The 57671-nt window shown below is 35.4% G+C and carries 55 protein-coding genes, 1 tRNA gene, 1 riboswitch and 1 other annotated feature (2 of these 58 cut by a window edge); of the genes, 18 read left to right on the top strand and 38 right to left on the bottom strand.

The window, feature by feature from the left end; translation table 11 throughout:
* From VIO64_RS05360 to glmS, 3 genes are all read left to right on the top strand, one after another.
* Positions 1-1050, top strand: the 3' portion of a protein-coding gene (locus VIO64_RS05360; RefSeq protein WP_331915927.1) for an NAD(P)/FAD-dependent oxidoreductase. Its footprint begins 540 nt before the window's first position; 1050 of the gene's 1590 nt are visible here — the last part of the coding sequence; its start codon lies off the left edge, out of view; its stop codon occupies positions 1048-1050.
* Between the two features lie 350 nt (positions 1051-1400).
* Positions 1401-2750 (top strand): phosphoglucosamine mutase, encoded by a 1350-nt coding sequence (gene glmM, locus VIO64_RS05355; protein WP_331915925.1) that lies wholly within the window; start codon positions 1401-1403, stop codon positions 2748-2750.
* Between the two features lie 462 nt (positions 2751-3212).
* Positions 3213-5036: a glutamine--fructose-6-phosphate transaminase (isomerizing) gene (gene glmS / locus VIO64_RS05350; RefSeq protein ID WP_331915923.1), complete on the top strand. Its 1824-nt coding sequence runs from the start codon at positions 3213-3215 to the stop codon at positions 5034-5036.
* Between the two features lie 140 nt (positions 5037-5176).
* Here glmS and VIO64_RS05345 read toward each other — a convergent pair whose 3' ends face one another.
* The 25 genes from VIO64_RS05345 to dinB all read right to left on the bottom strand — a co-directional run bounded on the left by VIO64_RS05345 (position 5177) and on the right by dinB (position 23259).
* Positions 5177-5773 (bottom strand): hypothetical protein, encoded by a 597-nt coding sequence (locus tag VIO64_RS05345; RefSeq protein WP_331915921.1) that lies wholly within the window; start codon positions 5771-5773, stop codon positions 5177-5179.
* A 288-nt stretch (positions 5774-6061) separates the two neighbouring features.
* On the bottom strand, positions 6062-6712 hold the full coding sequence (locus tag VIO64_RS05340) for a HEAT repeat domain-containing protein (RefSeq protein ID WP_331915919.1): 651 nt from the start codon (positions 6710-6712) through the stop codon (positions 6062-6064).
* A gap of 437 nt (positions 6713-7149) precedes the next feature.
* A complete protein-coding gene (locus VIO64_RS05335; protein ID WP_331915917.1) occupies positions 7150-7353 on the bottom strand; it encodes a tetratricopeptide repeat protein in 204 nt (67 codons plus the stop codon).
* Positions 7354-7401: 48 nt separating this feature from the next.
* On the bottom strand, positions 7402-7566 hold the full coding sequence (locus tag VIO64_RS05330; RefSeq protein ID WP_331915915.1) for a hypothetical protein: 165 nt from the start codon (positions 7564-7566) through the stop codon (positions 7402-7404).
* A gap of 180 nt (positions 7567-7746) precedes the next feature.
* A complete protein-coding gene (locus VIO64_RS05325; RefSeq protein ID WP_331915913.1) occupies positions 7747-8094 on the bottom strand; it encodes a hypothetical protein in 348 nt (115 codons plus the stop codon).
* Positions 8095-8190: 96 nt separating this feature from the next.
* Positions 8191-8403, bottom strand: coding sequence for a DUF7713 domain-containing protein (locus VIO64_RS23205; protein WP_422662544.1), 213 nt, complete (start codon positions 8401-8403; stop codon positions 8191-8193).
* Between the two features lie 64 nt (positions 8404-8467).
* Positions 8468-8617: a DUF7685 domain-containing protein gene (locus VIO64_RS05320; protein WP_331915911.1), complete on the bottom strand. Its 150-nt coding sequence runs from the start codon at positions 8615-8617 to the stop codon at positions 8468-8470.
* Positions 8618-8738: 121 nt separating this feature from the next.
* Complete coding sequence (locus tag VIO64_RS05315) at positions 8739-9566, bottom strand: ADP-ribosylglycohydrolase family protein (RefSeq protein WP_331915909.1); 828 nt, start codon at positions 9564-9566, stop codon at positions 8739-8741.
* Complete coding sequence (locus VIO64_RS05310; RefSeq protein ID WP_331915907.1) at positions 9560-10279, bottom strand: DUF6896 domain-containing protein; 720 nt, start codon at positions 10277-10279, stop codon at positions 9560-9562. The genes VIO64_RS05315 and VIO64_RS05310 overlap by 7 nt, the downstream gene beginning before the upstream one ends.
* 520 nt (positions 10280-10799) lie before the next feature.
* Positions 10800-11210: a hypothetical protein gene (locus tag VIO64_RS05305; RefSeq protein ID WP_331915905.1), complete on the bottom strand. Its 411-nt coding sequence runs from the start codon at positions 11208-11210 to the stop codon at positions 10800-10802.
* A 168-nt stretch (positions 11211-11378) separates the two neighbouring features.
* Positions 11379-12431, bottom strand: coding sequence for a hypothetical protein (locus tag VIO64_RS05300; protein ID WP_331915903.1), 1053 nt, complete (start codon positions 12429-12431; stop codon positions 11379-11381).
* Between the two features lie 264 nt (positions 12432-12695).
* On the bottom strand, positions 12696-13331 hold the full coding sequence (locus tag VIO64_RS05295) for an HAD family phosphatase (RefSeq protein WP_331915901.1): 636 nt from the start codon (positions 13329-13331) through the stop codon (positions 12696-12698).
* Positions 13332-13551: 220 nt separating this feature from the next.
* Positions 13552-13914, bottom strand: a complete 363-nt coding sequence (locus VIO64_RS05290; protein WP_331915899.1) for a cyclic-phosphate processing receiver domain-containing protein — start codon at positions 13912-13914, stop codon at positions 13552-13554.
* A 296-nt stretch (positions 13915-14210) separates the two neighbouring features.
* Positions 14211-14399, bottom strand: coding sequence for a hypothetical protein (locus VIO64_RS05285; protein WP_331915897.1), 189 nt, complete (start codon positions 14397-14399; stop codon positions 14211-14213).
* Positions 14400-14602: 203 nt separating this feature from the next.
* Positions 14603-15046: a hypothetical protein gene (locus tag VIO64_RS05280; protein WP_331915895.1), complete on the bottom strand. Its 444-nt coding sequence runs from the start codon at positions 15044-15046 to the stop codon at positions 14603-14605.
* A 233-nt stretch (positions 15047-15279) separates the two neighbouring features.
* Entirely contained in the window at positions 15280-15909 is a 630-nt protein-coding gene (locus tag VIO64_RS05275) for a class I SAM-dependent methyltransferase (RefSeq protein ID WP_331915893.1), read from the bottom strand.
* A 52-nt stretch (positions 15910-15961) separates the two neighbouring features.
* The gene (locus tag VIO64_RS05270) at positions 15962-16510 is read right to left on the bottom strand and encodes a VanZ family protein (RefSeq protein WP_331915891.1); all 549 of its coding nucleotides are present in this window, start codon (positions 16508-16510) and stop codon (positions 15962-15964) included.
* A gap of 98 nt (positions 16511-16608) precedes the next feature.
* The gene (locus VIO64_RS05265) at positions 16609-16974 is read right to left on the bottom strand and encodes a YkvA family protein (RefSeq protein WP_331915889.1); all 366 of its coding nucleotides are present in this window, start codon (positions 16972-16974) and stop codon (positions 16609-16611) included.
* Positions 16975-17224: 250 nt separating this feature from the next.
* On the bottom strand, positions 17225-17668 hold the full coding sequence (locus VIO64_RS05260) for a PaaI family thioesterase (RefSeq protein WP_331915887.1): 444 nt from the start codon (positions 17666-17668) through the stop codon (positions 17225-17227).
* A gap of 333 nt (positions 17669-18001) precedes the next feature.
* Positions 18002-18202, bottom strand: a complete 201-nt coding sequence (locus tag VIO64_RS05255; protein ID WP_331915885.1) for a hypothetical protein — start codon at positions 18200-18202, stop codon at positions 18002-18004.
* Positions 18203-18330: 128 nt separating this feature from the next.
* Positions 18331-18708 carry a hypothetical protein gene (locus VIO64_RS05250; protein WP_331915883.1) on the bottom strand — a complete coding sequence of 126 codons (378 nt, stop codon included), beginning with the start codon at positions 18706-18708 and terminating at the stop codon, positions 18331-18333.
* A 419-nt stretch (positions 18709-19127) separates the two neighbouring features.
* Positions 19128-19412, bottom strand: a complete 285-nt coding sequence (locus tag VIO64_RS05245; RefSeq protein ID WP_331915881.1) for a hypothetical protein — start codon at positions 19410-19412, stop codon at positions 19128-19130.
* 197 nt (positions 19413-19609) lie between these two features.
* Positions 19610-19993: a hypothetical protein gene (locus tag VIO64_RS05240; protein WP_331915879.1), complete on the bottom strand. Its 384-nt coding sequence runs from the start codon at positions 19991-19993 to the stop codon at positions 19610-19612.
* Positions 19994-20112: 119 nt separating this feature from the next.
* Entirely contained in the window at positions 20113-21996 is a 1884-nt protein-coding gene (locus VIO64_RS05235; RefSeq protein WP_331915877.1) for a stalk domain-containing protein, read from the bottom strand.
* A gap of 33 nt (positions 21997-22029) precedes the next feature.
* Positions 22030-23259, bottom strand: a complete 1230-nt coding sequence (dinB, locus tag VIO64_RS05230) for a DNA polymerase IV (protein ID WP_331915875.1) — start codon at positions 23257-23259, stop codon at positions 22030-22032.
* Positions 23260-23575: 316 nt separating this feature from the next.
* Here dinB and VIO64_RS05225 point away from each other — a divergent pair, with 316 nt between their 5' ends.
* The 3 genes from VIO64_RS05225 to VIO64_RS05215 all read left to right on the top strand — a co-directional run bounded on the left by VIO64_RS05225 (position 23576) and on the right by VIO64_RS05215 (position 28698).
* Positions 23576-25129 (top strand): diguanylate cyclase, encoded by a 1554-nt coding sequence (locus tag VIO64_RS05225; RefSeq protein ID WP_331915873.1) that lies wholly within the window; start codon positions 23576-23578, stop codon positions 25127-25129.
* Between the two features lie 219 nt (positions 25130-25348).
* The gene (locus VIO64_RS05220; RefSeq protein ID WP_331915871.1) at positions 25349-26932 is read left to right on the top strand and encodes a nitrite/sulfite reductase; all 1584 of its coding nucleotides are present in this window, start codon (positions 25349-25351) and stop codon (positions 26930-26932) included.
* Positions 26929-28698 carry an FAD-dependent oxidoreductase gene (locus VIO64_RS05215; RefSeq protein ID WP_331915869.1) on the top strand — a complete coding sequence of 590 codons (1770 nt, stop codon included), beginning with the start codon at positions 26929-26931 and terminating at the stop codon, positions 28696-28698. Before VIO64_RS05220 ends, VIO64_RS05215 begins: the two co-directional genes overlap by 4 nt.
* 95 nt (positions 28699-28793) lie before the next feature.
* Here VIO64_RS05215 and VIO64_RS05210 read toward each other — a convergent pair whose 3' ends face one another.
* From VIO64_RS05210 to VIO64_RS05180, 7 genes are all read right to left on the bottom strand, one after another.
* Positions 28794-30641: a dockerin type I domain-containing protein gene (locus tag VIO64_RS05210; protein WP_331915867.1), complete on the bottom strand. Its 1848-nt coding sequence runs from the start codon at positions 30639-30641 to the stop codon at positions 28794-28796.
* A gap of 162 nt (positions 30642-30803) precedes the next feature.
* Positions 30804-31121 (bottom strand): quaternary ammonium compound efflux SMR transporter SugE, encoded by a 318-nt coding sequence (gene sugE / locus VIO64_RS05205; protein WP_331915865.1) that lies wholly within the window; start codon positions 31119-31121, stop codon positions 30804-30806.
* A 38-nt stretch (positions 31122-31159) separates the two neighbouring features.
* Complete coding sequence (locus tag VIO64_RS05200; RefSeq protein ID WP_331915863.1) at positions 31160-31441, bottom strand: hypothetical protein; 282 nt, start codon at positions 31439-31441, stop codon at positions 31160-31162.
* 87 nt (positions 31442-31528) lie between these two features.
* Positions 31529-31993 carry a flavodoxin family protein gene (locus VIO64_RS05195; RefSeq protein ID WP_331915861.1) on the bottom strand — a complete coding sequence of 155 codons (465 nt, stop codon included), beginning with the start codon at positions 31991-31993 and terminating at the stop codon, positions 31529-31531.
* Positions 31994-32263: 270 nt separating this feature from the next.
* A complete protein-coding gene (locus tag VIO64_RS05190; protein ID WP_331915859.1) occupies positions 32264-33928 on the bottom strand; it encodes a hypothetical protein in 1665 nt (554 codons plus the stop codon).
* 116 nt (positions 33929-34044) lie between these two features.
* Positions 34045-35409 carry a HAMP domain-containing sensor histidine kinase gene (locus tag VIO64_RS05185; RefSeq protein ID WP_331915857.1) on the bottom strand — a complete coding sequence of 455 codons (1365 nt, stop codon included), beginning with the start codon at positions 35407-35409 and terminating at the stop codon, positions 34045-34047.
* Positions 35406-36092 carry a response regulator transcription factor gene (locus tag VIO64_RS05180; protein ID WP_331915855.1) on the bottom strand — a complete coding sequence of 229 codons (687 nt, stop codon included), beginning with the start codon at positions 36090-36092 and terminating at the stop codon, positions 35406-35408. The genes VIO64_RS05185 and VIO64_RS05180 overlap by 4 nt, the downstream gene beginning before the upstream one ends.
* A gap of 229 nt (positions 36093-36321) precedes the next feature.
* Positions 36322-36408: riboswitch (cyclic di-GMP riboswitch) on the top strand.
* A 118-nt stretch (positions 36409-36526) separates the two neighbouring features.
* Here VIO64_RS05180 and VIO64_RS05175 point away from each other — a divergent pair.
* The 9 genes from VIO64_RS05175 to VIO64_RS05135 all read left to right on the top strand — a co-directional run bounded on the left by VIO64_RS05175 (position 36527) and on the right by VIO64_RS05135 (position 45929).
* The gene (locus tag VIO64_RS05175) at positions 36527-38155 is read left to right on the top strand and encodes a bifunctional diguanylate cyclase/phosphohydrolase (protein WP_331915853.1); all 1629 of its coding nucleotides are present in this window, start codon (positions 36527-36529) and stop codon (positions 38153-38155) included.
* Positions 38156-38429: 274 nt separating this feature from the next.
* A complete protein-coding gene (locus VIO64_RS05170; protein ID WP_331915851.1) occupies positions 38430-39320 on the top strand; it encodes an SPFH domain-containing protein in 891 nt (296 codons plus the stop codon).
* 14 nt (positions 39321-39334) lie between these two features.
* On the top strand, positions 39335-39523 hold the full coding sequence (locus VIO64_RS05165) for an Arc family DNA binding domain-containing protein (protein WP_331915849.1): 189 nt from the start codon (positions 39335-39337) through the stop codon (positions 39521-39523).
* Positions 39524-39582: 59 nt separating this feature from the next.
* Positions 39583-40227 carry a GOLPH3/VPS74 family protein gene (locus tag VIO64_RS05160; protein ID WP_331915847.1) on the top strand — a complete coding sequence of 215 codons (645 nt, stop codon included), beginning with the start codon at positions 39583-39585 and terminating at the stop codon, positions 40225-40227.
* 78 nt (positions 40228-40305) lie between these two features.
* Positions 40306-40392, top strand: a tRNA-Leu gene (locus tag VIO64_RS05155).
* 581 nt (positions 40393-40973) lie between these two features.
* Complete coding sequence (locus VIO64_RS05150) at positions 40974-42227, top strand: hypothetical protein (protein WP_331915845.1); 1254 nt, start codon at positions 40974-40976, stop codon at positions 42225-42227.
* A 59-nt stretch (positions 42228-42286) separates the two neighbouring features.
* The gene (locus VIO64_RS05145; protein ID WP_331915843.1) at positions 42287-42970 is read left to right on the top strand and encodes a C39 family peptidase; all 684 of its coding nucleotides are present in this window, start codon (positions 42287-42289) and stop codon (positions 42968-42970) included.
* 114 nt (positions 42971-43084) lie between these two features.
* Complete coding sequence (locus VIO64_RS05140; RefSeq protein ID WP_331915841.1) at positions 43085-44029, top strand: dockerin type I domain-containing protein; 945 nt, start codon at positions 43085-43087, stop codon at positions 44027-44029.
* A 541-nt stretch (positions 44030-44570) separates the two neighbouring features.
* Entirely contained in the window at positions 44571-45929 is a 1359-nt protein-coding gene (locus VIO64_RS05135) for a cache domain-containing protein (RefSeq protein WP_331915839.1), read from the top strand.
* Positions 45930-46046: 117 nt separating this feature from the next.
* Here VIO64_RS05135 and VIO64_RS05130 read toward each other — a convergent pair whose 3' ends face one another.
* Entirely contained in the window at positions 46047-46754 is a 708-nt protein-coding gene (locus VIO64_RS05130) for an SIMPL domain-containing protein (RefSeq protein ID WP_331915837.1), read from the bottom strand.
* 116 nt (positions 46755-46870) lie between these two features.
* Positions 46871-47791 (bottom strand): DUF2935 domain-containing protein, encoded by a 921-nt coding sequence (locus VIO64_RS05125; RefSeq protein WP_331915835.1) that lies wholly within the window; start codon positions 47789-47791, stop codon positions 46871-46873.
* Positions 47792-48018: 227 nt separating this feature from the next.
* Positions 48019-48069: a sequence feature (sodium ion sensor (DUF1646 type); this cis-regulatory element may regulate processes involved in with the transportation of sodium ions), on the top strand.
* 115 nt (positions 48070-48184) lie between these two features.
* Between VIO64_RS05125 and VIO64_RS05120 the strand changes: the two genes are divergently transcribed.
* On the top strand, positions 48185-49654 hold the full coding sequence (locus VIO64_RS05120) for a potassium/proton antiporter (RefSeq protein WP_331915833.1): 1470 nt from the start codon (positions 48185-48187) through the stop codon (positions 49652-49654).
* 41 nt (positions 49655-49695) lie between these two features.
* On the opposite strand, the gene VIO64_RS05115 is transcribed toward VIO64_RS05120, so the two are convergent.
* The 4 genes from VIO64_RS05115 to VIO64_RS05100 form a co-directional block, all read right to left on the bottom strand.
* Positions 49696-50541 (bottom strand): formate/nitrite transporter family protein, encoded by an 846-nt coding sequence (locus tag VIO64_RS05115; RefSeq protein ID WP_331915831.1) that lies wholly within the window; start codon positions 50539-50541, stop codon positions 49696-49698.
* A 36-nt stretch (positions 50542-50577) separates the two neighbouring features.
* On the bottom strand, positions 50578-51297 hold the full coding sequence (pflA, locus tag VIO64_RS05110) for a pyruvate formate-lyase-activating protein (protein ID WP_331915829.1): 720 nt from the start codon (positions 51295-51297) through the stop codon (positions 50578-50580).
* Between the two features lie 4 nt (positions 51298-51301).
* Positions 51302-53521: a formate C-acetyltransferase gene (pflB, locus tag VIO64_RS05105; protein WP_331915827.1), complete on the bottom strand. Its 2220-nt coding sequence runs from the start codon at positions 53519-53521 to the stop codon at positions 51302-51304.
* 420 nt (positions 53522-53941) lie between these two features.
* Entirely contained in the window at positions 53942-55141 is a 1200-nt protein-coding gene (locus VIO64_RS05100; protein WP_331915825.1) for a putative glycoside hydrolase, read from the bottom strand.
* 336 nt (positions 55142-55477) lie between these two features.
* Between VIO64_RS05100 and VIO64_RS05095 the strand changes: the two genes are divergently transcribed.
* Together VIO64_RS05095 and VIO64_RS05090 are read left to right on the top strand one after the other, a co-directional pair.
* Entirely contained in the window at positions 55478-56677 is a 1200-nt protein-coding gene (locus VIO64_RS05095; protein ID WP_331915823.1) for an acetylornithine/succinylornithine family transaminase, read from the top strand.
* A gap of 64 nt (positions 56678-56741) precedes the next feature.
* Positions 56742-57671: the 5' portion of a hypothetical protein gene (locus tag VIO64_RS05090; protein ID WP_331915821.1), read on the top strand. The gene runs 789 nt beyond the window's last position; 930 of the gene's 1719 nt are visible here — the first part of the coding sequence; its start codon is at positions 56742-56744; the stop codon falls past the right edge of the window.

Raw genomic sequence — 57671 nt, 5'->3', positions numbered from 1 at the left:
TTTTTTAACAACGGGGCACATGAAGAAATTTTATACAAGAATAAACCTCATATCGGAACTGATGTGTTAAAAAATGTTGTTGTAAGCATGAGAAAAAGGATAGAAGAGCTTGGGGGCACGATTTTATTTAATTCCAAGCTGACAGACATAGATTTTAAAAGCAGCTCTGTCCAGGGCATAAAGTACAATGATACTCAAACAATAGATACAAACATTGTTGTTTTATCTATAGGACATAGTGCCAGAGACACCTTCGAAATGCTTCTCAGTAAAGACATCCAATTTATTCAAAAGCCCTTTTCAATCGGAGTTCGCATAGAGCATCCCCAGGAAATCATCAATATGGCACAGTTCGGCCAGCCTCATGTCATCCCGAAGCTTGGGCCTGCTGATTATCAGCTCTTTCAAAAGATTGGCAACCGGACTGTCTATTCCTTTTGTATGTGCCCAGGCGGTATCGTGGTAGCTTCTGCTTCTGAGCATGAGTCCATAGTTACCAATGGCATGAGCGAATATAAACGAGACAGGGATAATGCCAACAGTGCACTGGTTGTTTCTGTTGAGCCTGGTGATTTTGAAGGTTCACACCCTCTGGCAGGTATGTATTTTCAGAGAAAATGGGAAAGACTTGCCTATGAAATAGCTGGCTGCAACTATTCCGCACCCGTCCAGCTTTTAGGAGATTTTATAAACGGCTCTTCCTCGAAAGCATTTGGGGTTGTGAAGCCCAGCTATACAGGCAATACCGCTTTTTGTGATATTAATCGATGTCTTCCTGGGTTTGTCACCTCCCCAATGAAGGAGTCTATAAATGCCCTTGATAAAAAGGTATCTGGCTTCGGCATGGCTGATGCAATCCTGACAGGGGTTGAAACAAGGACGTCTTCACCCGTTAGAATTCCAAGGTCAGACTCTCTTGAAGCCATTGGATTTAAAGGACTCTACCCTGCCGGTGAAGGTGCGGGATATGCTGGCGGTATTGTAAGTGCTGCAGTTGACGGGATACGTATTGCAGAGGAAATTATCGGAAAGTATATACCGCAATACTAGGTAATGGTGCTATTGGGAAACTGGTACATCTAGGTTGAATATATTTATCGGATTTAACATAACTTAACTTAATTTGGTAAGAAACATTTTATTGATTTCAGAATAAAATGTTTTATAATAGATTTATACTATTATGTTAAGGTATACACTTTATTAAAAATTTATTGTGTTATGGATTAATTACAAGTATAATTAATTTGTATAGTTTTGGGTTTACTATTTTTTGGCATTTTACCACATAATGGTTGGTCTTAATTATACATAACTATTTGTTATATATAATACGTATTATAAATTTGATTTTTCATAACATTTTCATATTTTGATATTTCGAGAGGGGTCAATTAAGAATGGGAAAACTTTTTGGAACAGACGGAGTCAGAGGTATAGCCAACCTTGAACTTACAGCTGATTTAGCATATAATCTCGGTCAGGCAGGTGCATATGTATTAACCGCCGAAACTAAGCATGTACCTAAAATACTTGTTGGAATGGATACCAGGATTTCCGGTGATATGTTGGAATCAGCACTAGTATCCGGGATCTGCTCTGTCGGTGCCGAAGCAATATGTGTTGGAATAATCCCGACACCCGCTATCGCTTACCTTACAAGACTTTATAATGCTGATGCAGGAGTTGTTATTTCAGCATCGCATAATCCTTATGAGTTTAACGGAATTAAATTCTTTGACAATAGAGGATATAAACTTCCTGATTCAATGGAAGATAGGATTGAATCCATAATTGTGGATAAGGCTGAGGAATTACCTCGTCCTATAGGAGAAAAGGTTGGCATAAAAAGCATAAACGAATCCGCTCTGGATGACTATATTAATTTTATAAAAGGTACTATTGGATGTGACCTTACAGGTGTTAAGGTTGCAATTGATTGTGCAAATGGAGCTGCATATAAAGCCGCACCGCTGGCACTATTTGAGCTTGGTGCTCAGGTTTCGGTCATAAATAACGAGCCCAACGGTATCAATATAAATCACGGCTGTGGTTCTACACATATGTCGCAGCTTAAGGAATTTGTAAAAGAGGTTGGTGCTGACATAGGTCTGGCTTTTGATGGCGATGCTGACAGAGTTCTTGCTATCGATGAAAACGGAACCCTTGTTGATGGTGATCAGATAATGACTGTCATAGGTATTGACCTTAAAGAAAACGGTAAACTTGCCAATAACACCATAGTTGCCACCGTTATGAGCAACCTTGGTTTGGATATTATGGGCCGCAGAGAAGGAATCAACCTGGTTAAAACAAAGGTTGGAGATAGGTATGTGCTGGAAGAAATGCTGGCAAATGGTTATTGCTTAGGTGGTGAGCAGTCAGGTCACATTATTTTCCTTGAACATAACACTACCGGTGATGGCCTGCTTACAGCTGTTCAGCTCTTAAAAATTCTCAAAACTTCCGGAAAAAAGATGTCTGAACTGACATCCAAAATGCAAGTCTTCCCTCAGATACTGAAAAATGCAAAGGTTTGCAACGAAAAAAAATACTGCTACATGGAAGATGAGGTGATTGCCCGTCTATGTAAGGACCTTGAAGATGAATTTCATGGTGAAGGAAGAGTCCTGATAAGACCTTCAGGAACTGAGCCTCTTGTCAGGGTTATGATTGAAGGCAAGGATCAGGATTATATTACCAGAAAAGCCTCCGAGCTTGCAAAATCTATTGAAGAAAGGTTGGGATAATTTAGACATACTTCAGGCATAGATGATAGATGATTTATGATATTAAACAATCACTTTTATTGATTAAGTGAAATTTCATACAGAATACTAATTGTAAGTACCTTATATCTTATTAGGTACTGCAGCATAAAGCGCCAGAGCTGCAATTTCCTACAGCAGCTGACGAGGAGAAGGAGGTCACAGGTAGGTATTTGGAGTAGCAATTGTTTTAATTGCCCAATACCCACATGTGGATTATCGAAAATTCGGCGGAAACCTTCTGGTTTACCATAATCAACAAAGGCTTTACAAATATTACGGGTGACTGTAAAACAAAATAAGCCTTAAATGGTTATTCTGTTAATAAATTCACTATTTTATAAATCAATTGGTTGGTTTAATTCTATTATGCTTGCCCGCATATCTTTATTAGTCTGTGCTTTAATACAAACTCATAAAATAAAAAATAAAGGAGAATTGATTATGTGCGGTATAGTTGGATATATAGGTGATAAAATAGCTACACCAATATTGATTAATGGTCTTAAGAAACTTGAATATAGAGGATATGATTCGGCAGGAATTGCAACATACGATAGCAACTGCGTTAATGTAATTAAATGTAAAGGCCGGCTTGCAGCCCTTGAATCAAAGCTTAATGAAGAAATGCCTTCAGCTAATATGGGAATAGGACATACAAGATGGGCAACCCATGGTGAACCGAACGATGTAAACTCTCACCCCCATATAAGCCAATCGGGAAAATTTGCCGTTGTACATAACGGAATAATTGAAAACTATATTAAGCTAAAGGACTTCCTGCAATCACAGGGCTATGAATTTAAATCCGAAACGGACACTGAAGTAGTTGCTCACCTTATTGAGTATCACTATAAGGGTGATCTTATAAATGCTGTTATTGAATGTGTTAATGATATAGAGGGCTCATATGCTTTAGGAGTTATATGCAGCGATTGCGAAACCCAGTTTGTTGCTGCAAGAAAAGACAGCCCGCTTATAGTTGGCCTTGGAAAAAATGAAAACTTCATTGCATCGGATATTCCTGCTATCCTTGAGTATACAAGGGATATATATATACTGGAAGACAAGGAAGTTGTTAGCCTGACAAAGGATGAGGTTAAGGTTTTCAATATACTTGGTGCAGAAGTTAAAAAAGAAATTTATCATGTAACGTGGGATGCAACCTCTGCTGAAAAATCAGGCTATGAGCATTTCATGATGAAGGAAATGTTTGAAGAACCCAAGGTAATAAGGGATACCTTATCCCCTAGAATAGCTGATGACAAAATTTCCCTCGATAACATCAACATAACCGCAAAGGATTTGGAGAATATCGATAAAATCTATATAGTTGCCTGTGGTACTGCTTATCATGCAGGTGTAGTAGGAAAATACATCATAGAAAAACTTGCAAAGATTCCTGTTGAAATAGATATAGCTTCAGAATTCAGATACCGCGATCCCCTGCTTAGTGACAGAAATCTGGTAATAATCATAAGCCAATCGGGTGAAACACTTGATACTTTGGTTGCCCTTAAAGAATCCAAAAAAAGAGGTGCTAAAACTCTCTCAATCGTAAACGTTGTTGGCAGCTCCATATCAAGAGAATCGGACTATGTTCTTTATACTTGGGCAGGACCTGAAATAGCCGTTGCTTCAACCAAGGCTTATAATACACAGCTTGCAGCACTGTATCTCGTTGCTTTTGATTTTGCTTATAAAAAAGGCCATATAGATGACGCTGCATACAAGAATTATATATCTCAGCTAAAGGAACTTCCTAGTAAGGTTGAAGAGGTGTTGAAAAACAAGGAAGTTATACAAAAGTTCTCTTCCCAGCATTACAATGCAAAAAGTATTTTCTTCATTGGAAGAGGCCTTGATTATGCCCTTTCAATGGAAGGTTCATTGAAGCTTAAGGAAATATCATATATTCACTCTGAGGCATATGCCGGTGGTGAATTAAAGCATGGAACAATTGCTCTCATTGAACAAGGTACTCTTGTTGTATGCCCTGTAACCCAAGATGATCTGATAGATAAGATGGTGAGCAATATTAGGGAAGTTAAGGCAAGGGGTGCTGTCGTTATGGCAATTACTCAGGAGAAAAACTCATCGATTGACAAGGTTGCTGACGTTGTAATAACAGTTCCCGATATAGATTCGCTGTTGGCCCCTATAATAGCTGTTACCCCACTCCAGCTCTTTGCGTATTATATGGCTATTGAAAAGGGCTGTGACGTTGATAAGCCTCGTAACCTTGCTAAGAGTGTTACGGTTGAATAGTTTTTCACTGGATATTTTGTGGGAACGGTAGTTGTCATATAATGGAATTTTTATTATACTAAAGGTCAAAACCCAATCTGGGCTTTTGACTTTTAGCATATAATTTACAAATTTGTTTTATACGCTATGAAATAAGTCTATTAAAATATTTTGCCCTCTGCTTCTTTATTCACTTGTACCTTATACACTATTACAAGTAACAATACCAACCAGCTATTGCCTGCTATTCTACTCATGATTATCCAAAAGTTTAAATCTCCAACTAAGTAGTTAGCAACTGCCAACAAAAGGACTAAATTAAGTAATATGAAAGCTATTATTGATGCAACTTTAGTTAGAGTTTTAGAATAATTATTGAAAAAGAATGATAAGCTAAAAACTGCTAAAACAACAGTTTGAATCATAAACCATATTTCTATTTGTCCAAAATTTTGTCCATCAAAAACTATTTCTTCATAAAAGGGCAATAGCAAAAAATTGGAAAACCCAAACAGAAATGCTATTACTCTTTTTACTAACATTTTTGTTACTAAAATATACGAAATTGAGAAAAAAATTGATAGAGATAAGCTTGAAAAAAATAGTACAATATAAATCTCTTTTGGTAGGACTACACTTTCCGGATTAACATAGAAATCATATGGGTTAAAAATAATCATTAGCATATAATAAACTAGTGCTAGTGCTATAGTAATCCGGCTTAAAATTCCGACTAAAAGTATCCACTTTGTTTTCATTAATCTACCCTCCCTAAAATCCATTAAATTCAGGGTACTTTACTGTAAGTTACACTCCACTCACATAACAACGAGTTTTATTGGGCAAAAGCAGTACACCATTATTACTGCATTTATTGAAAAGGTGAGCTAAACCACCATAAAAATAATTCAGCAACTTTATATAGTTAACCTCCCCAAACCACCCCACACATATGCCATTCTACTATTTTCTCTTCTATAATTGAAAGTGTTATATTGCATAAAGCCCAACAATTACTCCAAGACTCATGATAAACTTTATTCCTACTATAAATCTAAAATAGCTATCTCTTTAAGTTCATCTTGAACATATTCGAATTTATCATTAACCAATATTAACACCGCTTCCTTCAGCTTTTGCGAATTATGTTCCTTTAAAATTCTAATTGAAACTAATCTTATGTAATCATCCTCATCCTTCAATCTCTTAAAAGCGATTTCCTGTGCCTCTTCTGCATCTAATCTACTTAATGAAAGTAATGCTCTTCTTTGAACATACTTATTAGAATCATCTAATAAGTCCTGTAAATATTTTTTAAAACTTTTATCATCCTTTCTTCCTATCAACTCTGCAACCTGCCATCGTGCTTCTGATGGCAAATGCTTTACCCCTATTTCAAACAAAAATTCTATATCTTTATCGGATAACTTAGCTTCACACTCGTCAAGGATTGTTTCCCCCTCATTATCCAATGCCATTCCAGTAAGCAAATAGTTAACCAACAGCTCCGAGCAGTTCCCAGACGCTAGAGCACTAACAGCCGTAAAGAATAGGCATATCAATGTATCCCAATTAGGATATTCCCATTCTTCATATTCATTTGACCAACTGTGTTCAGAATATTGCTTTTCACTTATACCTGCCCATTTCCAGAATAAACTCAGCTCATATTCAATTTGGGTACTTAGTATGCTCATCTCTTACAAGACCCTCCCAAAAAATGGGATAATATCTATTCTCTACACATTTTCACTTACACTTTATTATGTTCTCCCATACATCTTACATTGATAAAAACTTCTTAACAGGCATCTATTTGCCATAAACATACTTACAATAAACTTCGGATTCATCATCAGTAATATCTCCTATAATGGAATAACTTATCTTCTTGTCAAATAAATCTTTTGTTTGAGCAAATCCAACGTATGGTGTAGCGGAGCACAAAACATGGCAAAAAATCGCTTACAATTTGGCAAAAATTTTAAGTGTTTTAGGACTCTATTTTATAGCAAAATTTCAGCTAAAAACAGTCTTTTTAATAGTAATTTTTGGTATTTTATTGGTGGTAAAAACAGTGTATATGGTCTGTGAGCTTCTATATTGATTATTAAGAGTTTTTGTATAGCCATATTCAAATCTTTATATTGATTGTCAAATTGTTCATATATATACCATTTACCAAGGCTCTTTTATAATAGGCGTCTGCAAAACCTGGTTGCAACTTAATTGCTTCACTATAGTTTTTAAGTGCTTTCTCTAAAAGTTCTTCATTTTGGGTCTCTTCATATTCATAATAGTGCTTTTCAGCTATCTCAAAGTGCTCTCTACTTGTCATTTTTCACCCTTTAACGTAACAATGTTTATTTTTAAGTTCTCATGACCATTAATCAGGTACGTCTATATATTGTGAAACCCTAGATTTTAAAATTTCAATCAATTGTTCGTCCATATAAATATAATCATCAGGAATATCGAGGTTAGTCACTTTCTTTCCGTCTATACTCTCATTAAACTTTTCTCGCAGTCTTCTGACATGTTTCTTTTCCATCACGAAAATTATATCCGCCCATCCAATATGACCAATTGTAACTTTTACTCGAGCTCCTTCTTCTGTTCCAGCCGACCTCACATCATAGCCATTAAAACCATGAAATACTTTCTCGGCTGTACGACTTCTCCATTTATTCTTACTACATATAAATAGTATCTTAATATTTTTCACCTACCCTTAATTCATTTCCTCTATTACTTTAGCCCCACATGCGGCACACATCTTCGCTCTTGGTGTCCTTAGCGGCTTTCCACAACATTTACATGGCTGACCATATATTGAAATCCTATGATGCATTACTGCATTATGATGAAAGCCCTTAAATCCAGTTATTTTCTCATATTCTTCAATAACAGGTTTGAAGAAGTCATCTAAGGGTGTCTTTTCAAGCGAACTTCCAGTATTTTTTCGATATAGTTTTGCTTTTTCCATACATTCTCCGTATATCCTATGAATCCTGTTATATTCATCTTCATTCAGCATTCCGACTGTCTGTTTACACCGCCAGCACCACATTATTTTCATATAATAAACACCTCAGAACTTCTGCATTTTGTTACTTTCCAACTTTCCTATTATCCGAACCTTATAAGATTACATTGCACTTTAATATAGCATACATTAATCAATATCATCTGTCGGGTCAAATATTTGCATTTTAAAATTAAATCCCTCACGAGAGCCTAAGATTTCAGCGAACTCATGTATTGTATACTGCTTTCCATCTATAATTAACACTGTTTCATCACCTTTAGAATGCCATTCAATTCTTCCTACGATTTCATCTTTAACTATCGAGTAAACCTTCTGTCCATCGTAGGTCTTTACATCAATATATTTACTAGATAATCCTTTCTGAATCTTATTATAGAGCTTCTGAACTGCCTTATTCTAGTCATCATCCATCTCTGCATGGAATTTCATAGCGTTCTGCCATCTCCTCATTAAAGCAGCCAGTGCATATAGTCTCCTGCTCAACGCCCCCATATGTAATAATCGCCATTCTATTGTTTTTGTTACCACATCTTTCGCATTCCTCTTCCTGCATGAAAACCTCTATTAATTATTCATTAAGCCATAAGCTCAATAGGGTTAGCTTATAAACACTTATAAACATTATTTACTTTTAAGTATTGGATTTAGCACCCTATTCACTTGCCACTATGCTATTAAGTCAACCTCAAGGAAACATTAAAACGCTCATCAAACTTATCCAAAATCCTTTTTAATCCTGAATCAAGAATAAGCCTTACTCTATCTACAATAAAGCCAGGCATTTCTTTATAGAAAGCTTGAGCAATGCCTCCTGCAATACATGCTATTGTATCACTGTCTCCACCTAATGAAATAGCTTTTCTTATAGAGTCTTCAAAACTTTCTGACTCAAGGAAAGCGATAATTGCTTGTGGCACCGACCCTTGGCATGATGAATCAAACCTATAATTTGGTCTTATATCATCCAATCGCTGGCTAAGGTTATATCTAAATTTCTTTTCAATAAAGTCTTTTATTTGCTTTTTATCACTGCCTGTTCTGGCTAAGAAAACTGCACTGGCAACAGCTTGAGCACCCTTTATTCCTTCTCTGTGATTATGCGTTACAACTGCACTTCTCTTAGCCTCTTTAAGGACATCTTCTAATGAATCAAAGACAAAACCAATAGGACTAACCCGCATTGCAGAGCCATTACCATAACTTTTATACGGCTTCAATTCCTGGCTTGAGAGCCACTCATTAAACATTTGTCCATACCCAGCATCAGGATACTTTTTACCGTACTCTCTGAGCTTATAAGCATATGTTTTCTTTGACTGTATTGAATCAATTATAAAGTTCTTATGCCGTTCTTTGTTTAAGATGGCATCAGCTATAGCTATAGTCATAACTGTGTCATCAGTAAACCTGGACTGACTGCTGAACAATTGAAAATCAACTGATTTCACATTATGCCATTCAAACGTTGAACCGATAACATCCCCTACAATTGCACCTAACATGAATTACTCCTTTTTACATTTTTCGATACTTCTTTATTTTCTCGCATTAATGCTTCCATAATTGTTACTGCTTTAATGGGATACCCAACATCCCCATAAGGAATAGAAAAAACCTTCCTGTCATTTAGAAAAAACGATAGAATATAAACATCTGTGCCTTCTCCATTGAGATTTAATATTCTTCTGCTTTTACGAATGAACCTATCTACCATCTTATTTCTTTTTATTATCCATTGTGAGTTGTAATCGTCAATAATTAATGTATCAAACTCTTTATGGAAATCCGATGCAAAAGTTTCTGTGATAGGTATTTTAAAAAAATAAAGGTCAGCCTTTTTCACCATCTCACCTGATATCACTGCTTGTTCAAATCCGTTTTGAATTTTACTCCAACTATACAATTCAAACAAATCTTTATGATTTTCCTTTATATAATAAGAAAATAACCCTGGATTTATCCCACACCATCTACTTCCAAAACTGCAACCAAAATCCCAATCAATAATCATATCTTTACTTGAAAATCTACATCCTCTTCCATGAAATTCATACTTATTATCATTTAAGTTTATCTCAGGTATATAATGTGCCCTTCTATATTTCCACAAATCAGATTTTGTTTTTAAATTAAGACCTTCAAGCAAAAGTAGACAAACATGCTCAACTTTATCAACATATTCTTTTGCTAATGATTTCAATTCATCATTCATCATTTTATTAACCTCTTTAAAACTCATGCTTTATTGCATTTATAAAAATGATTCATTATAAATTCCTTCATACTTTAAAGAACCACATCTATCATAGACTTTACACAAACCCGATGGTTTTCCATATAAATCAAACCTGCCTTCATATCTTAACTTGTCGTTACTAAAATGAATCCTATTTTCACTCCCTCAATCAAAAAGGCTCTTTCACCTTCAATTCCATTGACATCAGCCATTTTTGTTTCACCTCATATATCTCAATAAGTTCTTTATTCTAGTGCCAATCATACTTACATTTTAAACATTGCCTCGCTCTTGGTGTTCTTGCTAAACTTCCACATTTCGGGCAATAATTTAAGTAAATCTCCTTCGAGTGTTCTCTTAATATGCGGTTTTTAACCATTGCATAAAACTCTTCCTCTCCAGCATTAATTAACATATTAATATCTTGTTTAAGTTCATAATCTTTTCTAAAGCTTTCAGCTATATCCTTATGTCCCTCATCTATATATTTAAAATACCTTCAAGCCATATTTTCTTGAATAGTCAAAAAGTAATTATAATTGTCAAATATATATTTTGTTAATTCATCCATTGCAGAATCCTCACCTAAAAATTGTAAGTATTCAAAAGGATTGTTTTTCGGAATATAAACAACTGCCCCTTTTTCAACACTAACTGAATCAATTGCATTTCCTACGCATATACCAATTATTAGAGGACTTTCAGGACTAAAACATGGGTATATCCTATCAATACCAGCAACTTCCAATATATATTCATCACCATTTGTTAAACGTAGCGTAATACTATCTCCGATATACTGTTTTAGTTTATCTTTACTTAATATATCTAAATCCTCGTTTTGGCCCAAAAGTACAACTCCATGTTTATTAATATTGTGTGCCTTAAGTACTTCCATTAATTTTTCCATAATTTGCACCTGATAAATTAGTCCTCAATACTCAATGCAATATATATCATGCATCATCTCTTACCAAATAGTCTACTAAAAAAGCCTTTAGGCTTATCCTTTTCTTTTAGCAAATCTGTTGATGTCTTATTACCTAAAGATGATTGAATTACTTTTTTAATCCAATTTTCAATTTCCTCTGACGAAAGTTCTCTTACTATACTCACTACTCACTTCAGGTAATAAGGCCTCATGAAATGACTGAAAAAAGTTCACATCCCATTCTCTCCCTGCCATTCTTTTGGTTTCAAAGAAAACCACTTTTGTTCCCCCTATCTCTGGAATGTCCCTTGGGAGTAATTCGCCTGGGACCCAGGAATTCAGTGGAAATTCACTCGGTATCATACCTCTATCATTTATAGCCGTCCAAATAAATAAGTCAAACACGGCTTCATCTGTAATTGATTCATTTGCAACCATTACTTGTTGATTTTTTGCAATTCTTATTGCATGAGAATGATTATTGTAATTACTTATATCCAAGCGACCCCATAAGTTTTTTTCATTAAATTCATTCTGCAAGAGAGTAAAAAAATGGAAATTATTTTGCACCCCTGATAAATAAACTTCAAAACCAACTTTCAGACGGGGATGAATCAAAATTATATTGACATCATCAGATAATGTAAACATGCGGGAAATATAATAAAGATTAGGAACTCTGTCCATTAGTACCTCCGCTTGTACCTTAATCTCCATCTCCCCTTCTTTTTTCCTTAAAAGATGCCTTAAACTACTATCCCTACAAAGCATTGTCATAGATGGAAGAATTACAAAATCAATTCCCATCCAGCCTTGATATATATCAAAATTATATTTTGCAATATCTTCTGGCGGTTTTTCGTTTAATAGCATGTAGTAGGAATATGCATTATGAATACATGCACTGAGGATTTTCATTACTTTTTCAAAAGCAATGGATGGTCTGCCACCCCATTCAACCAGAGTTCCACATATAAATGAGCATAAACAACAGTTAAATGTCGGCATATTATTTAACTCGGAAGAAATTTGATTAAGTACAACATCAATAATTTCTCTGTTCTTATTACAATATCCTACCAAGTTCATAATTTCCTGCTTTTGAAAGACAGATTTATCTCTTGAAACATCATTTATATTAGTTATAGGTTGTTTCATTTTTTCAATCAGTAATTTAATTAACTCATCTATCTCTGCCATTTGTTTAAACGACCCCTTTTTACAAAATAATTATGCTACTTTAAATCAGCCTTTTGCAACCAAAGCAAATTTAATTCTATATCTTAAACATATAATTCTTTCATTGCCTTTAAGTTGTACTTCATCAGCCATTTCATTATTAACCGACCTAGAACTAAATCTTTAGCTTTGATTAATGCATTCTTACATGCCGCTTTCCTTGCGTTCAAGATTTCAGCATCATTTGCTTTAAAGAAGGGCTTTCTTTCACACTTTGAATTATGCTCATATTATGTATTTGAGAATGTCTGTTAAGTCATTTGTATCAACTACATACTTTGCACACCTTTTGACTTCTGGAGAACTGTTTATAGCAATAGATTGTCCGCAATATTTAAAAATCGGAATATCTGTTGAACCGTCACCAACAGCGATACACTCTTCGGGTTTTATATTGTTGTTTGCACAAAAGTCTTGTAAACATGCAACTTTTTGTTCAGCTCTAATATAATTAATAATTTTTCCATTAAACACTCCTTGAACCACATCATAATCACTACCATAATAGCCATCAAAACCCCAAATATCACAAACCACTTTAGCTACTTGCTTCGGCCCTACTGTAATGACAATGCATTTAATAGTTTGATTATGTAATGCGTCAACTACACTTTTAATATTTTTTAAAGGTTTTGCAATCTCCAAAAAAGATTTAGCAATTTTACTTTCTTCAAGACCTAAAAGTAACTCTGCTCTGAGGTAATCTGCTGATATGTAGTCAATCACGCCTTTTTCTTCTTGCTCTTGTATTAATGAGTGTTCTTTTTCTTTTCCATTTAAAATGCATGGCAACATAACGGAATGGATTTCTCTAATTAGAGTATCATCCAAATCAAAACAAACAAGTTTTATTTTGGCCATTTTATTGCATCCTCGTTATTTTGTAATATTCGCAAATAGTAAAGGGCTTTTGCGGTGTTACCTGTAAATTTTTAGAAATACCGACTTTAAAATCACTTTTTGCTTGAACAAAATTCGAATTGTATCTTGCACAAATCAATTTCTGTAATTCTATTAAATTACTATCCACTCGTTTTTCCTTTCCTGAGCCTGCCAGCACACTCCTACCAAAAAGTGCTATTTATCCTTCAGAGTATTTATTGGGCACTATAGGATAGGGGTAAATTTCTATATCCTTATCTATAAAACCTCTTCTTTGTGCTCCCAGCAAAGTATTATACATATTTTCTCTACCTACTGAATTATCAGTGTGAATATATATCTTCTCTGGTTTTAAACCTTTTTCACAGATATATTTGACTAAATCATAGCCCGTCGGAAACAAGTTTCCTTGTTTATCAATGCCTAAATCATGGTCAAGGGAGAGTATACCAATCTGAAAACTTTCGAGATAATATATTGCCTCTTCTACCGTTCTAGCTATAACAAATCCATCTGGACAATCACGCAAATCATCAAGATATAAATTTATTTTTTGGTTCATGACTTAATTCTCCTATAAACTTAATCTATAACATATAAAAAACAAGTTCCCTAACTCAAGAAGTATTCCCATAATCTCATCCAATATCAAATGTTAACCATCCTGCATTTTTCAACAGTTCTTTTATATAGCCAAAGCACTGTCTAGCTTCTGTAGTATCATCTGATTCCATATATTTATTTGAATCAAAGAAAAACTTTATCTTAATATCAGAATAAAGTATGAAATAGGCTTCATCATACCCAAAAATCTATCACCAACGTATCTACACTTTTTTCTCTTTTGGAGTATCTTATCTATAAGCGATTCTTTGCAATAAATTCAAGAACTAACTCATTATTAATATTTCCTACATCATCGCTATACTGACCTTCTCCGATAGTTAGCTCATACTTTTGTCCTGCTTCAATTACTTCGTTAAATGATTTCATTTCATCATAATCAGGTAAAAATATTAACTTATTACCTTTTATTTTCACTTTCATTTCTACATGCCCATTATCTGTACCATTTTCAACATTGGCTTTTCTTATTGATGCAGTTGCATATGTAGTTGGATATATTCTTCTGCCAAAATCTATTTCAATACCTTTCCCTAAATCAACTTCCGTGGCTCCAATACCAAAAGTTATATATCTTGTGACACAATCTTCAATTTATTGTTTTTTTGACACAGCTCACCCTGCAATCATTCTACCCCTGTAAACTCCTCACACCATTGCCTGAAAACATTTATATCTGTTATCCCCCTAAGCCATCTCAAGTCAACTACATTACCTGTTTCACTATGCTTAATAAATTCCATATCCCATAATGGGCATTCTATAAATCCCTGCCTCCAATCATGTTTACATGATACAAACTCATTCCAATTGGTAGTAAAGTATTTAATCTTCGCATAACATAATCTATTCATATAAAATATAGTCTGAATTAAATCCCACTTTTTCAACAAGAAATGTTTACATATAGGTCGTTGAGGATAATTCCCCTTAGGCACTTCCCAAACAATGTCTTCATTACATTTTAGCCCATATTTGTTTATGAACATTATTTTATCTTCGTTCAATTCCGACTTTAAAATTCTATCTCTATCATCCTGGCTCATTAGCTTTATCTTATCATAATCCATTTTAAACTCCTGACTATTTGTAAATATTTTGCTTTCCATCTTTTCATTTTTTATATGTTTAGTACATAATACCTTAAAGCTGTCGGGTTAATGATACCTTATTCTTCTTGGAATTTTTACCAAACATCTGGCTTATAGTAGCTTTATAGAAACACTAAGGTCTTGATGAATAGGTTACATATACGCTTTATCAATTGACAATTAACTTTTTCTGATTTTTTATGTGGTTATAGTTATATCTCTTTTTGACATTTTACCATTATAAATTTAAATGGAGGTTTATTTTTCATATTCTTATGCGGCTCGATAATTTGGGAATATTCTATCAGTCCATATTTTCCAAATTCTTGTTTTATTGAGTCAGAATCATAAAAAAACATTTTTACCCCTTCCATTATCTCGAAATAGTCTTTATCCAGCTGTTTGCCTTTTCCATACATTGGGGCTTCTTTTGAAATAGAAGTAAAAATCATATATCCGTTTGGCTTTAACTGATTATAACAATCTTTAATAAGCTTATCTCTCTCATGATTATTCAATAAGTGAATAAGTGCATAACAAAATATACCGTCATAAAGTTTATTATCAAAAGGCATATCAGTTACCGAACCATGAATAATACTAATTTTAAGCCCATTTTGCCTTGCCAAATCAATTGCTGTTTTTGAAATCTCAATACCTGTTACATTTATTCCATTATCAATAAAAACCTTTGCATTTCTACCATATCCAATTCCAGGTATCAATATATCCTTAATTTTCTTTTCAATGAAAAAGTCCTTTGTCAAGATTGCTGATTCTGAAGGTTCAAATCCCCACATCATTTGATTTTCTATAAAGCTTGATTCCCAGAATTCTGTCATACTTCTATCTCCTTTATATTCTATGTATACGTTATTTGCTTCGTATCTATATTCAAAGTCTCAACTTCACCATAAATAATAGATACAATATTACAGGTAATCCTACAGCAGATAGTATTGTGATTGCAGTACGTACTTTTTTCTCATCTTGTAATATTAATAGTAAAAACTTATAACCTAAAATGCCAATCAATCCACCCAAGCAATTTAAAATTATGTCATCAATGTCAGCTGTTCCGATGCCAAAAAGTGCCTGAATGACTTCAACAAATAAACTCACTAGGAATATAGACAATAGATTGGCTATTACTCCTTTATCCTTTTTGAGTAGTGATAAATATACGCCAAAGGGAATAAAAATTTCTATATTGCCAACCACATTGCTAAAAGCCAATTTTCTTATATTCGCAGAGCCACCAGAAATATATTCCATTATGCTATGAAACGGAATGATATTGATTGACCTGGTGAATGTCCTATGACTGTTAAATAGTTCCAAGAGCGAAACTCTTGATAAGAGCAACAATTTAATTAAAAAAAGTATGTAGCAAATGAAAGCACCACATAAAAACACCGATTTAAGTCGTTCCCATTTATTCATAATACCTCCATTTTTAATTTCATCCCTGCATACTCTCTGACGTTCATTTTATAAATAATCTTCAGTTCGCACTTTATAAATATTGCAAACTTATAAGCCTATAAAAACGCTTTTATTATTAACGCAATGGTTATAAGCCAAATAAGAACTATAGGTGTTGCATAATACCACTTTTTGGGCTTGCCATCTTTCCAAATCTGTTCAGATTCAATTCGACATTGGTTAATTATATCGTTTGGAACCAATTTTATTGTTGCTGCTACCATTAAAGGTAGTATTATTAAATCATCAAGATAACCAACAACAGGAATAAAATCAGGTATCAAATCAATTGGTGATAAAGCATATATAATTGTCAAAATTGCCAATACCTTTGCATACCAAGGAGTCTCTTTCTTCTTGAGAGCCAGAAAAACCGCAGGAATATCCTTCTTTAGTTGTTTTGCTCTTTCTTTTAACTTCATATACAACCTCGTTATGATTTAATTCTTATATTCTAATGGCTTCAATCTTTTTAACTTCTGTAACAAGAGCCTTTATTACACTATCTACAGGAGGTTCAGGCATACCTATCTGTTTTGCAATCTTCTCCAAAATACAATTAGTGCGTTTAATTTGGATGAAAAGTGATTGATTTTTTAGATTTGCCTGTCGCAAATCCTGCTATAATCGTTCATCATTTGCTTCGTCAAATGTAAAAATCTATAACACTTTTTATATAGATTGCGGATAATCATTCTCGCGAAAATCACCCGTTACAAAATATGATGCTTGAGACCTTACAAGAAGTTGTTGACCATGATATACTTCCCCTACCGCTCTCATTATAGTCCTACCATTACTAATAACTTCCCCTACTGCAGTAAGCGTACTTCCTGTAGGAGCGTTTTTTATGTAGCTAATACTCATATCAATAGTTACTACCCGCTTTCCAAGTGTTATGCAGGAAACTCCCATTGCCACATCACAAATTGAAGACAAAGTACCTCCATGTACAAACCCATAGAAATTACTATGCATATCTATTATTTTAGTATTATATGTAACTTTTCCATCTTCAACTTCAAGTATTTGAAGGTCAAGAAAGTTTTCAAGTATGGAAGCTTTATATATTTCCTTTAGGTACATTTTTAACCACAAAAGATGTTCTTGAGACATTTTCAATCCTCCATTATATTTCAGTAATTTAATATAAATATCCAGTAATAAGTTCGCAAAATCAAACTTGCCCGTATCTTATAAATAGTGCCAATAAACTTAACTTTCAAAATTGAAATTAGTTTTCTTTCAATTTGAATTTCGCATTATCCGTTATCTTAATCCCACATCTATCATCCGTCAAATATCTCTCTTTGTTGTATAAGTGCAATTAACATGATTTATTTTAATGCAATATGTTTCCATAATATCTCCTCAAGCAAAACTTAACCTTGCTTCTGATTTTCAAACTTATGCAAAATTTACAAAGATATAGAGTTAACTCCACTTTCCCTAATCTTTGTTTGAAAAAGTTAATCCATTCTCGTAAAACGTTTTCTTGATAATAATCATGGCATTTTTCCCGATTCCATGAAGTTCTGAAACTTCTTTTTCACTATATTTCGAAAGTTGCTCAATTGTTGATATGCCGGCATTTAGTATAGCTCTCTGTGCCGGTTTGGCAAGTTTATTAAGTAAAACTTCTATATCCATATATTTATACTCCTATTTTCACAATAAACCTAATTGTAGGAGCTATATCATTATATATTCCTGCATAATTATTCCTTGAAATAAGCTTCTCCAATTCTTGTTTAATGGAATCATTTGGCCCGTCATCATCATGTTTTTTTAAGTTCATCCAAACTGGTGTAACACAGCCGATATTCATAGTTCTGATTTAGTCTCTTTGCCAAATCTAAGCATGTAAATTCCAATTTAGCCCCCAGACATTTAGCTTTATCCCTGATAATGTTATAGATAAAATTATCTACTGTCATCTTTAGTTCATCCTCTAATTTTAAAAACAATATTCCCTTTTCTGGAGTAATCCCCCATTCTTTATGCTCTTTCGAATTAATTTCTGGAAATTCAAAGCTTTTATATAATTCTCTTTTTATACGGGTAGAATTTTTAGGGATTACTTCATCCTTGGAAACAAATAAAGCAATGCCTTCCAAATACAATCCATGCTCTGTTTTATCCATATTAATTTTCATTTGTTTATCCACCATATCTTTCTTAGTTATATACACCTTTTTGTTTTGCAAATACATTTTATACCATTCATATATCGCTGATAATAGATTATACACCGCTCAATAACTATGCCTTGGTAATCGTTGGCAACTACAAAGTATTATAATATTATAATGTTGCAATATTAGCAGTATTCTATACGATTACCCAGAACACTCCCTATTTCCTTGAAAACGGTATAAGTATCATAACATGTTCATACATAGCAGCCCCTATACTTTCAGGCGTATGGCTCTGGGAAGCCTTTGCAGGCAGAAATAATTACATTGTATCTCCCAAAATCAACTTTTTCACTATAACAGCTTTTGCTATCGCCTTATTCACATTTTGGAATCCCATAAATTCGGAAGCAAAGCCAGATTTTAATCCTATATATTTATTAACAAACGGCGGAAACAGCATGTTCTGTACAATCGTTCCAATGATTCTCGCTGTCATGTTTTCTTTTACCCAAATATAAAACTTGATACTCTATTCTGTATATTGTCCTGCCTTTTCCTGACATAATAAATGGTCCGGTAGAAAAAGTCCTTTTTTCTACACTTATTACCAAGCCTCCGAGCAATTCAATTTTCTCACGAATTTCACTCTCATGATTTACTTTCTGAACAAAATAAATCATGATGCTAACGATAACAAATATGACGATAATCAAAAATCCCATAAAAGTCTCCTTTATTCCAGTTAGCAGTAAAATGTTTAATCTTTGCATGGTATAATCTATTCATGTAAAATATTATGTAAATCATATCCCACTTTTTTAACACAAAATGTTTACATATAGGCCTTTGAGGATAATTCCCCTTAGGTACTTCCCACACAAGATCTTCATTACATCTCAATCAATATACCCTTTAGATATTACTTTCCTTTTTCCCAAACTAATTTTTCAGATGACCCATCTCGCAAATAAACCTTATTGATTTGTGATGTATCACATTTTATATCTATATCAAAATGCCCAACTCTGTTAACGAACCCAAACACAAGGTTATATTTCAAACCTATATAGAGATTCTCTCCTGACTGTTTATGTATATATCCTACAAATGCTGGTGCACTTGCTGAAGTATCTCCGCTTAAAACAACTCTATTTCCCGACACCTCAATCTTTTGAACATATATACTATCTGGGCTCGTACAAGCATTGAAACCAAACAGCTTCCACCCATATCTAGTGCTGATAAACAATACTGCCAATGCAATAAATATTATTGCTGTTATCATAAAAATTTTTTTAATCATTTAAACCTCCCAATATATAAATTAATTATTTTCTATTTGATTTAACATTACTATATCGCTCTAATCATTTCTAATTTTGTGTAACCAGTATGAACCCATGGGAAGAGTTTCCTATCAACCTACTCAAACTCATATGCCCCTGCATCTGCAGTCCCTATCCTTTTTACTCCCCTTTGGTCGGTTACTGGAGAGCCTTTTGCACCTATATTTATGGCAGGGCTTCCCTTTACTATCGCCATGGTCTTTGTGAATCCTCCATAATCCGCAAGAGGAAGCAGCTTGGGGTCCTTATTGAGCACCGCTGCCGTTGCCTTTTCATCTTTCACTTTTTTACCTGCTTTTATGGACGGGTTGACATATTCAATATTACCCCCTCCGTCAGAAAGCTGCATATTAGTATTATACACAGCCCAGTCCCTTTCAGAACGGTTATTTGAGAGAATACAGTTTGTCAGCCTCACCTTGCTGCTGTCAATCGCTTGTATTCCTCCCCCATGAAACCATGCATAATTGTCTGCAAAAGTGGAATTTGTAATTTTACACATAACGGCATTGACAGCAATTGCTCCTCCCATTCCTAAGTTTGGACTTGACAGTGTGTTTTTATAAAAAGTCGAGTTTATGATATCCAGATTGCCTGTGTAAGATAAAAACCACAAACCTCCTCCCTGCTTAAGGCCGCGATTCTGATCAAATGTACAGGAATCCATTTTAAGGTCACCCTCCTGAGCATAAATTGCACCGCCCTGGCCCTCTTCCTTACTTAAAAGCTCGTTAAATTCAAAGGTTGAATTAACTATGGAAGCTGTACTCCTCTTGTGGTAGCCTTCATCCCCCGGTTTGTGAAACACATAAAAAATGGCCCCTCCAAGTCTGTCTCCTGAATTGCCTGTAAAATTTGACCCTATTACATCAAAGAACGCAGTTTTCCCGTTTTGGTCAAGGCCATCGAGTGAGATTGCTCCCCCGCTTCCGTTTTGCCCGCCTATGTTCCCCGTTGCTTTATTTGCAATAAAATCACAATTAACAACTTTCATGCTACTGCCAAGCCCTCCAATAGCACCGCCATTTGAAGCTTTGTTTCCGATAAAACGACAATTCGAGAAGTATGCATATGGAACAGAAAACAAATATACAGCCCCTCCGCGAATATCCCCAAGATTGCTGCTGCTGGCACATTCATTGTTTATAAAGTTTACATTTACCGCCTTAAATTCTCCAACACTCTCTTTACCTTTTTTACCTGTCATCATAACAGCTGCACCGCATTGATCACTGAAATGCCCTGTTTTTAAAGTATTTTTCCCGTCCTTCAGGGTTATGTTCTGAAGCGTAAAATCAGCTATATACACCTTGAATATCTGGTTTTTGTTTTTACCGCCTATAATATAGCCTGCTCCGTCAATAACAGTTGGGTTTCTTACTTCAAGAGTACTGCTTACGTCTATGTTATTCTTTAGCTTTATCTTAGCCTTGGATTTTAAAGCGTTTCTCAACTCTGACTCTGATGAAACAATATAATCGGGTTTTGTCATATCCTCTTGGGAAATATCAGATTTAGGTCTGGGCTTTACTTTTACAACCTCAATAAGCTTTTCAGCTTCATTCCATATAACTCTTGCATTTAAGGCCTCAAGGACAGGTCTTATAGGTAGATAAGCCCTTCCATTTTTGACCAATGCTGTTGTATCGGTTGGGATTTTAACTCCATTCTTTAAGATATAGGGCTTCCCAATCGGAACATCAACCTTTATATACCCTTTTTGTGCTGAAGCAGTGTTGTTTGACCACGAAACCGATGCACCAAACTTCTCCAATGCTATTCTGAACGGAACCTGAGTCCTATAAGCTGAGTCAATGAAAGGATAACCCATATTCTCGTTAAACACAATTAACTCGTTATCAATTTTAAGGCCTATTTCATTACCACTTGAATAAACATTCCCTTGGAAGAAAGACATTAGATATATTATAGCTGCCAGTAAAAATATCTTTTTAGACATTATTACCCTCCTTAATACACTCAACTAAACTTCTCATTTGTCACTTTGCTGCTTTCTATTAGCAAGAGTTGCCCTTACAACCTTCCCCATGCCGTGCTTCATCCTTATAGAATCCATAGCCCTATCAATCTTTTCATGCTTTTTTTGAGTATCATGTTTATTATTTGTATCGCACTTTTTGCTATCCTGAACTATATCAAAAATTGATATCTGGCCTTTGGCACAATCTTTGTCAAATCCTGAGAGACTTATACCTAAAAGCCTCACAGGCCTGAGTCTGTTCCAGTTTTGTTCCAGCAATCTGCAGCCCGCCTCATAGATATCTTTTGTAATGCAGGTCGGGGTGATACTTGTCTGCCTTGTTACAGCCTGAAAGTCAGAATATTTAATGGTTATTTGAACGGTATTTCCTCTTTTCCCAAACTTTCTTGCTGTTATACCAATTTCTTCTGTTAGCTCCATAAGTGTAGCTTTAGCTTTCTCAATATCCGTCAGGTCCTCCGGCAGTGTTGTTGACCGCCCTATGGACTTCATATCCCCAGCAGTATGGGGCTGTACTAAAGAAAAATCCCGCCCGTTTGCATGATCATGCAACTCATTGCCGTATTTGCCGAACACCTTAAATAATAAACTTCTATCATATTTTGCAAGCTGACCTATGGTCTGTATTCCAAGCATGTTAAGCTTTTCATATGTCTTAGCACCAACACCGTACATGGACTTTACAGAGTGAGGCCAAAGTTTTTCAGGCACATTATGCTGCCATAACTCCGTTATCCCAAGGGGCTTCTTCATTTCAGAGGCCATTTTTGCAAGAAATCTATTTTCAGAGATACCAATTGAGCACCAAAGCCCAAGGGTGTTTTTTATTTCATTCATTATACAGTTGGCCGACTCAGTAGGCTTTCCAAACAGCATTTCTGTTCCTGTCATATCAAGATAAGCCTCATCAATACTGTTCTGTTCAACAATGGGAGTATAGCCTTCAAGTATATCCATTACCTGCTTTGATTTGTATTCATAATAACTATGATCCGGGGGTACAAAAACCAGACCGGGACAAAGTCGAAGTGCATCTTTAAGAACCATAGCAGTTTTAACGCCATAAGCTCTTGCCTCATAGTTTGCAGCAAGTATGATTCCCGCTCGCTTCTTGGGATCACCGGCAACTGCTGCCGGCTTACCAGCAAGGTATGGATTTCTTACCATTTCACAGCTGATAAAAAAAGCATTCATATCAACAAGAAATATTACTTTTTTCATAAAAAACCCATCGCCCTCCCATCATTGTAATATAATTGACATAATTATTAAAATCATATAAAATTATATTATGTGTTACACTTTTCCCAACATATTTCCATTCCATAGTGAATAATAATTTTTTACATTTTTACCTTAATAAATTTTGGTGACTTTATTTAGGCTTCATCATTTGTTCTAGCAATCCTCAACTTAACATTATTTTACCATAAGTTCAATATCCTTAATAGACTTACATTTTATTGTCTACTTAGTACTATAAACTCCATAATACTTAGTAGTGACAGCTATCCTTAAAGTAGAAAGGTTTGGTTTTATGCCTAATTTAAAAGAATATCTTGCAAATTTTAAGAATGATTATCTTTGCACACGCATGAGAAAAGCTGAGTTTATATGCAGCCTTCTATTTATTATTTTATTTTCTGGTTCCCAAATTTTCAATTCTATTGAAGCAAAAGCATATGTAGGACAATTTCTAGCATTTGCTTTAGTTTATCTGGCCTTACGTTTTGGAATTACCGGAATGCTAATATCCCTTGTTTTTAACATAAAAGATATGTTTTTTGTGTTTATAGGATATATGGACACAAAACATTACAGCTTTTTAGTGGGCTTGATATCTACATTTGTGATAGCCATTTGGATATTGGTTGTGGGCATTATTTCAGCAAGGCAGGAAAAGCATCGTAAAGAAATGCAAAGATTAGCAATTACTGATGAACTGACTGGCGTGTTTAATCAGAGGTACTTTCACACAACTCTAGAAAATAAAATAAAGGATTCTTCCAAAAACGGTGATTCAATCGGTTTAATCCTTATTGATATAGACAGCTTCAGAATGTATAGCGATTTATACGGCCATAGCTATGGAGATACAATATTAAAAAATACTGGGGCCATTCTGAAGAGAATTGTACATAAAAATGATATTATTTGCAGGTTCGGCGGAGACGAGTTCGCTATCCTGGTTTTAAATAAAGATTTAGAATCACTCGAAAAAGAAGCAAAAAGATTATATGACGAATACGAGAAGCTTAAAAATGAATATTACAATGACAGCTTTGTAAATAAAATTACATTTTCTATCGGTCTATCCGAATATCCAAGCATTTCAAGCAGCAAGGAAGAATTGATTTCGCATGCAAATATGGCCTTGTACCAGTCAAAAAATATGGGTGATGATAAAGTCCATTTCTACCAGGATATCATGCTTCAGATTCATAAGGGCATGAAGTCGGATGAGCAAATGGTTGGAGTCTTCAAGGGCTTGTTAAGCACCATAGTTGCGAAAGACAAATATACATTCGGACATTGTGAGAGAGTTTCTTCATACGCTGTAATGATAGCTGAGGCAATGGGATTGGAGCTTAAAGAAATACAAGCAATATTATATGCAGGTCTCTTGCATGATATAGGAAAAATCGAATTACCAAAATCTGTTTTAAACAAAATAGGCCGTTTAACCAGCGAAGAGTTTGATTTAGTCCGTCAACACCCTGTAAATAGTGCAAATATTTTACAGCCATTATCCGGTATTGATAACCTGATAGATTATGTAATTCATCATCATGAAAGGTATGATGGCAAGGGATACCCCCATGGTATAGAAGGAGAAAATATCAGTTTGGGTGCAAGAATACTTTGTGTAGCGGATTCTTTTGATGCAATGGTCTCTGACCGACCGTACAGAAAGAGCATGTCTATAGAAGAAGCCTTTCTTGAGCTAGAAAAATGTTCCGGCTCACAATTTGATCCCAAAATTGCAAGTCTGTTTGTTAGACTTATGAGAAACAAAATGTCTATTAAATACAACTATAAGGTTGAAACAAGTTCTATCCCGGAAAAGCAGCCTGTTTTTCAGAAGGTTTGATATAAAATTTACCGTTAGAATTTAGGGGTGATACAAAACTAATTTTTAGTTCTGTATCACCCTTTTCGATATCTTCAAAATTTCATTACTCCAAGCCAAAATAGTCTTCCAATACATAAAAATGTTTAAATAATGGATTACTGAGGTATATATCACAAATATATTTAGCAGAGTCAAATGCATAAAATTATAATATATTCTTGGTGATAGGAGGCATTTATGCAATATAAGGATGAGTTTGAAAGAAGGAGTGAGGAGGAATACATAAAAGATCAGGGCTTGGTGATAGACTATGATGAAATAGCTCGAAGAAGCAAAATTTCAAAGGAAGAATCATTGATATCAAAATGGTACGGTGTTTATCAATCAAGGCAAACCGGAGATTTTATGGCTAGGGTTGTTATCCCTGGCGGTATGCTTACATCCTCACAGGCAAGAAAAGTAGCAGAAGCAGCACAGAAGTATGCTAAGGGGTTAATATCCATTACAACACGTCAGGCCTTGCAGCTCCATACGCTTAAGCTTCCTGATCTGCCCAAACTTATGAGAGACATAAAAAATAATGGGCTTTCTACCTTCCATGGATGCGGAGATGTTGTCCGAACCATTCCTGCATGTCCTCTTGCGGAAACCTGCAAATACAAGAGGTTTAATATACTTCCCCATGCAATCGAGACAATGAAATATCTTACAAGCTTCAGAGACCTTGATAACCTTCCGAGAAAACTAAAAATAACATTTTCGGGCTGTTCAGCTTCTTGCGGTCAACCTTATATGAATTGTATAGGAATTATAGCAATAACAAGACAAAACAAAAACAAGGCTGAAAACGGCTTCAAGGTTGTTATTGGAGGCGGCATGGGCTGGAAACCCTTTGTAGCTCAGAACCTCTTCGGCTTTGTACCGGAAGGCCAAATCAAAGAAGTATGCAGGGCAATTGCACTTTTGTATAGGGATTACGGCGACCGCTATAACCGCAGTACATCGAGACTCAAGTTTGTAGTTGATAGGTATGGGATGGACAGATGCCGTCAAATAGTACTGCAAAACTTCAGCAATGAAGGTTTTGATGCAAAAAAAATCCTGCATGAGGATGTGGCTGACTTTGGTGTTGAGATACCCCCAAGACCTCTAGTTGACGAAGATATCTTCACTGAACCAAACGACAAAACTCAAGTCAGAATTATCATTCCAAAGGGTGAAATAGAAGCTTCAAATCTTAATAAAATAGCAGAGCTTTCGGAAATTTACGGTAACGGAAAGGTATATACCGATAACAGGCAGAATTTGTCTATTCATGGCATAGATAATAATAAAGCACCTGAGCTAAGAAAGATAATTCATGAAACGGGTTTTCAAACAACCGGCTTTTCTACCCTCAAGGATATAGTTTCATGCGTCGGAACATCATACTGCCCCAAGGCTGTAACCTCCACAAGGTCGCTGTATGACCTGCTTATACCCATCGTAAGCAGTAAAAAATACGAATCTATTACAAAAAAGGGGATTATCAATATAACAGGCTGCCCAAATTCATGCTCACCATACAGAATTGCCGATATAGGCTTCAGAGGTATGAGGATCAGGGAGGAATCGGGCTCGGTAGAAGGATATGAGGTATTGGTGGGCGGTGATCAAAGAGATCATGGGAAAGAGCTTGGAGAATTTAAGCACTCGGATTGCCCGGATGTCTTAAAGAATTTACTTGATGATTTCCTCGCAAACCTGGGAAGCACTGAAACCATTAAAAACTATATAGACCGAAAGGGAATAGAATATTTTAAGGAGATCGTTTATATATGAGATATCAATATAAAAAGGCAAAAGCCCCTGTTGAACTATCTGTGCCCCAAGGTTTTGGAATAGAAGCCAGAGATTTTTATTCTCAGAAAACAAGCGTTCCATGTCAGGCAGAATGTCCTGCCATGACCGATGTTTCAGGATATATTGAGAAAATTTCTCAAGGAAAATATAATGAGGCATACGAAATAAACTTGGAAGATAATGTTATGCCCGGAGTTTTAGGCAGAATTTGTGCTAGACCCTGCCAAAAAAAATGCAGGCATAATTGGACTGATATAAACGGCCCAGTTGAAATATGCAGATTGAAACGCTCGGCTGCAGACAGGGCTGCAAGACCAATCAAGCTACCTGCTCCATGGTTTTCCAATACAGGTTTTAAGATTGCTGTAATAGGCGGAGGCCCTGCCGGCCTTGCAGCAGCAAGAGAGCTGATAAGATTCGGTCATAAGGTCACCGTTTTTGAAAAGGAAAATCACCTCGGAGGAATGCTGATAGACGGCATCCCAAGGTTCAGGCTCCCTCTGTCAATAGTAGAAGAGGAAATTGATCAAATAATTTCTACCGGTGTTGATGTAAAAACAGGAAGTTTTGTTGGAAAATCAGAATTGGAAAATATCACTAAAGAGTATAATGCTGTTCTTGTTTGCACAGGGACAACACACCCCAACGTCATAAATCTTCCTGGCCTTAAAGACAATCAATACCTGTCGGGTCTTGAATTTATGAAGCAGTACAACAATGAAAATATAAAGGAATTAACAGGTGATGTAATAATAATCGGAGGCGGCTTTACTGCAGTTGATTCAGCAAGGGCTTGTGCAAGAACTGCTCGAAAGCTTTTAGGTAATACCGGGAACGTTACCATTGTTTATCGAAGAACTGAGGAGTTTTTAGCAGCAGATATGGAAGAAAGGGAAGAAATTGAGAAGGAGAACATTAATATACTCACTTTGTTGTCTCCCCTATCAGTTAATAGCAAGAATGGCAGACTGCAATCTGTAATTTTTCAAAAGAACTACATAAAAAAATCCGTTCATTCTGAAAAGGGTGATATCTTGCCCATTGAAGGAAGTGAAGCAGAACTTAAATGCAATCATCTTATTATGGCAATCGGACAAAAGCAAGATTATTCAATTTTGCCTGATGGAATCAGTATGGCAGAAAAATTCAGAACAACAAGGGCAAATTTATTTACCGCAGGGGATTTTCTAAACGGAAGCCTCAATGTTATACAGTCTATCGCCGATGGAAAGGAAGCAGCACGACTTATTGATAAATACCTTACAAAGGAAGACCGACTGCAAAGGAAGGTCTTAATTGAAACAGCCAATGAAAACGGAGAAACCGGCCGCCAGCGTCACCATGACGTGCAGTTCAATCTGCCTGTCCGAAATATTGATGTAAAGAGCAGGATACCGGGAAATACAGAAGTGGAGAAAGTATACTCCGATAAAGAGACCCAGATTCATTCAACCCGCTGTTATTTATGTCATTACAAACTTGAAATCGATGCTGAACTATGCATTCAATGTAAATGGTGTATTGATGTATCTCCTAGGGATTGCATCAAGATGGTCTCCCAATTTGAATATGATGACAACGGAACTATAATAAAAGCCCATACCGCTGATAAAATTGAGGATTCTACATTTATATGGATTGACAACAAGAATTGTATACGCTGCGGTCGCTGCCTCAGAGTATGTCCAACCGGTGCCATAAGCATGAGGAAAACAAAACTAATGGATTGCCCTAACAATCTTTAAAGTTTTTATATAGATACCGAACTGCATATAACTTTACTGTTCGGTATCTATATAAAAGGTGGATACTATCAATATCCGGTTACCCTCTCACAAATTTATTGCTTTTTTGTAATATTTATAAAATATTTCATATCAACTCCATAGGAAGAATCAAATATTACTGTTGTAGTTCCTGCAGATAGAGCCTTAAAAGTCCAGGTACTCCGTGCAAAAGCATCAGGGTAAGGTATCGTTCCGGTTGTTTTTGATACAAATTTAATATTGCTGTCGCCACTTACGACTTTATATATCCAGGTTATACCCGCAATGCCGCCTTCATTTAAAGCTATTTGAATATTGTCATCAACCTTGGCACTTATATATTCCATATACATAATTGAAGGCTCTGGATAATCGCTCTCTAGTCTGTTAAAGTTTTTAGCAACAATTATTACATCCATCATATTTACTACATTATCATCATTCAAATCAGCAGCTTCATTAAACAGAGCATCGTTAACCGTGTTATTGAAGGCTTTTGCAATGCCCATGATATCGCTCATATTTATGCTTCCATCAGCATTAACATCTCCTGAATACATGAATATCGGCTGTTCAATTGAGCCAACTTCGGTGTCTTCAATAAATGCTATATATGGTACTGTATTGGTCAGGTAGCCTGGTTTGGTTACCTTTATAGTATACTCTATATTATGGCTTCTTTCAGGTAGATCATTAAATTCATAGTACCCAAGTGGATTTGTTAATACCGATATGCCTAAACTAGGTATCTCGACCTTAAACCCTGCATAAGAGCTTTTGTTACTACCCTCGGGCTCAGGTTTTATAAACCCGCATAATTTAAACTTTTTTGCCGCAGTTGGCGTCGGTATGGGTGAAACTGTTGGCGTGATGGATGATATAGGTAGCATAAACCTTCCTTTCTCATGCAATCCATAGTTGTTTATGGTATATGTAATAAGAAAAACACCGCCTGTTTCAGTCTTTTGCTCTATTGTTTCTGCCCATTCTTCCCCCACCGCCACAGTTCTCCATGCACCATTCATAAAGAAATGCACCGTAAGGTTACTGTCAAAATAATATAGCCCTTCATAAGCATAGGTATTATATGCATTGAGTCTGGTAGCCGCACCTCCTCCGGCTGTTCCGGTTATACTTGTTCCCGAGCCTATGATTACATTGGTATTGGCATTATAGTTGGCAACTTCTATATAGCTGGTTAACATTTTATTTGCGGCCGAATATGTGTAAGTCGGGAAATCTATCATCATTCCAGGCCCCACATTCCCCCTGCCTTCCTTGTAAATGTGGGCATCTACGAACAGGAACTGATTCTTATTTATAGTTGGATATCCGGATATTGGGGATACAGGTACATCTGTGCATGGCATGGATACTACAGGAGTCGGCGGTGGTGCCGTTGGAGTTGTGGGTGCCGGAGATGCTGTGCTTGGAGTGCCAGGTGTTTGTATTGGCGGCTCAGGTGTTGACGTTACCGGTGTAGGTGGTCCGTAATCATAACACTTGATGGACATGATGTACTGGGATTTTTCATACGTATCATCCCCTGCAAACCTCACAGCAATAGTAGCTGTATAGGTTGCATTCCTATCCGCATGTGCTACATAAAATACATTTTGTGAAATACCATCTTCGTTAGTCGTGGTGGTTCTATTCTCAACATAGACTGACTGTGCATCCCATGTAATGGGTTTGTTCTTCAATGGATTCCCATTAATATCACTCAAAGATATTGTTAATCCCTGTGCACCAGCTAAAGTAGGCCCCACAGGTACATTTATTGGGTTTGTCCACGTTATTGCAGTCGATATTTTGGCAGATACAGAATTCTCTTCGCCTGATACTACCAACGGTACACTTAGCATCAATATGACTGTCAGCATTAGAACTATTCCCTTCTTGAATTTTAGATCAAGTCTCATTGATATTCCCCCTTTAAAAACATTTATAAATTTATATTTCCTATAAGATTTACAATAACAACGCGTCAACAATGCTTTACTAAGTATATTTTTATTATATATAAACCTTCCAAAATTTACAATACTATGTTGAAATTTTACTGTACGAAACCAATCTGTCAATCAGACTGTAGTCATCTTTAATCCAATAATTCCTGCAAGAATCAAAGATAGAAATATAACCCTAGATATGTTTAGCGGCTCGCTAAAAAGCAATATTCCCAGAATTACAGAGCCTAAAGCACCAATGCCTGTCCAAATAGCATATGCAGTCCCTAAAGGAAGTGTCTTTATAGATATTGATAATAAATAAAAACTTATCACCATTCCCCCAAACGTAACCAGTGATGGGAACAGCTTAGTAAATCCTTGAGAATACTTGAGCCCAATCGCCCAAACAACCTCAAAAATCCCTGCAATAATAAGATATATCCAAGCCATGTATTCACCCTTTTCCATATAATAACTAGTGCATTTTCCTAGATATTTAGATAACAATTAACACAGAAAACCTGACCTTCTCCACTATCCTTCGAAGCCTGGGATAATTCCTTATTACACTTGGAGCAATATATTTTGATTGTCTCCTCTGGCTCATCATCTGATATATACTTGGAGCAAGATAGTTCACATTCACCTGCTTCACATTGCAAGCAATCTTCCGAAGGATACCCGAATTCACACTCATATTCCAATATGGCACCATCTTCGTTTATAATTCCCTTTAAATTTATGCAACTGCTGCAAATACACTGTTTCATTTAAATCCCCTTTTCTAAATTAATCTTTTAATAGCAACCATGACATCATAATAGTATTATTATAAATTTAGTGTTTTATTATAAGTATCACACTCTTCCAAACCTATCTACCACTTCTTCAATCATAGCTTCACGTTGCTTGTGAGACCAGTTCACAATACCTGTTTCATATACACTGCCACCTTTGGATTGGCAAGCTTTTTTCATCTTATTTATAGCGTTGTTTCCTCCTAAAAGCTTGAAGCGTAGCTGCTGTGTTACAAAACAGCCTATTTTCTTGCCTTGCAACGAAGGTACCTGCGACAAATAGAGTTTCATTATTGGAGAAAGGGAAAAAGCCCAAACAGGAGCACCAAAAATAAGCACATCATATGTCTTTGTATCCGGTATGTCCTTTAACACAACATTCCTTGCTTCTTTTGGATCCCCGTTTACTGCTGTGACCTGCTCAAGGTTTACTATATGTCCTGATGCCGTAAGCTTCTCCTTAAGTTTCTGTGCAACAGAAAGTGTGTTGCCAGTATATGAGTGAATTATAATTCCGATTTTCATAGCTGCCTCCTCCATTTGTTATGAATTAATAATAATTATATATTATCACCATTATCATTATTTGTCAGTTTTAATCTCAAAAACCCAGGGTCCTTTCATTATTGTGTACATTTCACTGAATTCAAAAAATCACTCTTATATAATACTACAAATAAATACCGTCATTTCTCCAAAAAGTATCTACAGAGATTTTCCTTCCATATCTGAACAATAAATAAAAGGCCGACTCGTAAGTTTGAGCCAGCCCTCTTTGATAACAACTCCAATCTATTAAATTTGATTATTTCTATATTTTTCAACCAAATCTGTAAGCTTATAATTGCTTCTTTCAACTACATCCATGAAACCCTTTATTACTTCTGCAAAGCTGTCACCGGGATTACTTGCAGCAAATTCTTTATATACAGCCCGTGTCTTCTCAGCCATCATCTTAGTATCATAACTGAAAAGAGGTGTATTATTGCATCCGAACAGCGAGAAAATCACATACTTTTTGTACAATTCCTTTACATCGTTCTGCTTTGCCGAATCCTTAAACCTGTTAATGAATTCACCTTGTACCTGTGCCCTTCTAAGTACTTCATCAAAACCTATTACAAGTGCTGCATCCTTTGCCGGAACCTTATTGGATTCTGTTGCCATAATATCTACATATTCCTTCAAATCGAGAGTCAGATATGGTTTATATTTTTTATAAAATTCATAGTTTATTGTGGGGAAGAACATTCCTTCTGCTGTCTCAACACGATATCCGCCGGCTTTTGTTTCATCCAGCAGCTTTTTTAATACGCTGTCCTTGGTTTCATAGATTTTATTAATATCAAAGTCTTTACTGTATTCTTTACCAAATTTTACCTGAATGTCACCTTTATAATACTTTTCTTCCAGCTTGGGCAGATAAGCCTTTTGAGCCTTTTCAAATTCAATCGCCATCAATACCGCATCTGAAGTGGAAACAAACTCGATATTTCCGTCGACGAATTTTGCTACATCAGATATACTGGATGACTTTGCTATAATGCCCTTAAAATCACTCATTATTTTATTTTTATCCTGGCCGTTTTTCCCTTGGTTTTCTCCTGATGATCTTTTAATGCTCATCAATACATTTTGCTTGTAGCCGTTGGTTGTATATTCAAGCTCAACCCTATCACCTGTTTTTAAAGCCAGCTTATCAAAACCCGGTCTTACTTGTTCGGAAAACCTGAATGCTGCCGCTTCTTCTTCGCCTGAAGACTTTATAATCTTGATTTCAATGCTATTGCCATCTATAAGCCCTGTATATATTCCCATTCCTTTTTGGATATCTCCGTCTTTAACTGTAGTAGTTGATGTGCTAGACGGTTGAGTATTTCTGGAGTCAGTATTTTTCGCATCACTTCCGCCCTTTGACCCTGATATAAAATAGTTCTGGGCTTTTTGTTTTACTATCTCCTCCAATTCAGCAGAATTGGTTCTGGTGAGTATTTTTTCTTGATATTCCTTAGGAAACAGCTCTTTAATAGACGATGCATACTGTTCTCCATCCTTTGGTGCCTTATAATCAAGAACGGTATATTTATTATCCCTGTCCACACTCATGATTAACACAAGAGGGATACTAAGTCCTGCCCCATTTTCCAGCTTCCCGTCGGTGTATTTATATTCCTGCTGGACGCTCCAAATATAGGCATATGTTTTGCTATCCTTTATTTCATGTCCGTAAAGTTCATGGGCTTCAAAAACAACACCTCCTATAGCCTTAAAATCAAACTTCTGTTCAAGATAGGTGCTGATTGCATCATCAATGTTGTCCTGTTTGTTGGATTGCTTGGGGTTTTTATCTTCCACAACAGCAACTTTATCAACTTCCATTTGGGGTACCGAGGTTATATCTCCGCAAGCAGTACTTAATAGAAAAACTGTAGATACTAAAATTAAAGCTTTCTTTTTCATATAGTCCATCCCCTTTTCACTGTAGAATCTTCTTATACTTGATTACAATTACTTTTAATCAAGCATCAATTAATCTTGTTATTTATATTCTAACAGCAGTTTTTCTCCAAACAGTTTCAAGGTTGTAACGAAATTGTAACGATTGTTCCTTCTCCCTCAGGGCTATCAATATCAAGCTTTCCTCCATGAGCATCAATAATTTCCATACATATTGAAAGTCCCAAACCATTTCCTCCAAGTTTCCTGCTTCTTGATTTATCAACTCTATAAAATGGTTCTGTAATGCTTTTTATATCATCCTTTGGTATCCCTATCCCGTTATCCCTTATCTCAATAAAAACACCCTGTTCCCTCCAAAGCTTTAATTTAACAAGAGAACCTTCGGAATACTTTATTGCATTATCTATAATATTTATTACCACTTGTTTGATCTTTTCCCCATCCACTCTAGCCCTAATATCCTCTAGCTGATAATCAATCCCTATACCAAACTTTCCAGCCCTATCCCTCATCAGCTCTACAGCTTTAATAATAACATTCTTTAAATCTGTTTCCTTTTTCGTGACAGAAAACTCATACTGATTGAGCTGGGACAGATCAAGAAGGTTATTTACCATATTTAAAAGTCTTTTGCTTTCGTCTATTATATAGGTATAATATTTTTTGCGTTGTTCCTCTTCATTTACTCTGCCTGAAAGATCTGCATACCCAATAATATTTGTAAGAGGAGTTCTTATTTCATGAGTTACACTATCGATAAACTTCTTCTGTTTTTGCTGTTCATCTGTAAGCCTGTCAATCATATCTTTGATATTTCTGCCCATGTCATTAAAGGAATGAGCCAGTTTTTCTATTTCATCTCCGGTTTTTACCCCGCCTATCTCATTGAAATTACCCTTTGAATATTCCTTTGTTGTAAGGGTTAGCTTTTCTAAAGGCTTAATCATCCTGTATGAGAAAAGATAACTTAAAACTAGCGACACCGAAAGAGCAAAAACAAGCAGGATAACGAGGGTTATCTGAAGGTTTCTTTTCATACTGTCCGCTTGGTAAAGTGAATACTCCAAGCTAACAGTTCCTATTACTGAACCTTTAACTATGATTGGAAAAGCCATCAGCAGCTTCCTGTTTGGGCTTTCCGAACTAATCAAGTAGACTTTTTTGCCTTCAAGTGCATTCTTCTGCATTTCATTGGCAGAAGCTTTGTCACTGCCTGAAATCTCCACACCACAGCCCGATTGCAGCCTCAGTTTTTCTTCAAGTGAATTAATGTTAAGTTCTAATGAGACATGGGGTTTTTCACTGATCTTAAGGTATTCTGTAAGATATTGCTCTGTAAATTTGCTTTGACTTAAAACGTACTGGTATGAAGTATATAGATTAAAGTTATCAATTGTCCTTATAATTATGATTCCGCTAACAAGCAATATTGCTACAATAATAAACATATTCATGGAGATAACCTTGAGTCTCAGTTTCATTTTATTGGCTCCTTATACCTATATCCTATTCCAAAAACAGTTTCAATGCAGCCGCTGTATTTTCCTAGCTTTTTCCTAAGACGCTGTATATGAATATCGACCGTCCTCGAATCTCCAAGATAATCATACCCCCACACAGTGTCAAGAAGCTGCTCTCTTGTAAAAACCCTCTGTACATTGTTGGCAAAAATGAGAAGCAGTTCAAACTCTGTTGGGGTAAGATCCAGTTCTTTACCAGCCGCAAGTGCTATTCTGGTCTGCTCGTTAAGACTTATTATCTTGTTACCTGAACTTTTTTCATTACCAATATGCTGTATGGAAACTTTCTCAAAGCGGCGTATGACAGCCTTTATTCTTGCAACAAGCTCTCTGCTATCAAAGGGCTTTATAATATAATCATCCGCCCCCATCTCGAGCCCTACAAGCTTATCTGATATATCGCTTTTAGCAGTCAGCATAATAACTGCAGTGCCTGTCCCCTGAAGGCACTTACATACATGAAACCCATCAAGCCTGGGCATCATCACATCAAGCACAACCAGATCGGGCTTGTAGCCGTCACAAATTTCAAGGGCAGAGACACCATCATGGCATACCTTTGTATCAAAACCCTCCAGCTTGAGATTTTGCTCTATAAGGTTTGCTATTAGCTCATCATCATCTACTATTAATATTTTATGCACCTTTCAATCCTCCAGCTATTTTGAATTATCAATCACACAAATTATTATATCATATAGTATAGTTGTGATTAAAAGCACACAAAAATTCAAAGGTCTTTTTGGCTTTTAAATTATTTTGTATATATGTAATTTTTTGTGGAAAATCATTAAAGGTTTATGATATAATTATTTTATTGGTTTTTAAAAAATTACAATTAATATTAAAGTTACCATTTATATATAAACTTAAACCATGATAAGGCAAACCTATTGAAAGGTAGGGACGCAAAGCCATGAATCTGTGACATTTTATTGTTATGATAGTCAGGCTGCCGGGTTTTTAACCTAAAGGGCTTGAATTTTGTTTCTTGCCTTTTTATTTTTGCCAATCAATTATTCTTATCAAAGTAAGATGTATTTACTAAAGTTCGTACTATTTATAACTGGGTGATAATATGACCGAAATAAATATTCCTGCGGATTTTCTCATGAAGCATTCCTCATGGGATTGTGGAAAACAGACTCTTTTGCGAAGGCTGTTTAAGAATAACAAGTATATAATTGTTCCAATACTATTCTATTTGGGAGTTGTATCCTACGGCTTATGGGGATTTTTTACCAGCAACCGTTCTACCTTTGCCCTTTGTAGTTCTTTAGTCTTTATGCTTTCTTCAATCATATCCAATGTACTTCATCCTAAGTCAAAACTCAGATTAATTTTCGCATGTACCTGTATAGCTTCTATCCTCATTACTATAGCAATGTTCACGGTAGATACAATTTATGTAATTGCCATAGGCTTTTTTATTCCCGTTTTTGCACAATATTTGTTTCGAGACTTTGTTTTTTCAAATCTAACTGGAATTATTATTGCTTTTATTTTTCTGACCCGCAGAATTCATGAATCCACACATGTTATTACCGTATATATATCAGGTATAATTATCGTCAGTGCACTATATTCTTTAGTGTTTTACCTTATAATAAACATAAAGAGCGAGAGGGATAAGTACCACAAAGTAAGCATGATGGATTCATTGACAGGTCTGTACAACTTAAACAGCATAATTGAAATCGGACAGGACATGCTGAATAAGCAATATAATGTATCATTAATGGTCATTGATATGGATCATTTTAAGCACATTAACGATACATATGGCCATATGACAGGAAACAAAGCTCTTGTATTCATTTCAGCCCTAATAAAAAAATGCCTTGAAGGCCTTAGCTATACAATGGGACGATTGGGGGGAGATGAATTTATAATTTTAATCAAGGACCTGGATTTGGTTAAGGAGCGTAATCTCAATGAAAAATTACGCAATACATTAAAAACCAGCATTTTTATATCTGATCCCAATGCACATCCTATTAGATTATCTTGTTCTACAGGTATAGCACACTCAAGAAATGAATCCGAAAAGAAAATCGAAATACTTCTTCATCGTGCAGACATGAGAATGTATGAAAACAAATATGGAAGATTTCAAATTGATATAGGATTGGAAGCTGGAAGTGAACTGCTTCCTGAACGCTGTCTTCAAGTAATCAATGCTATGAAAGAAAAGGACATGTACACTTTTATTCATTCCAGATTTGTTGCAAACTTTGCTAAAACTTTGGGAAATGCATTGAATCTTCCAAAGGCTTTTGTCCAGGATTTATATATCGCAGGCTGGATCCACGATCTTGGGAAACTTTTTATTTCATCGGAAATTCTCCGCAAACAGTCATCACTGACAAAGGCGGAGTATGAAATTGTTAAGAATCATGTTACTGACTGCATTTGCCTAATAGAAATATTCGAAATATCCAGTACTGTCAAAAATGCGGTCAAGTATCATCATGAGCGTTATGATGGTAAAGGATATCCTTTTGCAATGTCAGATAAAGACTTACCGCTTGAAGGAAAGATACTGGCAATAGCTGATATGTTCTCTGCTCTAACTGTCAAGCACGTATATAAAGATTCTCTTTCGTTTAAAAGTGCTGTTAATGAACTTAAGAACTGCAGAGGAAAACAGCTGGATCCCAAGCTGGTTGATGTGTTTCTCAAATGTCTTAATAAAACCATAGTATAATCAAAAAATATAATCAAAAAAGCCTTTTAGAATAGCTTCTTAATCAATCTCTATTAAAAAACCTTATCTATTATATTTAAAAACATAGAAATAAACGGAGAAATTGATCTTGATGGTACTATTTGCAAAGAAACTTATAATTTTAGCCTCTATGACATTTTTTGATAAAAAACAGACCAAAACCAGGTTTATTTTTTTATATAAAAATGTTATACTTATAATATAAAAGTGATATCAAAATAATATCATAAATTAAATTAAAGGGGCGAGGAAAATGAAAGAATTAAACAAGGAAGTGTCATCAGGTCTATTAATGTTTTTTGTAGACATCTTAATGCTCTTAGCATCTATCGGGGGTGTAGTCTTGGGGATAATAAAGACTAACACAGATCCTTCACCACTTTCCGTAGGGTCAATAATAGGCGGTGCTGTATTGTTTGTAGTATGGTGCATTTTTACAGGTGGATTTTTTACTCTTCAGCCAAACGAAGCTGCTGTGCTTATTCTGTTCGGCGAATACAGAGGAACTGTTAAAAAGCCAGGCTGGCACTTTGCAAATCCATTCTTCACAAAGAAGAAAATTTCGCTTCGTTCAAGAAACCTAAACGGTGACAAGCTTAAGGTTAATGACGAAGCAGGTAACCCTATTGAAATTGCTGCTGTTATTGTATGGAGAGTTGAAAACACATTTCAGGCAGTATTTGATGTTGAAAACTATGTTGACTATGTAAAAGTGCAAAGTGAGTCTGCTATAAGACACATTGCAGGAATGTACCCTTATGACATAACCGACCAAACCCATAATATCTCCTTAAGAGGCAGTGCCGATGAAGTTTCCGAATCGTTAAAGAATGAGCTTCAGGAAAGACTCGGTAAAGCCGGAGTTATAGTTGAAGAGGCTAGGCTCAGCCACTTGGCATACTCTCCTGAAATTGCAGCTGCAATGTTGCAACGTCAACAGGCGTCAGCTATAATTGCAGCAAGACAGAAAATTGTTGAAGGTGCTGTAGGGATGGTAAGAATGGCTCTTGATAAGCTTAATGAAGATGGAATAGTTGAACTTGATGAAGAAAGAAAGGCAGCTATGGTTAGCAATCTTCTGGTTGTACTGTGTGGTGAACGTTCAACCCAGCCGGTAATTAATACAGGAACACTTCATAATTAAGGTTGTGATTAAAAATGGCAGAAAAAAAGACCGTACTATTAAGGCTAAATCCCAAAACATGGGAAGAGTTAAGCAAGTGGGCCGAGGAAGAATTCAGGTCAATAAACGGCCAGATTGAGTTCATATTGCATGAAGCAATCATAAAGAGGCGGAAAGTAAAACCCGCCTCTTTAGAGGATGAAAAAGAAGCTAATAAAACTTAGTGTAAGGCAATAAATTGGTGTTAATAATACCTACCATGCTTTGATCGGGAGTGGTTTTTATGTTAAATATGGCAGAAAAAATTATTTTACTGACTTTGGATAATACTAGCGGAAAAACCTTCGCTAAGGCTACCTACTTAAAAAGATATGGACTTTCGGCAGCACTATTATTCGAGCTAATGGACAGAAAAAAGATTCAACTGCAAGGAAAAAACCTCATTGCAGTTGATGAATCTCCAACCGGTTATGACATTCTTGATAAGGCCTTTGAGGTAATCAAAAAATCAAAAAAACTTAACAGGTGGATATTTAGTAATGTAGCATTTAAATCCAATATAAGAAAGGAAATTCTAAAGTCCTTTATCGATAGTGGCATAGTAAAAGAAGAGGAAAAAAGGTTCCTTGGCTTTATTCCCTTAAAAAGGTATCCTATAACCAATGAATTCGAGAAAAGAAATGCAGAGATGGAGATTAGGAATGTGCTGCTTGAGGAAAAAAACGATACCTTTTCTTCAGTTTTTTTATCAAGCATAGTTGTTGCCTGCAGGGCAGAAAGCCTTATACTTACAAAAGAAGAGAAGAAGAAAATAGCCGGTAATCTAAAACTGATAGCAAAGGGTAAATACTATAAAGCCGATGATGAGTTTTTATTGAATACGGTAAAAGCAATAAATATGGCTATATCTTCCGAGTCTGCCGGATAATTTTTTCAAATAGGTATTGCTTTTTTTTTCACCAGGTGGTATACTATTTTAGCAAAGTTAAGTTTGCAAAGTAAATATGCCGAAGTGGTGAAATTGGCAGACGCACTGGACTCAAAATCCAGCGATAGTGATATCATGTCGGTTCGAGTCCGACCTTCGGCACCAAGTAAATTAAAGGGTTTCAGTTAATAACTGAGACCCTTGATTTTTTTTTGCATCAATTTTGCTACCAATTTTTTTGTTTTATTAGTATAGTATATATTCAGCCAGTATAGAGAAACACTATAGTTTACCATAAGAAATCCAGCGTAGGTAACTATATGTTGGTTCGAGTCCCACCTTCGTCACCAAGGGTTAAGAAGATTTTCAATTCTCTTAAACCCTTTTATTTTACCTCTTTTTCTACAACCTATCTATTTCTCTACCGAAAACTTTTATAAACATTTCTGGCATGGCTCATAGAGTCAATCCTCTACATATAATTTCAATATTATTTTTTCCAAACAGCTTTGAATCTGCCTTGTACGCTCCTTTGTCGTATGAGAAACACACCTTAATAAAAATTTTTTTATATCAGTGAGATAGCTTTTAATTGTCATTATATAATCCATATATCAATAAATTCGGGATAATTTTTCCCTGCTAATAAAATTGTAAATTGAAAGAAGGTGAATTAAATGTAAAAAGCAATAATTGCATGTCAAGTTAACAAATTACTAAATTTTATCAAGGAGGGTCCAATAATTATGAAGAACAGTTTGTTTTTAAAAAAGCTATGTACATCAATCTTTTTCACAGCAATTATTTTACTTTGTTATTGGGTTATAGCAAATGCTGCCATACTCGAAGACGAATCAAATGGTGGAAATAATACAATGAGTGCAGCAAATATACTTCCCAGGAATTATTTAAATCAATTAGTTAAAGGAAGTATTGGCACTTCCCAAGACATAGACTATTTCAAGTTTACTCCTACCACAGATATAAATCTTTCATTTGATTTATCTGCAGATTTTGCCGGATATAAAACAAACGTAGAAATATATCAACAAGGGCTGGTCAACAGGTGCAATTACGGAAATGTTCGATATGATTATTCTGTAAAGAAGAATACATTAAAATTGCTTTACAGTTTTAAAGCTAATAATACGTATTATATTTATATTTCTAATAACAACTCCGGTTTTTTCGGATATAATTATGAATTTGTTTTAACTGAAACCAGCTATGAATGCGAACCCAATGACACACTTGGTTCAGCTATTGGCAATCCTTTCTATATGATTACTATGGGTACTATTAACGGTGAAAACGATGTTGATTATTATTCGTTTATTCCCTCAAATAGTGGAGGATATACTTTTGATATATCAGACTCTTTTAACGGCCAATATCTACAAAGTTATTTATATGATAAGGATTCCAATTTAATTGATGGAGGAATTGGAGCAACTAAATTGATTGGAGACAGCCTTAAAGCTGGACAAATCTATTATATAAAAATATGCCCAAACGGTTCAAATGGAATATCATATGGAATAGTGGCAAAGTTTTTAAGACCTCAATATGATGAGGTTGAAGCCAACAATAGCTTTAATTTGGCTTGTCCACTATCGAATGATTACTACAAATTGAATAATGCAAACTTAAGCAGTTCAAGCGACTTGGATTTTTACAAATTCATCCCTGAGTCAAATGGGAAATATACTATTGAATCAAAAGAGACATTGAATACTTTGGGGCAGCTATACAATAGCAGCATGGAGTTGATCACATCCAATGATGATGATGGAGATGCATCCAACTTTAAAATTAGCAACTATAGCTTTACAGCCGGTCAGACATATTATTTAAAAGTCTCAGGAACTACAACAGGTGATTACAAGCTAAAGATAACTCCTCCCGAAACTGTTGGAATCGATATGGAGGGCAACTCTTTATCAACTTCAAAACAGTTTACAGGCGGTTTGTATAGTGGTGCTATAAATAAAGTGATATAGACTTTTTAACATTTACTGTACCTACAAGCGGTATCTATACAATTGAAAGTACAAGTTATATGGATTTAGATGGTGCTATTTATAATAAAGACAAGCAGCTTCTTACATATGATGAATATGATTATGATGATATTGAAGATGTCAGATTTTGCATGTATTTAAATGCCAATGAGAATTACTATTTGGAAGTTAGTCCTGCAAATGGAGTTACAGGAAACTATAAAATCAGTGTGACATCAGGTAGGACGTTAAATGTCCCCAAATACAACCAGCTTCCATATACTAATTTATGTTGGGCTAATTCGGCTGCCATGATTATTTCTTACTATAAAAACGATACTCAAAACCGTGCTCTAGATATAGCCAAAAATAGTAAAAACAGCAATTTACCATATGTTTTCAATGATGGCTCATCTCCTCAACCAATAGTAGATGCCGTCCGTAATTATGTGGGACCGTCCTATAGTTTAAATCAACTTACATCAGTCTCTGATGCTGATAAGTTTACTTTTGAAATGGTTAAAGCATGTATAGATAAGAGTAATCCTTTAGTTTATTATCTCAAATGGAAACTTGTTTGGGGTTCACATTTCCATGTTATAGTTGGCTATAAATCACAAAATGGTACTGATTATATTATATATAATGATCCCCTCGATGGTAAGCAACATATGATGACCTTTGATCTTTATAGAAATAATGCTGAATGGGGATATTATTGTTCTTATGCACTTCAGAATTAAAACTATCACTAAATACGACTTACAGCGATTATTTAAGAACATATCATTAAATTAATCATTACACTAATTAAAAAGAAGGAGGAAAAAACAAATGAAAAAAACAAAAAGATTATTATGCTGTTGATGACAGTAATAATGCTTAGCCAGATTTTTTTCAGTTCAAGTATGTCATTTGGGGCACAGTTAGTAGGAGATATAAATAATGACTCAGTAGTAAACATGCAGGACGTTTTGATTATTGCAAAAGCATTTAACACAACTAAAGGTCAACCTTATTATGATTTGACATGTGATTTGAATAATGATGGTATGATTAATATGGGTGACATATTAAAGCTTGCCGTTAATTTTAATAAATCCTCTGATGATTATCCAACATCTGATGACCAACCTGCCAATGTGACATATGAATACGATGGTGTGGATGGTGAATATATATATTGCAATAATCCTGAAGGAATAAATAATACAACTCATTATTTAGCTGATCATGGAGAAGTCATTTACAAGACTAAAACACACGGAAAAAGATATGCCACAGTATTTATGCAGCATTTAGGAGGTGAAGGGGTAGGACGTCTGAAGTTTGGTGTTTTACTTACTAATAGTAATCCTGGTTCGGTAAATATCAGAATATCAAATCAGATGTTTGGAGGTATGAAACAACTTAACCCAAACAATACTCCTACTACTACAGTAGATTATCAGAATATTACAAGGACGAATGATTACCGTAAATACTTTGGGGGTACAATCAATAATCCTATTGATGTATATGGAGATGTTATCGATGGTAAGTTAGATACAAAAATAAAATCAGGTTATAACGGAACAACAGATATAACAATACCTAGTAGCAAGAGTATCTGGTTGATGGGTGGACCATCAACAGTAGAAGAATTTTTCAATGAAGGTAAAATGGAAATGGGATTTGTAAACGGAATGGCAAAATTTGAAAAGCTCACAAATTTAGAATTGGACGTAAAAGTTGTTGCATACACATCCTCAAACATAAATGCTGTAAAGACCGCTGAAAAATATCCAGGATGGACCTGGTGATTTCCAGAATCAGTTATGTATATGTTCCCAACCTTGTCAAATATTATCCCATACGGCTGGTAAAAAGTGGGGTTTATCCCTTTGAGACTTATGTTGCAGAAAGCCTCTGGACTTATTTTGTAAATCTCTTCACTATATACTGATGTTTGACATAGAATTATTATGCATATTATTAATGACAAGAATCTTATGAATCCTTTGTTTAACTTCACTTTTATCTTCTCCTTGCAAATTATGATGAACCTCTAACCGGTAAAATTGTACTTTCCTACCAAGTTAATATTGATATTAACATTTTTTCTTATTCTATTCAACTGTTTCATACCGCTAAACGTTGATCTCCCATTAAATATATTAACTACATTTTCCTTCTACCCTTCTTATGAAATTTTACGTAAAATAATAAAATAATTTGTCAAAAATATTGCAAATTATTACTATATAGCGTAGTATAATGTTAGTTTTCCATATATTAGGTCTGGTTTTATTTTATCTTTATATATATTTCTGAATATAAAAAATTTTAGAGGGAGATTGAAACATGAAAAAAAAGGTTATGTTAAAAGAGAAGCTTTTAAGGGTATCTATTGGCCTTATCGCACTATTTACAGCCACAATATTTTTGGTCACCAACAGAAATGTTAACAATTTAGTAGAGCAAAACATATCCGCAAAGTTGGATTCCATTTCAAGTTTGGGGATGGAAATCATCAAAAGTACATACGCTGGTGATTGGGATGTAAAGAATGGCAAGTTATTTATAGGAGATAACCTGGTAAGCAATAATTTTGAAGCTTTAGATGCAATAAAAGAAAAAACCGGGTCACTTACAACCTTATATCTTGGAGACGAAAGCGTAGCAACAAGCGTGATGGATAAGAACGGAGAAAGGATGCATGCATCCAAGGTATCAAGCCAAGTGGCTGAAAGCGTTCTAACAAATGGAGACGCTTTTGAGGGAACGGAAAATGTACTTGGTGAAACATATGCTTCAAAATATGTACCTATAAAAGACAAAATGGGCCAAGTAATTGGAATATGGTTTGTCGGTATACCAAAAAGTGATATTGAAAGCCAGGGCGGTAAAATATTTGAAATGATGGCTTCTATCGTTGTTATTTCTATATTGTGCGGTATGCTAGGCTGCATAATATTAGTGATTTATTCAAAAAAATATCTTAAAGATATAGATACACTTAAGGTTTCATTTCTTGGGTCTAATTCAAACAGCAAAAATGCACAACAAAAGGTTTTAACGATGTCATTACTCCTTATAGGAACATTTATTGTGATTTGGGTAACTATACAGGGTTTCACGATTGGCAGTGTTGTTAATAAAATTGTTGATAATAATATAAAAGACATGCTGAATACCGGCTCGGAGTTGGGGTATATGCTTGTTGACGAGAAGTATAAGGGAGATTGGTCATTTTTTGATAATAAGCTGTATAAAGGAACAACTCCTTTAAATGATAATTCCATGATAGTAGACACAATCGGATCAAATACAGAATCTCGTTCAACTATATTTATGAACGATACAAGGATTTCTACAAATATCCTAAAGACCGATGGGACAAGGGCTATAGGAACTAAAGCATCTGATGAGGTTATAGAAACTGTCTTAAAACAGGGCAAGGAATTTACAGGAGAAACCCTGGATGTGGACAAAAAATGCATTACCAAATATACACCACTTAAGGACAGCAACGGTGAGATAATCGGTATGTGGTTTATAGGAGTTGACAAAAAATTTATCAATAATCAAATAGTGGGTTTGAGAAAGCCCATAACACAAATAAGTATATTTGCCATTATAATAGCTTTTATAACGTTTTTATTCTTGTCTAGGAGGATGGTATCAGATGTTGAAAACTTTGATGTCAGATTGTCAGCCTGAGTACAAATAATTCCCAATATGAGCGGATACCAATGGCTTAAGAAGGTCTTCAATCCTCTTAAGCCATTTTTCTTACTTTTTTCAACAAACTTCAAGAATCCATCCTTTTCTTTTTTATCAAATATAAGTAAAAATTGCTTCTATTCGTGCAGTTATTTCTGCCTGGCCTGTTTGAATAGGTGTAGTAGTATCAGCAGATGTGTGTAATACAAATGGTTGTGGCTGAATATTGCATTGATAACTTTCTTCCATAATGCGAATAGGCACTTGGGAAACTATGACATTTAGCCGCCTTGCTATAGTTTTTGCTTTAATTAATGCATCATCAATTGCAGCTGTGAGTGCTTGTTGGTAATATATTGATGGCTCTGACACAATAAAATTAATATCATTCACCGTGTTAGCTCCACTTGAAACAGCTTTATCAATAACTTCTCCAATCTTATCCATATCCTTTACAGTAATTTTTAATATATGCGTGACATTATAGCCCCTGAATACTTGTTTCCCCTCAATAAAATCATATTGCGGGTTAATAGTATAAGACTGGGTTTCCATATTATCAGATGATACCCCTAACTTCACAAGGCTATTAATAATTTCGTTGACCTTTATTGAGTTTTGTTCCTGGGCTGATTTCAATTGCATATCCTCTGTCGTAACCCCCAGTAGAATAATTGCTGTATCTGGCTTTACCTTAATGCTTCCATTCCCGTCTACCTTCATCTTGCATTGGAAATAACCATTACACGTATGAAATCCTTTAAAATAGATACTATAGATAGTCTGAGGGGTTTGTGCCCTTAATCCGGGTATGTATGACATAATTTTTCACTCTCCACCTGGAAAATTGTTAACACTAAATTATAATCTCTATATATTATGTTAACTATTGTGCAAATGTTCAAACATAATTATATCACTATTGTAAAATACCCTATTTACCTTTGAAACATTTTTAAAATTCTAAGATAGTGATTAGCTTCACGCAAAACATGATCACCGAGCAGCGGATAAGCTATTGCCTTTATGCTGCAATCAATAAGACCTTTGGTACCGACAGTTTTAAAATCCCGCAGCTTTGTTGTTGCTTTTAAGCTTTCATCAGTTACATTTGTCAATGCCATTGTTTGATCTAACGCTGCTACAGCTTCTCTTGTCAACTCAGAAAATTCATTTCCAAAGTTGTTTGCTGTTCTGATAAGCTCTACTTCAGAAGGATCAAGAAGGCCTCTGATAAACATTGAATGTTCTGCCATTATCCTATTCCAGAAAACTTCCTGCTCAAGCAATTCTTGCTCTGTAAGTATCGCTTCCCTTCTTTGCAGCTTTGTAAGCATCTTTAAATAAAACTGTGCTTCCCTAATAATGTGATCAAGGAGCAATGGGTAGTTTGTTGTAAACATTCTACAAGAAATAACATTGTTTAAAACAGTTGATTTGAACTGTGCCAAAGCCGATGCTAATGAAATAGCTTTTTGATTCAGATTAAAAATCCTCTGCTCAAGCAATGGATTCCCTATCATGCCAGGGTTACCGACTATGCTTGCTTCTGCTTGCGTTATATTTGAGTTAATCTGAACCCCTGTATAGAAAGCGGATACCTGTTCCGCACTCAAGGTTAATGGAGTCACTAATTCTCCTGACGCTACTACTTCCGGGCTTATAACACCATTAGATAGCACAATGGTTTCAGCTAACAGCCCTTCAAAATGCACTTTAAAGTTATCAGCTTGCTCTGCAAATCTTGCATCTCTTCCAGTAAAACTAGTCTCCAAAAATATTGAGTGTTCTTTTGCAATTCTTGCAAAGAATAAGTTAAGCTCCAATGATAATCGTATATATTCCTCCCTTGACAGCATATATAGCCTCCAAAAAAACAAAATCTTCATGTTATTATTGTATTGAAAGGATATATAAAGCGTTACCAATAATTCGAGCTTTCATGTCTATGATTTGCTGGTTTTTCAAGGTTGAGAGCGTCTTTGTGTGGCATATCCTGGAAAACTATAGAGTGGAAAGAAATTGTGCAATATATATAATTGTGATATAATATAATAAAAATACTAATAGATAGTGCAGTTGTTCCGGTTGGCGGAATATTTCCGTTTCAAGATTTCGGCTTTTTGGGTGGAAAGCTTTTACCTTTAGCTTTTCACTTTTTTAATGTCTAGGGAATTTTTGTAATTCGCTTCAAAAATCCAGGCTCATTTACACTTTCATATATATAAATATCTTGAGCAATAGGGGGCAAAATGGATTCATTAAACGTAATAATTATAATAATTGCAACTTTAATGGTATTTTGTGTGTTTGCAACCAAGTTTCTTACAAGATTCGGTGTTCCAATACTTATTTTATTTATTGGAGTAGGTATGATGCTTGGGTCTGAAGGAATTTTCGGAGTATATTTTGATAATCCTCTACTTACCAGGGAAATTGGTAACATTGCTTTGTGTTTTATAATATTTTCAGGAGGACTGGATTTACGTTGGAGAGTAGCAAAGCAATTGTTAGGAAGCGGCGTACTTCTCTCAACGGTCGGCGTATTTCTAACGGCAGTTTTGGTAGGACTTTTTTCGCATGTATTCACAGGGATGTCATTACTGGAAGGCCTTTTACTTGGGGCTATTGTATCTTCAACTGATGCTGCATCGGTCTTTGCAATCCTTCGTGCCAGAAAAATGGAAACCAAAGGAAATGTTTCACCTCTTTTAGAGTTTGAAAGTGGATCAAACGATCCTATGGCATATATGTTGACCATTATGATTATCGGGTTAATTAATAACCCGCAAGACGGTATATATGCTTATATAGCAAGCTTTTTACAACAGTTTGGTATAGGTATTTTTTTGGGCATTACAATCGGTTTTGCAACTGTCCAGCTATTAAACCGAATACATCATAACATTGAAAGCATGTACCTTGTTTTAGGGATTTCATTGATGTTATTTGCTTATTCAATCTCTTCACTTGCAGGCGGTAATAGTTTTCTAACTGTTTACATAGCTGGCATCATAATTGGAAACTCAAGCTTCGTAAGAAAAACTCGTGTTATTCGTTTTTTCGATGGGCAATCATGGCTGGCACAAATTATACTGTTTGTAACTTTGGGCCTGCAAGTATTTCCCAGCAGACTATTGTCTGTATCAAGCAACGCACTAATAATTTCAATTGTTCTTATATTTGTCATAAGACCGTTGGTTGTTATACCTCTATTATCTATATTTAAGATGCCCTTTAAACAACAATTGTTTATCTCGTTCGTAGGTTTTAGAGGAGCAGCTTCAATAGTTTTCGCTACTTACGCATTGACAGCTGGAATACCTATCGCACAAGATATTTTTGACATGGTATTTTTTATAGCCCTAACATCTTTATTAATACAAGGAACTGCTTTAAGACCAATAGCTAAGTTCCTTGGGGTATTAGAAGATAATAGCGACAATTTCGCAATGTACAATATACATCATTATGTAGATGAAATCTCCGATATACCGCTGCTTGGGGTTTATGTATCAAACAATTCTCCTGCAGTTGGGAAAAGCATTAACGAGCTGGATTTACCTGAAGAAATAAGAATTATTGCCATCAGGCAAAACGAAGGATATGCTACACCAAAAGGTGCTACCATTATCAAATCAGGTGATAGAATGCTGATATCATCAATTAGAGAAAACAGTGTAAAAAGACTTTGTGAAAAATTTAAGTTTGAGATATCGTAATAATGGTAATGCCAAGGCTTGTACTATCAATCTTTTAATGATTAGTTACTCTTCCTGATACCGGGTAATTTTATGTTGTTTACGGTATAGATAGTACTATAGGCTACACCAATAATTATTCCTCCAAAAAAGTTTCCAAGAAGGACAGGTATAAAATTATCTACCAATCCGCCAAGTGTTATATGGGAGACAATACCACCAGATACTCCGGACATTTTGACATAGTCTGCATTCATACTAGCCAGAATACCTGCCGGAATATAGTACATGTTTGCAACAATATGCTCATAGCCGCTTAGAATGAACAATGTAATCGGGAAAAAGCATGCTAAGACTTTTCCGCTCGTATCTTTAGCTGAGGACATCATCCACACCGCAAGACAAACAAGTATATTGCACAAAACTCCAAGTAGAAAGGCTTTGGAAAATGGGTACTCTACTTTGTGAGCAGCTTTGGTAATTAGCTTTGCCAGTACGGCACCGTTAGCACCCTCCAACGCTCCTGAAAAATGAATAATTACAACTGTAAATAATGCCCCTACAAGGTTACCAATAAATGATACCCCCAAATTAACAGCCATACTAATGATGGAAACTTTTTTCTGCAGGACTGAAATAATAATAAGTACATTACCTGTAAATAATGCCCCGCCTGCAATAACCACCATCATTAGACCGGTTGCAAATACTATACCTGATATTAAGGCAGCTATACTGTAATTTTGTATTGTACATGTTGCAATTATACTTCCCACTGATGCCAAAGCGATGAACATTCCACCCATAAAAGCAAGCATAAAGCTGTTAAAAATACCTGTACTGGTTTTTTTTATTCCAACCTGCTCAGTGTGTTTTGTTATTTGATCAGGACTTAAAAAGTTTGACATTATACCTCTCCTCCAGCAAGTTCATCAAAGAAATGACTAGATTACATTAAATTTATATTTTTTAAAAATATCCTTTACTTTAATAATGGACTCCTTGGTGGGTTCACTTGTATGAAGCAGTTCATAATCAAAACCAAGGCTCTTCCACTTGTACTCACCCATTTTGTGAAAAGGCAGCAATTCAATTTTACTAATAACAGTGTAATGAGACAGGAACTCAGCCATATTTTCCAATGCTTTATAATCCTCTGTAAAGCCTGGAACGATAACATGTCTTATCCACACATCCTTTTTCTTTTCCTCAAGATATTCCAACATTCTTATTGTATTTTCATTGCCCATACCTGTAAGTATTTTACACACATTAGTGTCTATATGCTTTATGTCCAGCAGTACAAGATCAACATAATCCAATGTGCCTGCACACACTGACAATGGAACGCAGCCTGAAGTATCAATAGCTGTATGGATCCCGTATTTCTTACATTGCTTTAAAACTTCCAAAACAAATTCAGCTTGCAGGAGAGGCTCACCTCCGGAAAAGGTGACCCCGCCGCGTTTGATAAATGACCTATATTTTAAAATATCCTCTACTACTTCATTGGGAGTAAACTGCTTGCCGCCGTTAAAAGCCCAGGTATCAGGATTATGACAGTATTTGCATCTTAACGGACACCCTTGCATGAAAATAACATATCTAATCCCCGGCCCGTCTAAAGTTCCACATGTTTCTATTGAGTGTATATTACCTGTCATTTAATTAAAACCTTTCATGAAATGTTCTGTTTATAACATCTATCTGCTGCTCTCTCGTCAGCTTTATAAAATTGACCGCATATCCCGAAACCCTGATTGTAAGCTGCGGGTACTCCTCCGGATGTTCCATTGCATCAACCAGCACTTCCTTATTGAGCACATTTACATTAATGTGATGGCCGCTCTCATCAAAGTATCCATCCATCAATGAAACCAAATTGTTTAGTTTATCTTCATCGGTCTTTCCCAGTGCATTTGGCACTATGGAAAACGTATAGGATATACCGTCTTCACTATAGTCATAAGGGATTTTGGATACAGATGCCATAGAAGCTATACACCCCTTTGTATCTCTGTTATGCATTGGGTTTGCCCCAGGTGCAAACGGTTCGCCGAGTTTTCTTCCATCAGGAGTGCTTCCAGTCTTTTTGCCGTAAACAACATTTGATGTAATTGTAAGAATTGACATAGTGGGTTTACTATCCCTATATGTTTTATGCTTGCTGAGCTTATGCATAAAACTCTTTACAAGATCAACTGCAATATCATCTACTACCGGATTGTTATTACCAAATTTGGGATAATCCCCTTCAATTTCATAATCAGTTATCAATCCTTGTTCATTTCTTATGACTCTCACCTTTGCATGTTTTATAGCTGAGAGAGAATCAACCACAACAGATAGTCCGGCAAGTCCGCATGCTGATGTTCTTAGTATTTCCTCGTCATGCAATGCCATTTGAATTCGTTCATAACAATACTTATCATGCATGTAGTGTATAATATTGAGTGTATTGATATAAAGCTTAGAAAGCCAGTCCATTGTTATGTTAAATCGCTGCATTACCTCATCATAGTCAAGGTACTCGGATGTTATGGGAGCAATAAGCGGACCTACCTGTTCCCCTGTTATTTCATCCTTTCCGCCATTTATTGCATACAGTAAAGATTTTGCAAGATTTGCCCTTGCACCGAAAAATTGCATTTGCTTACCCAGCTTCATGGCAGAAACACAGCAGGCAATCCCATAGTCATCACCAAACTTTTCCCTCATCAAATCATCGTTCTCATATTGGATCGAAGAAGTTTCTATTGATAACTTGGCACAGTAGTTTTTAAAGTTCTGTGGAAGCTTGCTTGACCATAGCACTGTCATATTAGGTTCAGGTGCCGGGCCTAAGTTTATCAGAGTATGTAAAAGTCTATAGGACATTTTTGTTACCATATGCCTTCCATCCAGCCCCATGCCAGCAAAAGCTTCAGTAACCCATGTAGGATCTCCTGAGAAGAGGTCATCATAAGCCGGAGTACGTAAAAATCTCACCATTCTAAGCTTCATTACAAAATGGTCAACAATTTCCTGTATTTGCTCCTCTGTATACCTACCTTCTTCCAAATCTTTTTGTGAATATATGTCGAGGAAAGTAGATGCTCTTCCCAAACTCATTGCAGCACCATTCTGCTCTTTCACAGCTGCCAAATACCCAAAATAAAGCCATTGCACTGCTTCCAGTGTATTTTGTGCAGGTTTGCCAATATCATAGCCATAGCTTGCAGCCATTAATTTAAGTTCTTCCAATGCTCTTATCTGTTCGCTTATTTCTTCCCTTTGTCTTATTATAGGTGAGTTCATTATATCAAAAACATAATTTGTTTTTGCTTCCTTTTTCTTTTCTATTAAATAATCAACTCCGTAAAGGGCAACCCTTCTATAGTCACCGATAATCCTTCCCCTTCCATATGAGTCAGGCAACCCTGTAATAATACCTGTATGACGTGCCTTTTTCATTTCATCTGTAAATGCGTCAAATACTCCATCATTGTGTGTTTTCCTATATTTAAATACATTTTCAACATTTGGATCCATTGGCCTATCATAAGCTTTAAGGGATGTACGTACCATTCTGATTCCTCCAAACGGCATGATTGTCCGTTTAAGAGGTTCATCAGATTGCAAACCGACAATTTTTTCAAGCTTCCTATCAATATAACCTGGGTCATGGGAAACTATGGTAGATATAGTCTTTGTATCGATATCTATAATTCCTCCTCTTTCCCTTTCAACCTTCATCAATTCCTTTACTTTTGACCAAAGTTTTAATGTAGAATCAGTTGGTTTCGCTAAAAAACTTTCATCCCCATCATAGGGTGTGTAATTTTTTTGAATAAAGTCTCTAACGTCAATCTCTTTGCACCATTTACCTTCTTTATATTTTGAGTTCATATGCATTCTCCTAAATTTGATCATTATTTTTTATTATATTTTGATTATGTTTGACGTATCCCTGTATTAGCAAGCTTTACAGCCATGTCTATTGTATATTGTATACATGATAACACATTTTTTATGTCTTGACAAATATTCATTGGTGATTATTTTATAATGGTTGCTCCCTGAATATCAGAAGAATGCTGAAAAAAACGTTGAAAAATTCCAATTACTCCCTCTAAAAAACATTACACCCTTCGAATAATTTAACTACTTATACTCAGAATTCTACAAGTATAAATGCGGATAAATCAACGTTACGGTCTAGGGGCTGGAACATCTACTAAGCAATTAGATATTTCTTATTACCAATATAGCAAAGTCCGCTTAAACTTAACGTTCCAGCGAACTTTGTCTATTTAATCCATAACTAAATTACTCTTTTTCTAAAGCACCCTCGGAATACTTAATATTTGAATTCCATAAAATCCATTCTTCATAGCCGGCATCATAAACTGCTTTAATTTGCTGCCTAACTTCTTCAACACCATATTTTTTATAGTTGCCTGCACCTATCCATGAAGCAGTGAAATCCTGCAAATAAGGTCTCACTTTGGCTCTGTAATCAGGCACTGCAGCAATTCTGTTCTTTGCTTTTACTAATGTATTATATACAACGTTATACGGATCAAGGTCAGGTTTTGGAAACACTATTTTATTTATTGTCTGCCCCAAATAATAATGAGAAGGATATACCATCGGACTTATATAATCCACGTCCTTTCCAACATATTCAAGATACTGCCCTATCTTTTCCGTGTCGTTAGGGCTTTCACAAATTATACCAAAGACATCGGCAGATAATTTGGCTTCAGGCATCTCACTTCTTGCATATGCTAAGAATTCGTTGATTCCTTCATATAATTTTTTATCACCTGCACCTGGAAATACCATATTTGCCTTATTTCCATCAGGGAATCGCACATAATCAAATTGAATCTCGTCTACTCCCTTTGCCAGTGCTTCCTTAGCTATGTCTACATTGTATTTCCATGCGTCTTTGTTGTATGCATTAACCCAGGTCATACCGTTATGGACCAGGAAACCTCCTGACTTGTTCCTAATTGCCCATTCAGGTACTTTCTTTGATATAACAGGATCTTTAAAGCATACAATTCTTCCTATAATATAGATATCATTTTCTTTAAACTTCTTTACAACCTCTTCTATCTTGAATCTGCTTTGATATGTTTGTTTTTCCTTAACAAGCGGCACGTCTGAAGAATAACTTACATACCCTGTGTCATCCTTAATATCAATAACATAGGAGTTTATTTCAGTGCTTTTTGCCAACTCTACAAAGTGATCCACATTACTTTGGATGCTGAGCGGCCATGAGGATAGGAAGAGTGCCTTAGCCTTTATTTGATCAGGTGATGGCTTTGCTTGCGGGAGCTCCGATTCCGAAGGATCAGGAACAGGTGTATTTACAGCTGCGTTCGTAGGTGTTGGTTTGCTATCTTTTACTGTACCGGATTTGTCTGTAACCTTGCTGCTGCAGCCTACAAGAGCTATTGATGCCATATTAATCACAATTATTGCTGACAGCATTTTTAAAAGAAGTTTATTTTTCATAATGTCCCCCGTTATTATAATTTAGTCTCTTCTGTGGATTAATTCAGCTTGTATAATTATGTAACTTAACAGCGTAAATCCTTGACAATTGTATTTATTTTTTAACTTAGGAAAACAACATCCGTTTAGATATAAGACTCGAAAAAAGTTGTGTATAATCAATTTAACAAAGACTAAGAAAAAAGACAATATGATTTTGCTAAATTTAAATCAGGAATTTTTACCATGTGTCAATCTGCACTAGTGATACTGATAAACTAAATATATTTAAAATATATTTGCATATTTATGCATTATATTGTATAATTATTCATTATTAGAAATAGGGGTGATTATATGAGTTCAGTTAATGCAGACAATTTAAATAAATACTTAATGAAAGCAACAAAGTCAATTTTGTTTACAGCAAAAAGGCCGGATATTGTCATGGAACGCGGTAAAGGGATGTACCTTTGGGACACCAGAGGTAAAAAATACCTGGATTTTCTGGGTGGATGGGCTGTAACATGTCTTGGGCATTGTCCGGAAGTTATTTCTGAAGCATTGAAAAATCAATCCCAGCTGTTAGTCAATGCAAGCCCGGCATTTTATAATAAACCTATGATTCAATTTGCAGAACTGCTTACCAACATATCGTGTTTTGACAGGGCATTTTTTGCCAGCAGTGGTGCCGAAGCCAATGAGGGAGCAATAAAGCTTGCAAGAAAATACGGCAGTAAGCACCTTAACGGAGCATATGAAATTATAACTACTGTAAACGGGTTTCACGGAAGAACCCTTGCAACTATGTCTGCGACAGGCAAAAAACAATGGGATGCACTCTTTGAACCTAAGGTGTCAGGCTTTAAACATGTTCCTATCAATGATCTTGATGCAATTTTGGCTTGTGTGAATTCAAATACATGTGCAGTAATGTTAGAACCTGTTCAGGGAGAGGGTGGAGTATATTCTTTGGACATGGAATACATTAAAAATCTAAGAAAATTATGCGATGACAACGGTATTTTGCTAATATTTGACGAGATACAGACCGGAATAGGGCGTACCGGGAAAATGTTTGCCTATGAGCACTTTAATATAGAGCCGGATATAATGACTCTAGCCAAGGGTATTGGAGGAGGATTTCCCCTTTCCGCCATGTTAGCCAAGGAAAAGCTTAACGTATTTGATTTGGGAGATCAGGGCGGCACATATTGCGGTCAGCCTCTTGCAATGGCAGTTGGCTATGCTGTTGTCAATGAGGTTATAAATAAGAAACTACCTGAAAATGCACTTATTCAAGGCCAATATATTATAGACAGGCTGAATGAAATAAAAGATAAATACGCTTTAACGAATATCCGAGGAATGGGATTACTTATTGCGTTTGATCTTCCATCTGAAAAAGGAAGCGTTTTAGTATCAGAATGCCTCAGGGAGGGCCTTATTATTAATTCTCCAAGACTATCAACCATAAGATTAATTCCCCCTTTGATTGTTACAAAAAATGAAACAGACATGATGATGGATATGCTTTGCAGTGTTCTCGATAATTGATTGATTTGAAATTAGTTCATTGATAAAATAGTACCATAATTTTATTCCTTTGAAGGAGACAAGTATGCCAAGCAAAAAATCTATTTTATATTTAGTACTTATGAGCCTTATATTGACATCTTGCGGAAGTAATAAGCCTATAGAAAAAACTGCGACATCAAGACCAACCATAACGCAGGGTGAAGCACCGCCCCTTGCTGCCAGCTTAAATACAACAACATCAAATTCTGAAAATACTGGCACAAATAAAGAAGTCAGCTCCGACCTCAATGTTTTCTGGAGCCATTTTAGAAACGCGATCTTAAGTAACGATATAGGTGAAATTAAAAATTTCACCCGATTTCCTTTGCAGTCAAGAGGCCCGCTGGATTTCCATCCGGTAATTGAATTTGAAGAGGCCGCTTTTGAAAATCTGATTAAAATTTACTTAAGTTTACAGTCTGGGGACAACTTTAACGAAACCAACCTTGATTTTATCACAAAAAATGAAAATCTGGACTCCAAAAACTCACAAGGGCCATCAGATAACTGGGCCAGAATTGGAAATATGCAGTTTGAATTGGAAAATAACAGTTGGAGACTAACCTTTGTTTACTTGGAAGAAGAAAGCTATACCAAGCTAGGTGTTGATTTGAACGCTGCTCACAATACATCTTTAGATGTCAAAAAAATTAGTCGTACAGAATCAGGGCTTGATACTATAGCCATATTAAACTTTGAAAAATATAAACTCAATTCACTGATAAAAAGTATCCTTGGAGGGTCAACGCAGTATTTGGACAGTCACTTTAAAAAAGGGATAGTAAAAGAGTCAGACAGTTTAATAATTAGCGAAAGGTTCTCAGATATTGTTATAGAAAATATCAAAATAGGAACATCAATTAAAAACGTTAAGATTACACTAGGTAAACCTAGTATTAGTTTCAAAGACTACATATTCTATAAAACAAAGCACTATTATCTAGGATTTAAGGGAAATAAAAAGGTAGAGCAA

It is taken from the genome of Pseudobacteroides sp. (genome assembly GCF_036567765.1).
GTDB lineage: Bacteria > Bacillota > Clostridia > Acetivibrionales > DSM-2933 > Pseudobacteroides.
This window is presented reverse-complemented; position numbering and strand designations above follow the sequence as displayed.

Bases quoted from the DNA above. Each gene is read 5' to 3' on its own strand.
- glmM (WP_331915925.1), top strand. From the start codon at position 1,401: ATGGGAAAACTTTTTGGAACAGACGGAGTCAGAGGTATAGCCAACCTT.
- glmS (WP_331915923.1), top strand. From the start codon at position 3,213: ATGTGCGGTATAGTTGGATATATAGGTGATAAAATAGCTACACCAATA.
- VIO64_RS05345 (WP_331915921.1), bottom strand. From the start codon at position 5,773: ATGAAAACAAAGTGGATACTTTTAGTCGGAATTTTAAGCCGGATTACT.
- VIO64_RS05340 (WP_331915919.1), bottom strand. From the start codon at position 6,712: ATGAGCATACTAAGTACCCAAATTGAATATGAGCTGAGTTTATTCTGG.
- VIO64_RS05335 (WP_331915917.1), bottom strand. From the start codon at position 7,353: ATGACAAGTAGAGAGCACTTTGAGATAGCTGAAAAGCACTATTATGAA.
- VIO64_RS05330 (WP_331915915.1), bottom strand. From the start codon at position 7,566: ATGGAAAAGAAACATGTCAGAAGACTGCGAGAAAAGTTTAATGAGAGT.
- VIO64_RS05325 (WP_331915913.1), bottom strand. From the start codon at position 8,094: ATGAAAATAATGTGGTGCTGGCGGTGTAAACAGACAGTCGGAATGCTG.
- VIO64_RS05320 (WP_331915911.1), bottom strand. From the start codon at position 8,617: ATGCAGGAAGAGGAATGCGAAAGATGTGGTAACAAAAACAATAGAATG.
- VIO64_RS05315 (WP_331915909.1), bottom strand. From the start codon at position 9,566: ATGTTAGGTGCAATTGTAGGGGATGTTATCGGTTCAACGTTTGAATGG.
- VIO64_RS05310 (WP_331915907.1), bottom strand. From the start codon at position 10,279: ATGATGAATGATGAATTGAAATCATTAGCAAAAGAATATGTTGATAAA.
- VIO64_RS05305 (WP_331915905.1), bottom strand. From the start codon at position 11,210: ATGGAAAAATTAATGGAAGTACTTAAGGCACACAATATTAATAAACAT.
- VIO64_RS05300 (WP_331915903.1), bottom strand. From the start codon at position 12,431: ATGGCAGAGATAGATGAGTTAATTAAATTACTGATTGAAAAAATGAAA.
- VIO64_RS05295 (WP_331915901.1), bottom strand. From the start codon at position 13,331: ATGGCCAAAATAAAACTTGTTTGTTTTGATTTGGATGATACTCTAATT.
- VIO64_RS05290 (WP_331915899.1), bottom strand. From the start codon at position 13,914: ATGAACCAAAAAATAAATTTATATCTTGATGATTTGCGTGATTGTCCA.
- VIO64_RS05285 (WP_331915897.1), bottom strand. From the start codon at position 14,399: ATGAAAGTGAAAATAAAAGGTAATAAGTTAATATTTTTACCTGATTAT.
- VIO64_RS05280 (WP_331915895.1), bottom strand. From the start codon at position 15,046: ATGGATTATGATAAGATAAAGCTAATGAGCCAGGATGATAGAGATAGA.
- VIO64_RS05275 (WP_331915893.1), bottom strand. From the start codon at position 15,909: ATGACAGAATTCTGGGAATCAAGCTTTATAGAAAATCAAATGATGTGG.
- VIO64_RS05270 (WP_331915891.1), bottom strand. From the start codon at position 16,510: ATGAATAAATGGGAACGACTTAAATCGGTGTTTTTATGTGGTGCTTTC.
- VIO64_RS05265 (WP_331915889.1), bottom strand. From the start codon at position 16,974: ATGAAGTTAAAAGAAAGAGCAAAACAACTAAAGAAGGATATTCCTGCG.
- VIO64_RS05260 (WP_331915887.1), bottom strand. From the start codon at position 17,668: ATGTCTCAAGAACATCTTTTGTGGTTAAAAATGTACCTAAAGGAAATA.
- VIO64_RS05255 (WP_331915885.1), bottom strand. From the start codon at position 18,202: ATGGATATAGAAGTTTTACTTAATAAACTTGCCAAACCGGCACAGAGA.
- VIO64_RS05250 (WP_331915883.1), bottom strand. From the start codon at position 18,708: ATGAAAATTAATATGGATAAAACAGAGCATGGATTGTATTTGGAAGGC.
- VIO64_RS05245 (WP_331915881.1), bottom strand. From the start codon at position 19,412: ATGGGATTTTTGATTATCGTCATATTTGTTATCGTTAGCATCATGATT.
- VIO64_RS05240 (WP_331915879.1), bottom strand. From the start codon at position 19,993: ATGATTAAAAAAATTTTTATGATAACAGCAATAATATTTATTGCATTG.
- VIO64_RS05235 (WP_331915877.1), bottom strand. From the start codon at position 21,996: ATGTCTAAAAAGATATTTTTACTGGCAGCTATAATATATCTAATGTCT.
- dinB (WP_331915875.1), bottom strand. From the start codon at position 23,259: ATGAAAAAAGTAATATTTCTTGTTGATATGAATGCTTTTTTTATCAGC.
- VIO64_RS05225 (WP_331915873.1), top strand. From the start codon at position 23,576: ATGCCTAATTTAAAAGAATATCTTGCAAATTTTAAGAATGATTATCTT.
- VIO64_RS05220 (WP_331915871.1), top strand. From the start codon at position 25,349: ATGCAATATAAGGATGAGTTTGAAAGAAGGAGTGAGGAGGAATACATA.
- VIO64_RS05215 (WP_331915869.1), top strand. From the start codon at position 26,929: ATGAGATATCAATATAAAAAGGCAAAAGCCCCTGTTGAACTATCTGTG.
- VIO64_RS05210 (WP_331915867.1), bottom strand. From the start codon at position 30,641: ATGAGACTTGATCTAAAATTCAAGAAGGGAATAGTTCTAATGCTGACA.
- sugE (WP_331915865.1), bottom strand. From the start codon at position 31,121: ATGGCTTGGATATATCTTATTATTGCAGGGATTTTTGAGGTTGTTTGG.
- VIO64_RS05200 (WP_331915863.1), bottom strand. From the start codon at position 31,441: ATGAAACAGTGTATTTGCAGCAGTTGCATAAATTTAAAGGGAATTATA.
- VIO64_RS05195 (WP_331915861.1), bottom strand. From the start codon at position 31,993: ATGAAAATCGGAATTATAATTCACTCATATACTGGCAACACACTTTCT.
- VIO64_RS05190 (WP_331915859.1), bottom strand. From the start codon at position 33,928: ATGAAAAAGAAAGCTTTAATTTTAGTATCTACAGTTTTTCTATTAAGT.
- VIO64_RS05185 (WP_331915857.1), bottom strand. From the start codon at position 35,409: ATGAAACTGAGACTCAAGGTTATCTCCATGAATATGTTTATTATTGTA.
- VIO64_RS05175 (WP_331915853.1), top strand. From the start codon at position 36,527: ATGACCGAAATAAATATTCCTGCGGATTTTCTCATGAAGCATTCCTCA.
- VIO64_RS05170 (WP_331915851.1), top strand. From the start codon at position 38,430: ATGAAAGAATTAAACAAGGAAGTGTCATCAGGTCTATTAATGTTTTTT.
- VIO64_RS05165 (WP_331915849.1), top strand. From the start codon at position 39,335: ATGGCAGAAAAAAAGACCGTACTATTAAGGCTAAATCCCAAAACATGG.
- VIO64_RS05160 (WP_331915847.1), top strand. From the start codon at position 39,583: ATGTTAAATATGGCAGAAAAAATTATTTTACTGACTTTGGATAATACT.
- VIO64_RS05150 (WP_331915845.1), top strand. From the start codon at position 40,974: ATGAAGAACAGTTTGTTTTTAAAAAAGCTATGTACATCAATCTTTTTC.
- VIO64_RS05145 (WP_331915843.1), top strand. From the start codon at position 42,287: ATGGATTTAGATGGTGCTATTTATAATAAAGACAAGCAGCTTCTTACA.
- VIO64_RS05140 (WP_331915841.1), top strand. From the start codon at position 43,085: ATGCTGTTGATGACAGTAATAATGCTTAGCCAGATTTTTTTCAGTTCA.
- VIO64_RS05135 (WP_331915839.1), top strand. From the start codon at position 44,571: ATGAAAAAAAAGGTTATGTTAAAAGAGAAGCTTTTAAGGGTATCTATT.
- VIO64_RS05130 (WP_331915837.1), bottom strand. From the start codon at position 46,754: ATGTCATACATACCCGGATTAAGGGCACAAACCCCTCAGACTATCTAT.
- VIO64_RS05125 (WP_331915835.1), bottom strand. From the start codon at position 47,791: ATGCTGTCAAGGGAGGAATATATACGATTATCATTGGAGCTTAACTTA.
- VIO64_RS05120 (WP_331915833.1), top strand. From the start codon at position 48,185: ATGGATTCATTAAACGTAATAATTATAATAATTGCAACTTTAATGGTA.
- VIO64_RS05115 (WP_331915831.1), bottom strand. From the start codon at position 50,541: ATGTCAAACTTTTTAAGTCCTGATCAAATAACAAAACACACTGAGCAG.
- pflA (WP_331915829.1), bottom strand. From the start codon at position 51,297: ATGACAGGTAATATACACTCAATAGAAACATGTGGAACTTTAGACGGG.
- pflB (WP_331915827.1), bottom strand. From the start codon at position 53,521: ATGAACTCAAAATATAAAGAAGGTAAATGGTGCAAAGAGATTGACGTT.
- VIO64_RS05100 (WP_331915825.1), bottom strand. From the start codon at position 55,141: ATGAAAAATAAACTTCTTTTAAAAATGCTGTCAGCAATAATTGTGATT.
- VIO64_RS05095 (WP_331915823.1), top strand. From the start codon at position 55,478: ATGAGTTCAGTTAATGCAGACAATTTAAATAAATACTTAATGAAAGCA.